18 protein-coding genes (1 of these 18 running past the window's edge) are annotated in these 57,671 nt (G+C 39.9%); 2 read left to right on the plus strand and 16 right to left on the minus strand.

What is annotated here, in order from left to right:
• Positions 1 to 569: 569 nt before the first annotated feature.
• The 4 genes from NE668_RS08045 to NE668_RS08060 all read right to left on the minus strand — a co-directional run bounded on the left by NE668_RS08045 (position 570) and on the right by NE668_RS08060 (position 29,016).
• Complete coding sequence (locus tag NE668_RS08045) at positions 570 to 1,319, minus strand: hypothetical protein (protein ID WP_058948381.1); 750 nt, start codon at positions 1,317 to 1,319, stop codon at positions 570 to 572.
• 90 nt (positions 1,320 to 1,409) lie between these two features.
• The gene (locus NE668_RS08050) at positions 1,410 to 11,741 is read right to left on the minus strand and encodes an ESPR-type extended signal peptide-containing protein (RefSeq protein ID WP_227037159.1); all 10,332 of its coding nucleotides are present in this window, start codon (positions 11,739 to 11,741) and stop codon (positions 1,410 to 1,412) included.
• Positions 11,742 to 12,260: 519 nt separating this feature from the next.
• The gene (locus NE668_RS08055; RefSeq protein WP_227037160.1) at positions 12,261 to 22,418 is read right to left on the minus strand and encodes an ESPR-type extended signal peptide-containing protein; all 10,158 of its coding nucleotides are present in this window, start codon (positions 22,416 to 22,418) and stop codon (positions 12,261 to 12,263) included.
• A gap of 466 nt (positions 22,419 to 22,884) precedes the next feature.
• On the minus strand, positions 22,885 to 29,016 hold the full coding sequence (locus tag NE668_RS08060) for an ESPR-type extended signal peptide-containing protein (RefSeq protein ID WP_227037161.1): 6,132 nt from the start codon (positions 29,014 to 29,016) through the stop codon (positions 22,885 to 22,887).
• Positions 29,017 to 29,719: 703 nt separating this feature from the next.
• On the opposite strand from NE668_RS08060, the gene NE668_RS10520 reads away from it, so the two are divergent.
• On the plus strand, positions 29,720 to 29,986 hold the full coding sequence (locus tag NE668_RS10520; RefSeq protein WP_004692901.1) for a hypothetical protein: 267 nt from the start codon (positions 29,720 to 29,722) through the stop codon (positions 29,984 to 29,986).
• 118 nt (positions 29,987 to 30,104) lie between these two features.
• On the opposite strand, the gene NE668_RS08070 is transcribed toward NE668_RS10520, so the two are convergent.
• The 7 genes from NE668_RS08070 to NE668_RS08100 form a co-directional block, all read right to left on the minus strand.
• Complete coding sequence (locus tag NE668_RS08070; RefSeq protein WP_105087342.1) at positions 30,105 to 30,749, minus strand: hypothetical protein; 645 nt, start codon at positions 30,747 to 30,749, stop codon at positions 30,105 to 30,107.
• A 106-nt stretch (positions 30,750 to 30,855) separates the two neighbouring features.
• On the minus strand, positions 30,856 to 36,354 hold the full coding sequence (locus tag NE668_RS08075; protein ID WP_105087341.1) for an ESPR-type extended signal peptide-containing protein: 5,499 nt from the start codon (positions 36,352 to 36,354) through the stop codon (positions 30,856 to 30,858).
• Between the two features lie 417 nt (positions 36,355 to 36,771).
• The gene (locus NE668_RS08080) at positions 36,772 to 37,416 is read right to left on the minus strand and encodes a hypothetical protein (protein ID WP_227037162.1); all 645 of its coding nucleotides are present in this window, start codon (positions 37,414 to 37,416) and stop codon (positions 36,772 to 36,774) included.
• A gap of 86 nt (positions 37,417 to 37,502) precedes the next feature.
• The gene (locus NE668_RS08085) at positions 37,503 to 41,843 is read right to left on the minus strand and encodes a YadA-like family protein (RefSeq protein WP_227037163.1); all 4,341 of its coding nucleotides are present in this window, start codon (positions 41,841 to 41,843) and stop codon (positions 37,503 to 37,505) included.
• Entirely contained in the window at positions 41,844 to 45,911 is a 4,068-nt protein-coding gene (locus tag NE668_RS08090; protein WP_227037164.1) for an ESPR-type extended signal peptide-containing protein, read from the minus strand.
• A gap of 513 nt (positions 45,912 to 46,424) precedes the next feature.
• Complete coding sequence (locus NE668_RS08095) at positions 46,425 to 48,833, minus strand: S-layer homology domain-containing protein (RefSeq protein WP_227037165.1); 2,409 nt, start codon at positions 48,831 to 48,833, stop codon at positions 46,425 to 46,427.
• Positions 48,834 to 49,092: 259 nt separating this feature from the next.
• Positions 49,093 to 50,136, minus strand: coding sequence for an inverse autotransporter beta domain-containing protein (locus NE668_RS08100; RefSeq protein ID WP_227037166.1), 1,044 nt, complete (start codon positions 50,134 to 50,136; stop codon positions 49,093 to 49,095).
• Positions 50,137 to 50,545: 409 nt separating this feature from the next.
• On the opposite strand from NE668_RS08100, the gene NE668_RS08105 reads away from it, so the two are divergent.
• Positions 50,546 to 51,955, plus strand: a complete 1,410-nt coding sequence (locus NE668_RS08105) for a YadA-like family protein (RefSeq protein WP_227037167.1) — start codon at positions 50,546 to 50,548, stop codon at positions 51,953 to 51,955.
• A gap of 437 nt (positions 51,956 to 52,392) precedes the next feature.
• On the opposite strand, the gene NE668_RS08110 is transcribed toward NE668_RS08105, so the two are convergent.
• The 5 genes from NE668_RS08110 to NE668_RS08130 all read right to left on the minus strand — a co-directional run.
• Positions 52,393 to 52,719, minus strand: coding sequence for a hypothetical protein (locus tag NE668_RS08110; RefSeq protein WP_021148824.1), 327 nt, complete (start codon positions 52,717 to 52,719; stop codon positions 52,393 to 52,395).
• Positions 52,720 to 52,785: 66 nt separating this feature from the next.
• Complete coding sequence (locus tag NE668_RS08115) at positions 52,786 to 53,862, minus strand: acyltransferase (protein WP_227037168.1); 1,077 nt, start codon at positions 53,860 to 53,862, stop codon at positions 52,786 to 52,788.
• 477 nt (positions 53,863 to 54,339) lie between these two features.
• Positions 54,340 to 55,515 (minus strand): O-antigen ligase family protein, encoded by a 1,176-nt coding sequence (locus NE668_RS08120; RefSeq protein WP_227037169.1) that lies wholly within the window; start codon positions 55,513 to 55,515, stop codon positions 54,340 to 54,342.
• A 415-nt stretch (positions 55,516 to 55,930) separates the two neighbouring features.
• Positions 55,931 to 57,184 (minus strand): flippase, encoded by a 1,254-nt coding sequence (locus NE668_RS08125; RefSeq protein WP_227037170.1) that lies wholly within the window; start codon positions 57,182 to 57,184, stop codon positions 55,931 to 55,933.
• A 150-nt stretch (positions 57,185 to 57,334) separates the two neighbouring features.
• Positions 57,335 to 57,671, minus strand: partial view of a glycosyltransferase family 2 protein gene (locus NE668_RS08130; protein ID WP_227037171.1) — the 3' portion only. The gene runs 617 nt beyond the window's last position; only the last 337 of its 954 coding nucleotides appear in the window; the start codon falls outside the window, past its right edge; it ends in the stop codon at positions 57,335 to 57,337.

The following is a 57,671-nucleotide window of genomic DNA, read 5'->3' on the forward strand; positions in this document are numbered from 1 at the left end:
CCTGAGCCAGGATCAAACTCTCCAAGATATCTTGAAGCTATTTGAATAGCTCATTATTTGTTGTCGCTACCATTAAGTAGCTTTGAATTATGGTTGGTTTTGACTGTGTCAAAACCCGCACTCTGGCATATGTTCAATCATTTTGATTGATTACCTATCATTGTTCAGTTTTCAAAGATCTGTGCCCCTTCATATGGGGTACTTGAATATAATAACATTTCCATATACTGATGTCAACAATATTTGGACAATTTTTACGACAAATTTCAGGAAAATTTTATTATTATTTTTGCACAATTTCACGGCCTAATTTTACAGATTTAAAACTTGAGTTATATTACTCTTTCAGACATATCATATAGGGAGAATTTAAAATAAAAAGAAGCCGCAACAAGAATACATCTATTGCATTCTGTTGCGACTTCTTGTCTATATGACAGTGTGTTAATAGAATCCCTTATTTGTGTCTCAACACTGTATATTAAAAACTTTTATATAAGGTTATTGTAACTGCACATTCCTTATAACAAAAGCTATACATATAATGTGATTATATATGTATTAGATGATTAGTTATCTGTCTGAATCGCTTCACGAAGGTTAATTTCGTGCATGTCTCCAACAGAAGGTTCTTCTGCAGACATATTTTTTACAGTTTGTTTTGTAGCAAACCAAACTGCTTCGTTCATGTAATAACGCAATTCTTCATTAGATACATGTTCTTGATCTTGAGCCATGATATCAAGCATAGCATCTTCCAATGCTTGTGCTTCTTCATCAGTCAAAGGACCGCCAACGGCCTTTTGTTTTTGAAGCAATTCATTCATGCGATCAACCATGCTGCGCAATACATTGTAACCATAGCTATTTGTGTAACCTTGGTCCTTATCATATTTAGGGAATGTGTAATAGCTATACTCGTTTTTATTACGGTTTTCACCATTCCAGTTCAATGCAGTTTCTTGGCCATGTACATAACCTAAAGAATGTTTACGGAAATAATCAGCATAGTTATGCTTATCTTTAGAATGTAACCATTTAGCTTCTTCTTTAGTTAACGCTTGATGATTATTCTTTTTGCTTTCAGCTAAAGCAATGTGTTTTTCCGCATTTTCCCATGCTTTCACAAATTCATGGATACTTTGCACTGCCTGAGGGCTAGCCACAGGAACCAATACAACAGAACCTGTTGTAGGCGCTTTAGCCGGATTTGGTAAAAGCAATGGATCATCAAATGTAGCAGATGCCGCATTAACATGGAATACGCCACTGCCGAATAATACTGCCGCTGTGAAAGCAAGCAAAGTGGATTTTTTCATTATATATTCCTCTTTTCTATCAACGAATTAAATCGGGTGAGAGGACCCCCAAAAGGGAATCCTCAACCCGTAATGTTCAGCATGAACGTATTATAAACCTAGTCTTGCCATCATTGCAGCAATATTAGCTTTCATTTGTTCATTTTCAGCTTTCAAATCAGCTACTTCACCTTTTAATCCTTGATTTTCAGCTTTCATTGCAGCAAGTTCACGTTGCATTGCATATGTAGAACTGATAGGTCCTTTACGATAACGATCTGCAGTTTCTGCTTCACCGTCTCTGTTGCCTACTTTCCAAGTTACACCAGCATTTGCCATCATATGGCTATTGCTACCCCCCCAAGCTACGCCAGCATGTAACATCATGGATTCATTTTTGTAATGAGCCACGCCTAATGCCAATGCGGAGTCACCACGGTAGTTACCATAACCTGCCATGATTTGAGTAGGTTCGTAAGGATCATAAGCCATAGGTTTCAATGCAGACAACGCGGAGGATAAAGCACCAACTTGACGAACTTCTTTTACAACATTATTCATGCTGTTTGCAACACGATTAAGTTGGGAACCATTAACAGCATCAGTAGAAGTGGAGCTAATTTCACCTGGTGCTACGTTAGTAATCTTATTACCACCGTTATTCAAACCAGAGCTTGTTAAGGATACGCTGCCACCACCATTATTTTTGATTGTGATACCATTACCGTTTGTTACAGTTGTATGACCGGAGTTATCCATAGTTGTAATGGAGTTGATACCAGTAATATCTTTTGCCAAACGAACATTCAAGCTGCCGTTGTTATCGGAAATAACACCGATATTGTTTGCAGAGGAAAGTTTGCTTTCATCAGTAACGCCACCTTTAACGGTTACTTTTTCACCTAAGTTACGATGGAATTCACCTTTGTCACCTGCAAAGTCTAAGCCAGCTTTCTTAAGGCCATCGATACCTTTTTTCAAGTCGCCGATGTTAGCACCATTTGTTAAGCTGCTGCTATTATCAGCAATATTGTTGATATCTTCGCCTTCGCCATAACCACTTGCCATGTTAACAACTTTATTGCCACCATTGTTCAAGCCGTCCTTAGTCAATGTTACTGCACCAGTACCATCTTTAGGGGACCCTTGACCTGCTGGAGGAGTAGTAATTGCAACACCGTTGCTGCTAACAGTAGTAGTTACTTTAGTACTACCCATGCCAGATGTAACAACCACACCATCTGCAGTTGTGCTTGTTCTCTTAGTCTTTTTGTCAGTAGTTACAACACCGTCAACAGTCAACTCAGTGGCCTTAGTTGGATTATCTACAAGTACACCTTTAGCTGTTGTTTGAGTTGTATTATTTTGACTATCAGATACTTTCACATTATCTGCAGTAAGAGTAGTCTTATTACCAAATGTATCAGTGCTTGTAACACCTCTACCGTTTGTTAAAGTGGAGTGTTGTTGATCGTCTGTAGTTGTAGTTACACTGCGTAAGTTCAAGTCTTTTTTGATATCTACAGTGTATGTTTTAGACTTATCTGCATTAACTGTAGTTTCTACAGTTGTATTGCCGCTATCGCCAGCTTTCACTGTCGTAGTTGCTGCCGCCATGCTGCTCTTCAACTGTTGAACGTTAACTGCATCTGTATCATTTACACCAGCTGCCACGTTAGTAATCTTTTGATTATTTGCGTTTAAGCCTTCGTTAGAAATGTATGTTTTACCACCTACAGATACACCTTTATTGTCAAGTACAACTTGTTTGTTTGGATCGGAACCAACGGTTACAGAGTCAAGACCTTTAAGGTTCTTAGCAAGTTTAACGTTCAAGTTACCGTTTTCATTAACTACGCCAATGTTACCATTTGAAAGTTTAGAAGCATCAGCTTCGCCACCTTTAAGTTCCAATGTTTGACCGAGGTCTTTATGGATAGCTTCACCGGAGTCGCCTTTGAAGTTCAAGCCTTTCTTAGTCAAGTCTTGAGTGTTCTTATCAATTTTATTATCTACAACTTTCAATTGATCTTCTGTTGCAGCTTGACCGTTAGTGATCTTATTAGGATCCCAAGTTCTGTTAGTCAAATCGTTAACAGTACCAGAACCACCGTTGATAGTTACCTTACCGGAGTTGATTGTACCGTTTGTACCATTGATAGTTACAGCATTAGCACCTTCGCCAGCTCTAATGATACCTGTTGTACCATCGAAATGAACTGATGTATTGCCGGAGCCCAATGTCACTGTGTCTTTCAAGTTTACAGTGTATGTTTTAGCTTTTGTAAGATCGTTGATTTCTTCTTCAACATGAATGTTCTTGCTACCTTTTACCTTAGTATCGGACGCAGCTTTTACTTCGTTCAATTGTTTAAGGTTAACAGCATCGCTATCTTCTGTACCAGCTTTAACATTTTTGATTTGTGTATTGTTTGCATTGAAGCCGTTGTTTGTAACAAATGTATTACCGCCAATTGTCAAACCATTATTGTTAATAGTTGTTTGACCCGTTGTTACGCTGTTCAAGCCTGTTAAATCTTTTGCAAGTTTAACATTCAACTTACCGTTTTCGGATACAACACCGATATTGTTGTCAGACAATTTAGCTTTATCAGTAATGCCACCTACAACATCCAATGTTTGACCAAGGTCTTTATGAATTAAATCACCAGAGTCAGCTTGGAAGTTCAAGCCCTTCTTAGTCAAGTCTTCAGTGTTCTTATCGATTTTGCTATCTACAACTTTCAATTGATCTTCTGTTGCAGCTTGACCACTTGTGATGTGTGCAGGATCCCAAGAAATGTTAGTCAAGTTGTTTACAGTACCGTTTGCACCGTTAACAAGAACTTTACCAGCATTGATGTTACCTGTTACGCCATCGATTGCTACTTTACCAGCGTTGATTGTGCTGTTTACGCCATTGATAGTCACTGCGTTAGCGCCTTCACCAGCTTTTACGATACCAGTTGTACCGTCGATGTTAACAGCTGTGTTACCGGAACCCAATGTTACAGTGTCTTTCAATGCAACTGTGTAAGTTTTAGCTTTTGTAGTTGGATCTACAGCTTCATCAACGTCGATGTTTTTGCTACCTTTTACTTTTGTATTAGATGCAGCTTTTACATCGTTCAATTGTTTAACATTTACAGCATCGTTATCTTCTACGCCAGCTGTTACGTTTTTGATTTGCGTATTGTTAGCGTTGAAGCCATTAGCTGTAACGAATTGTTTGTTGTTGATTGTCAAACCATCGTTGTTGATAGTTGTTTGACCAGTTGTTACGCTGTTCAAGCCTGTTAAATCTTTTGCAAGTTTAACATTCAACTTACCGTTTTCGGATACAACACCGATATTGCCGTCAGACAATTTAGCTTTATCAGAAATACCACCTACAACATCCAATGTTTGACCAAGGTCTTTATGAATTAATTCACCAGAGTCAGCTTGGAAGTTCAAGCCTTTCTTACTGTTGTCTGTAACTTTTTGATCTACAGATTGCAATTGATCTTCTGTTGCAGCTTGACCTTTAGTGATGTTATTAGGATCCCAAGTTCTGTTAGTCAAGTTGTTTACAGTACCATTTGCACCGTTAACTAGAACTTTGCCAGCATTGATGTTACCTGTTACACCATCGATCGCTACTTTACCAGCATTGATTGTGCTGTTTACGCCATTGATAGTCACTGCGTTAGCGCCTTCACCAGCTTTTACGATACCTTTTGTACCGTCGATGTTGACTGCATTATTACCGGAACCTAATGTTACAGTATCTTTCAATGCAACTGTGTAAGTTTTAGCTTTTGTTACATTATCTACAGTTTCATCAACATTGATGTTTTTGCTACCTTCTACTTTTGTATTAGATGCAGCTTTTACATCGTTCAATTGTTTAACATTTACAGCATCGTTATCTTCCACGCCAGCAGTTACGTTTTTGATTTGTGTATTGTTAGCATTGAAGCCATTATCTGTAACGAATTGTTTGTTATTGATTGTCAAGCCATCGTTGTTGATAGTTGTTTGACCTGTTGTTACACTGTTCAAGCCTGTTAAGTCTTTTGCAAGTTTAACATTCAACTTACCGTTTTCGGATACCACACCGATGTTGTTGTCAGACAATTTAGATTTTTCAGTAATGCCACCTACAACATCCAATGTTTGACCAAGATCTTTATGAATTAATTCGCCAGAATCAGCTTGGAAGTTCAAGCCTTTCTTAGTCAAGTCAGTGCTGTTGTCAGTGATTTTCTTATCAACAGATTTCAATTGATCTTCTGTTGCAGCTTGACCGCTTGTGAAGTTTTTGCCATCCCAAGTAATGTTTGTCAAGTTGTTTACAGTACCAGCAGTACCGTTAACAGTCACTTTACCAGAGTTGATAGTGCCATTTGTACCATTGATAGTCACAGCATTAGCACCGTCACCAGCTTTCACGATACCTGTAGTACCATTGATGTTGATTGCATTATTGCCAGAACCTAAAGTTACATTGTCTTTCAATGCTACTTTATAAGTTTTAGCGTGTGTATTAGGGTCTACTGTGGAATCAACATTGATGTTTTCGCTACCTTCTACTGTAGTGTTAGACGCATTTTTAACTTCGTTCAATTGATTCAAGTTAACTGCATCATTACCTTCAGTACCAGCTTTTACGTTTTTGATTTGTGTATTGTTAGCATCAAAGCCGTTAGCCGTAACGAATTTCTTACCACCAATTGTTAAACCTTCGTTATTAATTGTTGTAGCACCAGTTGTTACACTTGTTAAACCAGTCAACTCTTTAGCAAGTTTAACATTCAACTTACCGTTTTCAGATACCACGCCGATGTTATTGTCAGACAATTTAGCTTTATCGGAAGTACCACCTACAACATCTAATGTTTCGCCAAGATCTTTATGAATGCTTGTAGCGTCATCGCCTTTGAAGTTCAAGCCCTTCTTAGTCAAGTTACTACCATTGTCAGTAATTTTCTTATCAACAACTTTCAATTGATCTTCTGTTGCAGCTTGACCGCTTGTGATATGGTCAGCATCCCAAGTGATATTTGTTAAGTTGTTTACAGTACCTTTAGCACCATTAACAAGAACTTTACCGGAATTGATATTGCCTGTTGCACCGTTAATCGCTACGTTACCAGCATTAATTGTGCTGTTTGTACCGTTGATAGTCACAGCATTGTTGCCTTCGCCAGCTTTCACAATACCTTTTGTGCCGTCGATATTAACAGCAGTATTGCCAGAACCCAATGTTACTGTGTCTTGTAAACCAACTGTGTAAGTTTTAGCTTTAGTAAGTGGATCTTCAGAATCAGTTACATTGATGTTTTTGCCAGCTTTTACAACAGTTTTAGCTGCAGCTGCGTTGTTAGATACTTCTTTCAACTGTTTAAGGTTAACTGCGTGGTTATCCTCTGTACCAGCTTTCACGTTTGTAATTTGAGTATCGTTAGCATTGAAGCCGTTTTCTGTAACGAATTGTTTGTTGTTGATTTTCAAACCATCGTTATTGATAACAGTATTACCAGTTGTTACGCTGTTCAAGCCTGTCAAATCTTTAGCAAGTTTAACATTCAATACCCCGTTGTTATTAACTACGCCGATGTTATTTTCTGAAAGTTTGGATGCGTCAGCTTGACCGCCAGAGATTTTCAATGTTTGACCAAGGTCTTTATGAATTGCAGTACCTGCATCGCCTTGGAAATTCAAGCCTTTTTCTACGATTTCAGTTTTTGTAGTATCAATTTTATTGTCTACTACTTTTAATTGATCTTCTGTCGCAGCTTGACCATTAGTAATAGCATTAGGATTCCAAGTTCTGTTAGTCAATTCATTAACAGTACCTGTAGTACCATTAATAGTCACTTTACCGGAGTTGATAGTACCATTTGTGCCATTGATAGTCACAGCATTATCGCCAGTGCCGGCTTTCACGATACCTGTTGTACCGTTGATATTGATAGCTGTATTACCTGCGCCTAATGTTACTTCATCTTTCAAGCCTACAGTATATGTTTTAGCTTTAGTTACATTGTCGATGCTTTCATCAACTTTAATGTTTTTACCTTCAGCTACCTTTGTATTTGCTGCAGATGCACTGTTGGATACTTCTTTCAATTGTGCCAAGTTTACTGCATCGCTGTCGATTGTACCACGAGCAACGTTAGTAATCTTGTTACCACCATTATCCAAGCCTGTTTTAGTAAGGGATACAGATGCATTGTTTGTAGCGCCGTTGCTGATAGTTACACCGTTGGAAGTAACTTTTGTATCACCTACAGTTACGCTGTTCAAACCTTTAAGGTCTTTAGCCAAACGAACTTTCAAGTCGTTAGAGCCATCGGATACAACACCGATATTGTCTTCAGCAGTCAATTTGGATGCTTCTGTGATGCCACCTTTAACGTTTACTTGTTCACCAAGTTTTTTATTGATTACGTTACCGGAGTCAGCACCGAATTTCATGCCTTTATTGATCAATTCTTCTTTAGTCTTGAACAATTGGCTACCATTAATAGCATCTGTAGATGTAGCTGTTACAGCACCGTCTTTTACATTTGTAATAGTAGTGCCATTAGCGCCTTCCAATGTTACCTTAGTTTTATCAACAACACCGTTATTGATGTCATATTTAACAGCACGATCTGTCAATTTATCTACAGAAGTCTTGGATGCAATGTTATTGATTGTAACTTGCTCTTTAACGCCTGCATGGTTTTTATCCTCTACAGTCAAGGATACTTCACCATTGTCGTTTACCTTGTAGGAACCATCAGCACTGGAGTTTCTTACAAGACGATAGTCAGTTGCACTGCTACCTTGTTGAGTAATTTGCTCGCTAACTTTTTTCAACTGATCTTCAGTCGCTGCACGACCGGATACGATAGATGTGGAATCCCAGTTCTTATTGTCCAAGTTAGTTACATAATTACCAGTTTCGCTTGCATGTTTCGTATTTTGAACAGTTTGAGCGCCCATTACAACGCCACTAGCAGTTACTCTACCTGCTGTACCATCAAGAACTACTTGATTGTTACCGCTACCCAATGTCACTTTGTTGTTCAAACGAAGATCATATTTAGCACCTTCAGTGCTTGTAGCAGGAGTAGTTGTCAATTTGAGGTTATCATCGGAAACAGTAACTTTAGAATGTTTACCTGCTTCGATTTTCACATCATGTAATTGGCTACCGTTTACAGCATCTGTAGAAGTAGAAGATACTTCACCAGCTTTCAAGTTAGTAATTGTTGTACCGCCTTGGCCTTCCAAAGTAACCTTGTTTTTATTAACAGTAGTACCGTTAAGATCATATTTAACAGCGCGTTCTGTCAATTTATCCAATTCAGTTTTGGATGCGATGTTGTTGATTGTTACTGTATTAGCAGGGCTGTTAGGATGAGCTTCATCTTTAACTTTTAAATCAACCTTGTTGTTTTCTACAGAGTAAGAACCGTCTGCAGAGTTTGCATTGTTGATCAAACGGTAATCTGTTTTAGCCGCATTAGTAGTCTTAATTTCATCAGACACTTTTTTCAACTGATCTTCAGTTGCTGCACGACCAGATGTAATGGTAGGGTTTTGAACATTCCATTCTTTATTGTCCAAACCAGTTACATAGTTTTTATTGTCGCTATGTTTACCTACGCGAACAGAACCTGCAGTTACGCTGTTCAAACCTGTTAGGTCTTTTGCCAACTTAACATTTAGATTGCCGTCTTTAGCTACAACACCGATGTTGTTGTCAGACAAAGCACCTGTAGCGCCACCTGTAATACCTAAAGTATCGCCAAGTTGTTTGTTGATTTTAACATTGTTATCGCCTTGGAAGCTTAAGCCTTTAGCAATCTTGTTAGTGTTATTTGTGATATTAGTAGTATTGATATCTTGTTGCTCTTTAGAAGCAAGGTTCGTCAACTTAACTTGTCTAGGGTTGGAACCATCAGCATCAGCAACAGTCAATGTCATGCTACCATCAGCAGCTACTTTATATTCGCCATTGCTACCTGCTGCAGGGTTTGCAATCAAACGGTAGTCAGTTTTGGAAAGACCATTAGAGATTTTAGAAATATCAACATCGAATGTTTGATTGTCATTACGTGTCAATGTCAATCTCTTACCGTCATTGGATACTGTACCAGATGTAACATACGTGTTTTTCAAACCTGTTACTTCAGCAGTCAAGCCATTTGTACCGGTCATGTTAATCTTGCCATTACCGTTTGCTTCATACGTTGCAGAACCACGTTGCAAGTATTTATCGTATTTTGCAGCAATACGAGAAATATCACCGATATTAGCCGCATTTGTTAATGTATCACCGCCAGATTGTACATTGGTAATTTGATAACCACCAGCATTGATACCGGTTTTGCTCATAGATACGATACCAGTTGTAACGGAGTTGAAGTTTGCATTATCAACTGTTGCAACCGTAACATTGTCTCCAGAGCCTTCTAATTTAATATTTTTACCAGCGTTAAAGTTCACTGTACGGTTTGGAGCTTTTACATCTTTAACCTTTTGGCCATTAACTTGAAGTTCCCAACCAGAATTTGCGGATTTGATAGCTTCATGAATAGTGTTTTTACCTGTATCACCAATATTAGTCATGGTGATAGAGCCGTTTTGGTCAACCTGAGCATTGCCGCCTAAGATATTCTTAGTGCTGTTAGCTACATTACCTACTGCATTAGCAACGCCATATAATTGGCTACCATTAATAGCATCTGTAGATTGTGCACTTACACGACCAGCAGCAACGTTTGTAATTGTACGTTTTGTAGAAGTATTACCTACGCTAACTGTGGAATCAGCAGTACCACCTGCATAGTTGTATTTTAAACCATTAATAGTTTCACTAGCTGTGCTTACAGGGGCAGCTGTTGCAGAATTAGCACCTAATGCAACGCCACGAACATTATTTACTGTTGCTTTGCTACCGAGAGCTAAGCCTTCGTTTTCTTGTACACTTGCTTCGCTACCGATTGCTACTGCATCAGTTACTTCTTTTTGAGCTTTAAGTTTAGTGATTAATTCAGGATTATCTTTGTAAACGCTACGATCACGTACACGTTCTAATGTACCAGCTTGAGCGCTTACGCCCAATGCGATGGAACGGGAGCCAGTTGCTTGTGCATCATCACCGATAGCCACAACATTTTTCTTGTCTCCATCTTGAGTACTCAAAGCACTCGCTTCACGACCCATAGCAATAGAGCCGTAACCTTCAGAATGAGCATTGTTACCGATAGCTGTGGAACGTTCACCTAATGCCCATGCCGCATTACCTGCAGCCACAGAAGATCCGCCCAATGCATATGTATCATTACCAAGAGCAACGCCGGAACCACCATGAGCACGTGCAGAGTTACCTACAGCAACGGAATTATTTACTTTGTATTGAGGATCATTTTGAATGCCGGATTCAGCATTATTACCGATAGCGATGCCGTCTTTGGCACGAGTTTGCGCATTGTTACCAAGAGCAACCGCATTATCACGATAATGTGCTGCACCGTTACCAATAGCTACACCTTGTATTCCCTGAGAAAGAGCATTACTGCCGATAGCTATGCCGTGAGTATAATTCTCGCCTTTATAATTTGTGCCTGCTACTACATTAGCACCTGTACCCATAGCTATGCTATCTACGGTATTTGATTTAGCACCTTGACCGATAGCAATAGAACGAGCTGCATTAGCTTGAGTATTAGTAGTTCCGTCATATGCTGTATACGGTGTACCTTTATCATCCTTCATTGGTGTTGGATTTGCAGAGCCAATAGCAATAGATTGATCACCTGTTGCTAATGCGGAGTGACCCATAGCCAAGCTCGCTTTACCTTGTGCAGATGCTGCCGTACCAATAGCTGCCGCATATTGTTCACCTGCATAGGCTTGACGCATCATCGCCAAAGAGTTAAAGCCTTTTGCCTTCGCAGCAGAGCCAACAGCAATAGCACCGATTTGTTCAGATTGAGCATAGTGGCCTAAACCGATACCCAACGCACGAGATTGGGAATAGTCACCGATAGAAATACCAGACACAGAACCATCATTAGCACGGGCATTCGCATTGTTACCGATTTGGATGCCAAACACCTTATTATTTGTATATAAATATCCTTGTCCTGGATTCCCCGGTGTTTTGTAATCATACATTTGAATATAAGGAGAATTTTGGCTAGGATATAAATATGTAAACCCACCATCATTAGGACCTTCACCAGGAGCCAAAGAAAGGCCTCTGTTAGGCGCTGCATCAACACCCGAAATCAACCCACTACCGCAGGTTAAAACCATAGCCGCCAAGCCAACTTTTACCGAAGCTTTAGCGGAATTACTAACAAAGCTTTTGGAGCCACGAGTATGGCTTTTTGCGATTTCAGATACAACGACATATGCGCCCCGTACCTGACTCCAAATTACCCTATAAATACGATTCATTTAGTAGTACCTACCTTTCACACAGTTTTATAAGGGATTCTAAAACCAACACTAAAACACTAAAAATAATAAAATTTTCATCAAAAATTTAATTACTATACATATAAAATATCAGATTAGTTTATGAATGTAAATATATTTTTTTCACATTTCGCTCATTTATTTTCAGAACTTTAAACTTCTTTTAAAAATTGATTTTCTTATTCATTTAAATATATTTTCAATCATAAAAACCCTTGCTACAATGGGCCAAACAACACTTATAATCTAAAACTAATGATTTTATAGTAAATTAATCATATTCATAATTTTCGATTAAAATTATATGTTCTGTATTATACACTATTATGAAAGGTTTGTGAAGCCAAATACAAAAAAAGAACGAAAGTCTTTTCACAGTAGACTTTCGTTCTTTCATTTTATATACCATATAGGGTTAAAATCATCTAATCTTCATGGGTATTTTCTGGTACATCAACAAATTTTTATCACATGAATATAAAATGAAATCTATATGATTTACATACCTAAACGACTCATAATAAGAGCTAATTGTCGTTTAGTTTCTTCGTTATCTTTCTGTAGACGAAGGTTGTCTTCTTTCAATGCCGCATAGTCTGCAGTTAATTTTTCATCCTGCGCTTTCATGCGTGCATTTTCAGCTTTCAAAGCAGTCATTTCATCCTGCATTACGTACATAGAGCTGATAGGACCGCCCTTGTAGCGCTCAGGAATAGCCTTCTTCTCATCAGAAGAACCGAATTTACGAGTTACACCGGCATTCACCATATTATGACGACTACCAACAGATACGCCTGCATGGAACATAGTATCTTCCGATGTGTAGTGAGCAACACCTAACGCCGCTGCGGTTTCACCTCTGTAATTGCCGATACCAGCCATCACTTGAGTTGGTTCTAACGGATCATATTGAATCGGTTTCAACGCAGACATAGCTGCCGCATGAGCACCTACACGTTGCGTTTCGCCCGCTACGGAATTAATAGCATTAGCCATTCCCTCCGTAACTCCCTTCAATTGATTTACGTTAACCGCATCCGTGCCGTTTACACCAGGGCCTACATTACTAATTGTTTTACCACCGTTATTCAATCCATCTTTAGTAAGGCTTACGGTGTTACCACTAGCAGGAGTAATGGTTATGCCACTGCCGTTTACAACCGTAGAGTTACCTCCAGCATCCTTAGTAGTTACAGATGTAAGACCTTTCAAATCTTTCGCCATACGAACTTTAAGATTAGTGCCGTCAGATACGACGCCTACATTATCTTCTGTAGTCAACTTGTTAGCATCAGTAATGCCACCGACTACGTTTATCTGTTCGTTAAGCTTTTTGTTAATCACATTACCGGAATCGCCACCGTATTTCATACCATCGTCTTTGGTTGCCACTTGATGTGTCTTGCCCTGTTCATCTTGGTACTTAATACGAGTAATAGCATTGCCTCCGAGATCAGAATCACCCTTATCAGCAGTTATATCCGCATTGCGACCATCTTTGCCAGTTAAACCGATGTGACCAACGCCGTCTTTGCCCGACATAGATACAGCATCTTTACCGTCTTTACCTGTAACAGCTACTTTGCCGTCTGTACCATTCGCAGCGTCTGGACCTGTAATGGAAACGCCATCTTGACCATTTTTGCCGACTTTCACCTTATCAGTATTGACCGTATCAGCAGTAACTGTTTTGGTAGTAATACTGTCGGTCTTAAGATTCTTAGCCATTTTAATAGTAACATTACCATTTTCGGCTACTGTTTTGATATTTTCGCCGGAATAATCGCTATCGGCCCCTTGTCCTTCACCTTTGATGGTAACCTTTTGACCTAAATCACGGTGGAAATCACCTGTATTACCGGCAAAATCCATGCCTTTCTTCGTAATGTCATCACCTAAATTATTAATCTTATTATCCAAGGCTTTATGGGACTTCTGCAATTGATCTTCTGTAGCAGCACGACCACTTGTGATGTTGTTAGGATCCCAATCTTTGTTTTCCAAACCTGTCACATGACCGTCCTTGCCATCAACAGAGACCTTACCTGCTGCAATCTTACCATCTTTACCATCAATAGTTACCTTGTCGCCAGCCTTAATTGTACCGTTTGTACCGTCAATCGCCACATTACCAGCCTTGATTGTGCCCTTATCACCATCGATTTCAACTTTATCACCGGCGTTAATGGTGCCTTTATTGCCGTCGATTGTAACCTTGTCACCGGCTTTGATCGTACCTGTTGTACCATCCATCGCAATTTGTTTCGTAGCATCAGTTCCCATTGTTATTTGGTCTTTGAGGCCTACTTTGTAATTTGTAGAGCCATCACCATTAGTGATCTTATCAACTTTGATATTATTACCTTCTGTTACGATTGCCGTAGCAGCGGCAGCGGCTTTATCCAATTGAGATTTATTAACCGCATCCTTAGGATTTGTACCGTCGGCTACATTCGTAATCTTCTTATTAGACGCATCGATACCATCCTTCGTCATGGATGGACCGTTGGTAATCTTTACGCCGTCTTTTGTAACAGCAGTCAACGGATTGCCATCCTTATCTTGAATGGTCATACCTTCACCATTTACAACGGTTTTACCGTTTGCACCATTAGTACCATTGTTGAAAGTTATGGAATCTAGACCTTTCAGATTTTTTGCCAAACGAACATTAAGGATATTATTTTTACTAATAACACCAATATTATTTTCGGTCAACTCATCTTCATTGGTGACACCGCCCTTAATGTCCAATTGTTCATTAAGTTTCTTCTTGATGGTAGTGCCGGAGTCGCCACCGTATGCCATGCCATCATCTTTGGTTGCCACTTCATGGGTTGCACCATTTTCATCTTTGTATTTAATGCGCGTGATTTCATTTCCATTGAGATTAGCAGCACCTTTTTCAGCAGTAATATCCGCACTTTTACCGTCTTTACCGCTTAATCCGATGTGACCAACACCGTCTTTACCCGACATGGACACTACATCCTTGCCGTTTTTATCTGTAACAGCTACTTTACCGTCGGTGCCATTCGCCGCATCTGGACCTGTGAGAGATACGCCAGCCTTATCATCTTTTCCGACTTTCACAGATTCAGCCTTAAGGTTTTTGTTCATTTTTACATCAATTGTTGTATTACCTGTTGCTGCATCTTGTTTGATGAAAGTCTTAATATTATCACCGCTATAGTCGGTATCAGCAGCATTGCCTTCACCTTGAACAGTGATAGTAGAGCCTAATTTATTAGTTTGTACACCGCCTACATTGGCATTGAATTTAAGACCTGTATCAGTTTGACCTGCCAAGGCTTGTTTCAATTGGTCCTCTGTTGCAGCACGACCAGATACGACATTACCTGCATCCCAAGTCTTATTATCAAGACCTGTTATATAGTTGCCCGTATTAGCAGGATTCGCACCATCGGACTGTTTACCCATTGTCACATCGCCGGCTTTCACAGTTTCCGTAGCCGTAACAGATGTAACATTAAGATCTTTCTTCAACTTAAGACCGATTTTCGTATCTTCACCGGTTTGCGTGATTTCTGTCGTAATATTGTCGTCGCCGTTTACTGTTACCTTAGAGCCTAGCTTGTTCGTTTTTTCATCGTTATTATCAGCATTAAAACGAAGGCCTTTATTGGTAAGTTCAGTCTTAGCGTCATTAATATTATTGTTGAGTTCAGTTTTGGTATCACTAATATTTTTATTCAACTCGGTCTTAGTATCGCTAATATTTTTATTTAATTCAGCCTTGGTATCACCAATATTTTTATTCAACTCGGTCTTAGCATCACTAATGTTTTTATTTAACTCAGATTTAGCGTCATGCAATTGACCGCCGTTAACCGCATCTTTAGAATTAGCAGCAATATTACCATCAGCAACATTGGTAATCTTTTGGTCGTTTGCATTGATGCCATTTGGAGATACATAAGTCTTATTGCCTACTGTTAAACCACCACTATTAATGGTTGTACCACCAGCTGTTACGCTGTCCAAACCAGTCAATGTTTTAGCTAACTTCACATTTAGTGTGCCTGTGCCATCAGATACAACGCCAATATTATTATCCGTTAAATCTGTAGCCGTAGCTCCGCCTTTGATGGCAACAGTACCACCTAACTTCTTGTTAATAGTCGTACCAGAGTCACCGTCAAAGTTCAAGCCTTTATCCACTTCGGATTTAGATGCCACATCTTTAATCGTTACGGTTTTTGTTTGAGCAGCCGGATGGTTCTTATCTTGGACTGTCAATGCTACGTCACCATTAGCATCTACAGTGTAGTCACCATTGGAACCTGCCGTAGGATTTGCAACGAGACTGAAGTCCGTTGCACTAGCACCTTGTTTCTTAACTTCGTCACTAACTGTTTTCAATTGGTCTTCCGTTGCTGCACGGCCGGATGCAATTGTAGGGTTATCAATACTCCAAGCCTTATTATCAAGACCAGTTACATAGTTGCCCGTATTACCAGGGGTTGCACCATCGGACTGTTTACCCATGGTTACAGTGCCGGCTTTCACAGTTTCCGCTGCAGTAACAGAAGTAACATTAAGATCTTTCTTCAATTTGAGGCCGATCTTCGTGTCGTCACCAGTTTGACTAATTTCCGTCGTAATATTGTCGTCGCCATTTACTGTTACCTTGGAGCCTAGCTTATTCGTTTTTTCGTCATTATTATCCGCATTAAAACGAAGGCCTTTATTGGTAAGCTCAGTCTTAGCATCATTAATATTATTATTAAGTTCGGTTTTAGTGTCACCAATTTTTTTGTTGAGCTCAATTTTAGTGTCATGTAATTGACCGCCGTTAACCGCATCTTTGGAATTAGCAGCAATATTACCATCAGCAACATTGGTAATCTTTTGGTCGTTCGCATTGATGCCGTTTGGAGATACATAGGTCTTATTACCTACTGTTAAACCACCAGCATTAATAGTTGTACCACTCGCTGTTACACTGTCCAAACCGGTTAATGTTTTTGCTAACTTCACGTTTAGTGTACCTGTGCCGTCAGATACAACACCAATATTATTATCTGTTAAATCTGCAGCTGCAGCTCCGCCTTTAATGGCAACAGTACCACCTAGCTTCTTGTTGATAGTTGTGCCAGAGTCACCGTCAAAGTTCAAGCCTTTATCCACTTCGGATTTAGATGCCACATCTTTAATCGTTACGGTTTTTGTTTGAGCCGGATGGTTCTTATCTTGGACTGTCAATGATACATCACCGTTGGCATCTACAGTATAGTCACCATTGGATCCCGCCGTAGGATTTGCAACGAGACTGAAGTCCGTTGCACTAGCACCTTGAGTTTTGATAGCTTCAGTAACTGTCTTCAATTGATCTTCTGTTGCAGCACGGCCGGATGCAATTGTAGGGTTATCAATACTCCAAGCCTTATTATCAAGACCAGTTATGTAGTTGCCCATATTAGCAGGGGTTACACCATCGGATTGTTTACCCATAGTTACAGTGCCGGCTTTCACAGTTTCCGTAGCAGCAACAGATGTAACATTAAGATTTTTCTTCAATTTAAGACCAATCTTCGTATCGTCACCGGTTTGACTAATTTCCGTCGTAATATTATCGTCGCCGTTTACGGTTACCTTAGAGCCTAGCTTATTCGTTTTTTCGTCGTCATTATCCGCATTGAAACGAAGGCCTTTGTTGGTAAGTTCAGTTTTAGCGTCACCAATATTTTTATTCAACTCAGTCTTAGCATCGCTAATATTTTTATTTAACTCAGTTTTAGTGTCATGCAATTGACTGCCGTTCACCGCATCTTTGGAGTTAGCCGCCACATCGCCATTAGCAACATTGGTAATCTTTTGATCATTCGCATTGATGCCATTTGAAGATACATAATTCTTACCGCCTACGGTCAAACCACCACTATTGATGATTGTGCCACCAGCTGTTACGCTGTCCAAACCAGTTAATGTTTTAGCTAACTTCACGTTTAACGTACTGCCATCAGATACGACACCAATATTATTGTCCGTCAAGTTAGCAGCCGCTGCACCGCCCTTGATGCTAAGCTTATCACCCAACTGTTTGTTAATTACAGCGCCGCTATCTCCATCAAAATTAAGACCTTTAGCAATAGTCGTATTGATGGCAGAAATAGCATTTCTATTAGTCGTAATATCTTGCGTATTTTGAGCAATATTTTGTTTATTTTGTGCAATATCAGTCTTATTTTTGCCAATATCAGTCGCATTTTGAGCAATGTCAGTTGTGTTTTGAGCTATTTTATCCTTGTTTGTATTAACTTGCGTATTAACAGATTTCAACTGATCTTCCGTTGCAGCACGACCAGTTACGGCTTGTGGATTATCTACATCCCAAGCAGTATTGGTAAGACCAGTTACCGTGCCTGCAGTACCATCCACAGATACAGGATTAGCAGTTCCTAAGGTGATTTTGTCGCCTAGTCCGATTGTAAATTCCTTACCACCGGCTGCATTTGTTCCTTCTTCTACAGTGATATTGCTGTTTTTAGCTTTCACAGTACTTGCCTTAGCGGTTCCACCAATAGCATCCTGCAACTGACTGAAGTTAACCGCATCAGTAGGGTCCGTGCCTTTTGCAAGGCCAGTAATCTTTTGATTATTTGCATTGATACCGCTCGGCGTTACATAGGTCTTGCCACCTACGGTCAAACCACTGCTATTGATTGTTGTTCCGCCAGCTGTTACGCTATCCAAACCGGTTAATGTTTTAGCTAATTTCACATTTAATGTGCTGCCATCAGACACGACACCGATATTATTGTCCGTAAGATCCGCCGTAGCACCACCTTTAATGGTAACAGTGTCGCCCAATTTTTTATTAATCGCAGCACCGCTATCGCCGTTAAAGTTTAACCCTTTATTGATATTGGTTACATTTGTATTGACCTTATCATTAACGGATTTCAACTGATCTTCTGTTGCAGCACGACCACTTACAGCTTGAGGATTATCCGCGTTCCAAGACTTATTATCGAGCCCTGTCACAAAGTTACCGTTCGCACCGCCAGCACCACCAGCTTGTTTGCCCATAGTCACAGTGCCAGCTTTCACAGTATCAGCGGCAGTAATAGTAGTAACATTGAGATCTTTCTTTAATTTAAGACCGATCTTAGTATCGTCACCAGTTTGACTGATTTCTGTTGTGATATTATCATCACCATTTACCGTTACCTTAGAACCTAGTTTATTTGTCTTAGTTCCGCCTGTGTCCGCATCAAACTTGAGTCCTGTATTAATCACATCATTCTTCGCGGTCGATATATTATTGTTTAGCTCTGTTTTAGCATTATCTATATTGCCGTTCAGTTCAGTTTTAGCGTCATTAATATTTTTATTGAGTTCAGTTTTGGCATCACCGATATTCTTATTTAATTCAGTTTTAGCATCATTAATACTGTTATTTAATTCGGTTTTAGCCGCATGAAGTTGACCGCCGTTAACCGCCTCTTTGGAGTTAGCCGCTACGTCACCATCAGCAACATTAGTTATTTTCTTGTCATTCGCATTGATGCCGTTCGGTGTTACATAGGTCTTGCCGCCTACGGTTAAGCCCCCATTATTGATAGTTGTACCACCAGCTGTCACACTGTCCAAACCGGTTAATGTTTTAGCTAGTTTTACATTTAATGTGCTGCCATCAGATACGACACCGATATTATTGTCCGTCAAGTTCGCAGCCGCAGCACCACCTTTGATGCTAAGTTTATCGCCCAATTGTTTGTTAATTACAGCACCACTATCTCCATCAAAGTTAAGGCCTTTAGCGATAGTTGTATTGATGGTAGAGATAGCATTCTTATTAGTTGTAATATCTTGTGTATTTTGAGCGATATTTTGTTTATTTTTTGCAATATCAGTCGTGTTCTTACCAATATCGGTTGTATTTTTAGCTATATCTGTGGTGTTTTTAGCTATATCTTGCTTATTCTTACCAATATCAGTGGTATTTTGAGCAATGTCAGTTGTGTTTTGCTCTATTTTATCCTTATTTGTGTTAACTTGCGTATTAACAGTTTTCAACTGATCTTCCGTTGCAGCACGACCGGTTACGGCTTGTGGATTATTTACATTCCAAGCTGTATTAGTAAGACCTGTTACAGTTCCAGCAGTTCCATCCACATTTACAGGATGTGCTGTACCTACCGAAAGTTTATTACCTAATCCAACAGTGAATTCCTTACCACCATTCGCATTGGTACCTTCTGTTACGGTTACGTTCGCGTCTTTCCCTTTTACCGTAGTGGCCTTAGCAGTACCACCGATAGCATTTTGCAATTGACTGAAATTAACTGCATCATCAGGCGCTGTACCATTAGCTACACCTGTAATCTTTTGATTATTAGCATTGATGCCATTTGGTGTTATATAGGTTCTAGCACCTACACTTAAGCCATTTTTACTAATCGTAGTGTTTCCTGCATTAACGCTATCCAAGCCTGTTAAATATTTTGCCAATTTTACATTCAATCTGCCGGTACCATCGGATACAACACCAATATTATTATCGGATAATGCCCCTGTAGCACCGCCTTTAACGACTAGAGTATCGCCTAATTTTCTCTTAATCGTAGCCCCTGTATCGCCGTTGAAATTGAGTCCTTTTTCAAGAGTATTATTAATAGTATTAATATCATTCTTATTAGTAGTGATATCACCTGTATTTTTTGTGATATCTCGTGCATTATTACCGATACGGCTTGAGTTATCTGAAATGCTCTGCGCATTTCGATTAATAAAATACTGATTAGAATTAACTTTCTCATTAACCCGCTTTAACTGATCTTCCGTAGCAGCACGACCAGATACAGGTGTAGGGTTATTTAAATCCCAATTTTTATTTGTAAGACCGGTTATATGTCCATTAGAACCATCTACTGTTACCGGATATGATGCATTTCGACCTACAACGATTGTACTATTTAACCCGACGGTATATTCCTTACCGCCATATGCATTAGTACCTTCTAATATTCTTATGTTCGGATCTTGTTCTTTCACCGTAGTCAATTTAGGAATACGATTAGCCACATCTTGTAATTGACTATAGTTAACTGCATCACTGCCGCCATTCCCAGGTGCAACACCGGAAATTTTTTGATTATTAGCATAAATACCGCTTGAGGACACATAGAGTTTATTGCCTACAGACAACCCTCTATTATCAATCGTGGTGTTTCCTGTTGTCACGCTGTCCAAACCAGTTACTTTTTTAGCCAATTTTACATTTAATGTGCCGTTAGCTTCTGCCTGAACACCGATGTTACCGTCAGACATAGCACCTCTAGCACCACCTTTAATAACCGTCGTTTGACCTAACTGTCTATTAAATGCAGTACCGGTATCTCCATCAAATCCCAGACCTTTATCGATATTGTCTTTATTATATCTAATAGCATCATGGATTGTGCTTTTACCTGTAAGACCAATATTGCTCATCGTCAACTTACCGGTATCAGGATCGAGAGCCGCATTACCACCAAGGATATTTTTAGTTGTAGTGGCTAAATTTCCCAAACTATTTGCGACACCAAACAATTGACTACCGTTAATAGCATCTGTAGACGAAGCGTTCATACGCCCTGCTGCCACATTTGTAATCGTACGTTTTACCGTATCATTACCGATACTTACGGTAGAATCCGCCGTTCCCCCCGCTAAATTCTTAAACCACAAACCGTTTACATACTGATTTGGGGTACTTACTGTGTTATCAGTTTTAGAATTTGCACCTAATGCAACTGAGCGTTCATGTCCGGCATTAGCGGACACACCTAAAGCCATAGAATTTGTTTTCTCTGCTTTACTGCTCAAACCTAACGCCACAGAGCCTTCTGCTCCTGTAGACGTGGAAGAATTAACCCCTAAAGCTAAAGAATTCCCACCGGATGCGACTGAGCCTTCACCGGCCGCAATATCGGCATAACCGTTGGCTGTACTAGCCCAGCCAAGTGCCGTGGAGTGAGATCCATTAGTAGTAGAATTTGTACCTAAAGCGGAAGATCCTTGTTTAAATGCTCTAGCACCATTACCGATAGCTACCGCCCAGTCAGCTCGCGATTGTGACCCATTCCCCATCGATATGGCACCGCCACCACCGGCTTTAGCATCATTACCAAAAGCCATGGAGGATCCTCCCCAGGCGCGCGCATTTGTACCAAATGCCTGATCATTATCTTTTCCTACAAGTTGATCAGCATCATTATATCCAGCCCGGGAATTATTACCTAGAGCAAATCCATTTTTTGAAAATGATTTAGTCAAATTCCCTATTGCTACACCATTATCAGCCGAGACTGTCGCTGTTCTACCTATTGCAACGCCTTGCACATAACCACTACTAACAGTGGCCCCTGTACCCACAGCCACACTGTTATCTGCCTTTGCTATACTATTATCACCTATCGCTACAGTACCCTCTTTAGCTTGGGCATTATCACCCCATTTTAGTGTAGATGCCTGCGCTTCAGTTGGTATAATCCCTCCTGCTAACATAACAGTACAGATAGAAATACCAATCATCTTGACAAATACCGATGTCATTGTCGAGCGTTTCGACATATTTTTCGCTGTTTCAGCTACAACGACATAACATCCCTTTGTACGACTCCAGATTACTTTAAAAATTCGGTTCATCTCGTCTTACTCCTTGCATAAAACTATCAAATTATATGAATATAATAAAATATTTTATAACTATTTTAAAAAGTAATAATACAGTTAATATATGGCTATTTACCGATGCATATCATATTAAACATATCATATTCTATACTAAAAGTAAAAAAATTTTCACTCTACACCACTTCTAAATCATAAATATTTATGAATATACAAAAACCCCGTCATATACCTTATGAATATGCTAAATGTACTAATTTTTTCGCATAAAATTAACTTCATGAAAAAAATGTATTTTACCTTAGTAAACTATTATGATCCAATTATTACTCACCTATTTTAATTACATTACAAGTTAACCATGACATATATATGTTTATAACAGCCATTTAAACTATTTTTTTGTATAAAAAAAGGCGCCAAAAGCATTTCGCTTTTGGCGCCTTTTATAAGCACTGCCGTATCAATATGTTATTTCATATTATTTCAAGCCCGCTTGTTGCATCAATAATGCAATTTGTGCTCTCATTTCTTCATTGTCGCGTTGTACTTTTTCGTACTTAGCTTTCAAAGCAGTCATTTCATCTTGCATTACGTACATGGAGCTGATAGGACCACCTTTATAACGTTCAGGAACTGCTTTCTTCGCATCGGAAGTACCGAATTTACGAGTTACACCAGCATTTACCATGTTATGGTGGCTACCAACAGATACGCCTACATGGAACATTGTATCTTCTGCTGTGTAATGTGCAACGCCAAGAGCCGCCGCAGTTTCACCTCTATAATTACCGATACCAGCCATTACTTGAGTTGGTTCCAATGGATCATATTGAATAGGTTTCAATGCAGACATAGCCGCTGCATGTGCGCCTACACGTTGTGTTTCGCCCGCTACGGAGTTAATAGCATTAGCTAACCCATCTGTAGCACCTTTCAATTGATTTACGTTAACTGCATCAGTGCCGTTTACACCAGGGCCTACATTGGTAATTGTATTACCGCCGTTGTTGAGGCCATCTTTAGTAAGGCTTACAGCATTACCGCTAGCAGGTGTAATTGTTACACCGCCACCATTCATAACTGTAGTATTACCTGCAGCATCCTTAGTGGTTACTGTTTCAAGACCTTTCAAGTCTTTCGCCATACGAACCTTAAGGTTGCCAGTACCATCGGATACGACACCTAAATTGTCTTCTGTAGTCAACTTGTTAGCATCAGTAATGCCACCCACTACATTAACTTGTTCGTTAAGCTTTTTCTTGATTACGGAACCGCTATCGCCACCGTATTTCATACCATCGTCTTTAGTTGCCACTTGGTGGGTCTTACCATTTTCGTCTTGGTACTTAATACGAGTGATGTCGTTACCATCTAAGTCTGGATCACCTTTATCAACGGTAATATCCGCATTACGACCGTCTTTACCAGTTAAACCGATATGACCAACGCCGTCTTTACCGGACATGGATACAGCATCTTTACCGTCTTTGCCTGTGATACCTACTTTGCCGTCTGTACCGTCAGCACCATTAGGGCCAGTAATAGATACGCCATCTTGACCGTTTTTACCAACTTTTACCTTATCAGTAGTTAAGCTGTCAGTCTTAAGGTTTTTCGCCATCTTGATATTAACATTACCATCTTGGTCGGCTACTGTTTTAATATTTTCGCCGGAGTATTTATCGTCAGACTCTGTACCTTCACCTTTGATAGTAACCTTTTGGCCTAAATCACGGTGGAATTCACCTGTATTACCGGCGAAATTCATACCTTTTTTCGTGATTTCATCACCTAGGTTAGTAATCTTATTATCCAAGGCTTTGTGAGATTTTTGCAATTGGTCTTCTGTAGCAGCACGACCGCTTGTGATGTTGTTAGGATCCCAATCTTTGTTTTCCAAACCTGTCACATAACCGTCTTTACCATCAACAGATACCTTGCCTGCCGCAATCTTGCCATCTTTACCGTCGATAGTTACCTTATCGCCAGCCTTGATTGTACCGTTTTCACCGTCAATTGTTACATTGCCAGCTTTAATCGTACCTTTGTTGCCGTCGATTGTAACTTTATCACCAGCTTTGATTGTGCCTGTAGTACCATCCAACGCGATTTGTTTCGTAGCATCAGAGCCTAATGTCACTTGGTCTTTGAGACTTACTTCATAGTTCTTGGAACCATTCGCATTGGTGCTAGGTGTCACAGTAATATTATTACCTGCCGATACCGTTGTGGATGCAGCTGCTGTAGCTTTATCCAATTGAGATTTATTAACTGCATCGTTAGGATCTGTGCCGTCAGCTACATTCGTAATCTTATTACCGCCATTATTTAAGCCGTCTTTTGTAAGACTTACTGCATTGCCGCCAGCACGATTGATTGTCATACCATCACCATTGATAACAGTATTATTGCCGCCGTTTGTGAAAGTAGCAGACGTTAAGCCTTTCAATTCTTTCGCCAAGCGCAATTTCAATGTATCGGAACCGTCGGAAACAACACCGATGTTGTCTTCAGCAGCTAATTTGCTTTCATCGGAGATACCGCCCTTAACATTCACTTGATTGTTAAGTTTCTTTTTAATTACATTACCTGTATCGCCGCCATACATCATACCATCATCAAGGGTTGCAAGCGTATGTGTATTACCGTCTTTATCTTCGGTCACTAAACGATTAATGCTTGTACCATCTACACCGTTTTTAGCGTCGCCACCTTTAAGTGTAACGCCGTCTTGACCGTTTTTACCGGCAATAGCCACACTATTAGCTTTGAGGTTTTTGTTCATCTTCACATCGATAGTTGTGTTGCCATCTTGATCTTGTGTGATGAAAGTTTTAAGATTTTCACCGCTGTAGTTAGCATCAGCATCAGCACCTTCACCCTTAACAGTAACCGTAGAGCCAAGTTTATTAGTTTTTACGCCGCCACTGTTAGCGTCGAATTTCAAACCTTTATTAGTTAATGCGTCTTCGCTATCTTTGATTCTATCTTTCAAGTAATCCACATTAACTGCTTCACTGCCGTCGTTGCCAGTAGCATATGCCAAGTTAGTTACATGAGTGCCACCCACTTTATTAGCATAGGTAGGACCTTCGTAACTTACTTTAGTTTTATCAACAGTGCCAGCAGGATCCAAGTCATACTTAACAGCACGATCTGTCAATTTATCGAGGCTAGATTTAGAGGCAACGTCCTTAATCTTAACAGTTTCTTTACTACCTGCATGGTTTTTATCCTCTACAGTTAAGTCAATATCACCGTTAGAATCAACTGTATAAGCCTCATCTGCAGCAGCTGCATTTTTCACCAAACGATAATCTGTAGCAGCAGCACCTTGGCTCTTAACAACATCGCTGATCTTTTTCAATTGATCTTCTGTAGCTGCGCGACCACTTACAGGATTAGATGTGTTCACATCCCAATCTTTATTATCAAGGCCTGTCACATAATTTTTAGTATCAGCGTGTTTACCCATTGTTACGCCGCCAGCTTTCACGGTATCTGTAGCCGTCAATGTTTGAACATTAAGATTTTTGTTCAATTTAACGCCGATCTTAGTATCGTCGCCGGTTTGTGTGATTTCAGTAGTGATGTTGTCATCACCGTTTACAGTCACCTTGGAACCGAGCTTGTTCGTTTTTTCGCTGTTATTATCTGCATCGAAACGAAGGCCTTTGTTGATAAGATCAGTTTTAGCATTATTGATATTAGTATTTAATTCGTTTTTAGCATCGTGCAATTGACCGCCGTTTACAGCGTCTTTGCTACCTGCACCTACAGCACCATCAGCAACATTGGTAATTTTTTGATCGTTCGCATTGATACCTGTTGGAGATACATATGTTTTACCACCTACAGTCAAACCGCTGTTGTTGATAGTAGTACCACCAGCTGTAACGCTATCTAAACCGCTTAACGTTTTTGCCAATTTCACATTCAATGTGCCATTGCCGTCGGATTCAACACCGATATTGCCGTCGGATAATGCGCCTGTAGCACCGCCTTTGACAGACAGTTTTTCACCTAATTTTTTATTGATAACTGCACCGGAGTCACCATCAAAGTTCAAGCCTTTATCAAGAGTTGTATTGATAGTAGTGATATCTCCAGCATTTTTATCGATAGCAGTTTTATTAGTGTTAACTTTATCATTAACCTTTTTCAACTGATCTTCTGTAGCACCGCGACCAGATACAGCCGCAGGATGATCTACATCCCAATCTGTATTTGTAAGGCCTGTTACATGACCTGTATCACCATCTACAGTTACAGGATGTGCTGTACCTACGGTAATTTTATTGCCTAAGCCAACAGTATATTCCTTACCGCCTGCTGCGTTTGTATCTTCTGTTACAGTTACATTCGCATCCTTCGCTTTTACAGTGGATGCTTTAGCTGTACCACCGATAGCAGCTTGTAATTGGCTATAGTTAACTGCATCATTAGGGTCGCTACCATTAGCAACATTAGTAATCTTTTGATTATTCGCATTGAGACCTGATGGAGATACATAGTTCTTACCACCTACAGTCAAACCGCTGTTATCAATCTTAGTATTACCAGCTGTAACGCTGTCCAAACCTGTCAATGTTTTAGCTAATTTCACATTTAATGTGCCATTGCCGTCGGATACAACACCGATATTACCGTCAGACAATGTGCCTGTAGCACCGCCTTTAACAGTAACTGTATCACCTAATTGTCTGTTACTTACAGTACCTGTATCACCAGCAAAATTCAAGCCTTTACTAATGGTTGTATTAATAGTGGAAATATCTTGCTTGTTTTTAGCGATATCAGTTTTGTTATTCGCAATGTCGCCAGCATTTTTAGTGATATTTTGCTTGTTAGTATTGATATCACCAGCATTTTTATCGATATCAGCCTTATTAGTGTTAACTTTATCGTTTACCTTTTTCAACTGATCTTCTGTCGCAGCACGGCCCGATACAGCTACAGGATTATCTACATTCCAGTCTTTATTTTGAAGACCTGTTACATGGCCTGTAGTACCATCAATAGTTACAGGTTTTGCTGTGCCTACTTTAATGGTATTACCTAATGTCATATTAATAGTTGTATCACCATTAGCTTGTGTAATTGCGGCATTGATATTGCTGCCGTCGCCTTTGATGGTAACTTTAGAACCTAATAGGTTGTTTTTCGCACCACCTGTATTAGCATCGAAGTTAAGGCCTTTATCTATAGTGTCTTTATTGAATTTAATAGCATCATGAATCGTGCCTTTACCAGTGTTGCCGATATTGCTCATCGACAAGTTACCCGTATCAGGGTCAAGCGCTGCATTGCCACCTAAAAGGCCTTTTGTAGTGCTTGCTAAATTACCCAAGGTATTTGCAACAGCATATAATTGACTACCATTGATTGCATCTGTAGATTGTGCATTCACACGACCTGCAGCCACATTTGTGATAGTACGTTTTAGCGTATCACTACCCACGCTAAGTGTAGAGTCAGCAGAGCCGCCGGCATAGTTTTTATACCATAAGCCATTTACCAATTGATTTGGTGTGCTTACTACATTATCAGTCTTGGAGTTAGCACCTAATGCAATCGATCGTTGTTGATTCGCATCAACTGATGCATTTTTACCGATGGCAATGGAATCATCTGCAGCTGCGATTGCAGCTTTACTCATAGCAATAGAATTATTTGCAGTCGCTTTTGCCGTCTCACCGATAGCAATAGAAGCCTCACCGCTAGCCACACTATCCCAACCCATAGCAGCAGCATTAGTAGCATCAGCTGTAGAGTTAGCACCGATTGCGCGAGCACCTTGTGCCAATGCTTTTGCACCATTACCGATGGCTACACCCCAATCACCTCGAGATTGAGAACCATTACCCATAGCAATAGCACCCCCTTTGGATGCCTTCGCATTATTACCGAACGCCATGGAGGACCCACCGTAAGCACGTGCATTGGAACCGAAAGCCTGATCATTATCAAGACCTATCAATTGATTGTTTTCATCAAAACCGGCACGTGCATTGTTCCCCAACGCAAAGCCGTTCGTGGATTGTACACGTGCTTCGTTACCAATAGCTACGCCGTTATTAGCAATTGTGCGCGCATTACGACCAATAGCTACAGCTTGCGCACCTTGACCGATAGTGCTTGTACCAATAGCAATTGTATTGATATCCTTAGTTGTCGCATCATGACCGATGGCAATACCACCGCTCTTATCTGTAATACCTGGTGTTGCCGTAGCAGGGTTAACACTTACTGTAGCACCATGACCGATAGCGATACCATTTTGGCTTTCAGATTCAGATGGATCATTTTTACCAACAGTAGCGTCTGTACCCATAGCCACACTATAGTCACCGCGAGCATTTGTTCTGTCACCAATCGCGATACCACCGTCGTTTTCAGCTGTCGCTCCGACACCATTTTTAATCGGTGCCCCCAAGGCATCCGTAGGCATCATAACGCCTGTCAACATAACGGCAACTGCTGTAGCACCTACCATTTTAGAGAATACAACCGACAAAGAGGAACGTTTCGTCATGTTCTTTGCTGTTTCTGCCACCACAACATAGCAGCCCTTTGTGCGATTCCAAATCACTTTAAATACTCGATTCATTAATCTTTCTCCTATAAAACTTATAAAACTTACTAACTAACTATCTACATATTTAATGAAATAACAATGATGTATCGATGATGTATTGAGAATTCATCGACATTCTTGAATGTGTATATCTAAAATACCACAAATTACGGGAAAAGTAAACTTTTTTTCATTTTATTTTCATAAAACTTTTGTGTTTAAGTTATTAATAATTTCGATAAAATTAAATATACTGAATATTCTGCATAAATGCTGTATTTTTTTACTATTATTCACCTACTTTCATAAATAATACAAAACTTTCCATTATTATGTCCCAATATCACACCATATGTAACCAATTTATTTTCTCTTCATCATTCTGATTTATGATAGACCATATAATAGAATGATATCTTTTCATAAACGGATATCGTACAGTGTTTCTGCCATTTTGACTCAATGTACGTACACAATTACTACATACCTACTTAAGCCAATTAACTATTGCACAATCAATAAAGGTAGCATTTTATTATATAGTAAAAGGAATGACAGGTGAAATTCAAATCGCCGTCATTCCTTTTTTTATTCCAAGTCCCTCTAAAGGCGTACCGGCGGGCTTTATAGGCTTTATAGAAATAGAGCATATGTGTATAAAAACAATTTATACGATTACTCCATGTGTTTTTTAATTTTTATTGTTATACTGAAAGCAGAAAGGAGGAAGAAATCTATGTCAGAACTCAATATCTTACAACAAAATATAGATAAACCGAATACGGTTACCGAAGAAGATATCGTAGTTACACGAGATAATCAAACTTTCACAATCAAAGGTCGCTTTAATGGGGAAGAAGGCGTATTCACATATGATGCGGACGTTCAACCTAACGATCAGTTACAATTTCTGCATCACAACTTTACGGCCATCGTAAAAAAAATTACATATAAGGTGATTCAAGGTCAGCGAATCACATTGATTGCAAAATTATATGCATAAAAAATATCGGGGTATTGTTAATACAAACAACACCCCGATATTTTTTATCGGTCATACAATTATAAGAAATACAATACAACACAACAACACTTAATTCTTATAATTGAATCATCTAAAATTATTGAATTGTAGGTGCATTAATCGCTTTACGAAGGTCCACTGTGTGAAGTTCATCCATCGCAGGAGCTGCTTTTTCGTCCACAGGTTTCACGCGATTATTACCGTCTTTCATGGCTTCGTTCAAGCTGAAGATTACCATTTCGTTCATATAGAAACGCAATTCATCATCATGTACATTAGCTGTATTGCGATCCAAGATATCGATGATTTGTTGCGCATAGTCCAATTTAGCGTCTTCAGATACAGTCGCATGTTCTGTAAAGAACTGTTTGTAATCGTTGTACAAACGGTCCAATGCTAAACGACCATAGCTATCGTTTTTATAACGATGGCTTACGATGTACCAACTACGACGAACGTTCATGTAGTACAACACATTGTTGCGGTAACGCTCTTGACCAGTCATAACGCGGGAATCGTCCATGATACGCTTGCCCTTTTGGTCCAATTGGAATTGTGTGAAAGCATTCACTACGTCGCGAACTTCTTCGCTAGGTACAGGAACAGCCACTTCTGCTTCAATCACATTTAATGGTTCAGCTGGTTGTTCCGGCATCATCAATCGATCTTGAGCCGCATCCGCTTGACCTACCACACACACACAAGCAAGTGCCAATACAGGCATAAATTTTTTGAATTTCATAAATCCTCCTAATGATGAGCCGCCTCCCAAAGGGCGGCTTTCATATTCCTTACATGATTCTTACATGACTAGAGTATACTAAATAATCCATTTAATCAAGTCAAATTTACTTTGTAAGCCCTGCTTGTTGCATCAACAATGCAATTTGAGCCTTCATTTGTTCATTATCTTCCTTCACAGAGGATAATTCATCAATACGTTGTTGCATACGTGCATTATCAGCCTTCACAGAAGACAATTCGTTAAGGCTTTCTTGCATGCGTGCATTTTCAGCTTTCAATGCTGTTACCTCATCTTGCAACACATAAACAGAGCTAATAGGGCCACCTTTATAACGTTCTGGGATTGCTTTCTTCGCATCGGAGTTACCGAATTTGTGAGTCACACCGGCATTCACCATATTGTGATGACCACCAACAGATACGCCTACATGGAACATTGTGTCTTCTGCAGAGTAATGTGCAACACCTAACGCCGCTGCTGTTTCACCTCTGTAATTACCAACACCAGCCATTACTTGAGTTGGCTCCAATGGATCGTATTGAATTGGTTTCAACGCAGCCATAGCCGCCGCATGAGCGCCTACACGTTGTGTTTCGCCCGCTACAGCATTGATTGCATTCGCCATCTTATCTGTTGCACCTTTTAATTGATTTACGTTAACCGCATCAGTGCCGTTTACACCAGCCGCAACATTGGTAATTGTATTACCACCGTTGTTGAGACCATCTTTAGTAAGGCTTACTGCATTACCGCTAGCAGGTGTAATTGTTACACCGCCACCGTTCATAACTGTAGTATTACCTGCAGCATCCTTAGTTGTTACTGTTTCAAGACCTTTCAACTCTTTAGCCATACGAACCTTAAGGTTGCCAGTACCATCGGATACGACACCTAAATTGTCTTCTGTAGTCAACTTGCTAGCATCAGTAATACCACCGATAACGTTTACTTGTTCATTGAGCTTTTTGTTGATTACAGCACCGCTATCGCCACCGTATTTCATACCATCGTCTTTAGTTGCCACTTGGTGGGTTTTACCATTTTCGTCTTGGTATTTAATACGCGTGATTTCGTTGCCTTCGATATCAGGGTCACCTTTTTCAACAGAGATATCAGCACTGCGACCGTCCTTACCATTAAGACCGATGTGACCTACACCGTCTTTACCGGACATGGATACAGCATCTTTACCGTCTTTACCAGCGATACCTACCTTGCCGTCTGTGCCGTTCGCCGCATCTGGGCCTGTGATGGATACGCCATCTTGACCATCTTTACCAACTTTAATAGTCCCTTTATCGCCGTCGATTTCAACCTTGTCGCCAGCTTTGATTGTGCCTGCATTGCCATCGATGGCGATTTGTTTCTTAGGATCGGAGCCCAATGTTACTTGGTCTTTAAGACTTACTTCATAGTTTTTGGAACCATTCGGATTGTCGCTTGGCGTAACCTTAATATTATCGCCTGCTGTTACCGTTGTAGTCGCAGCAGCTGCAGCTTGATCCAATTGAGATTTATTGACTGCATCAGTTGGAGCTGTACCTTTAGCTACATTAGTAATCTTGTTACCACCGTTATCCAAACCATCTTTAGTTAGACTCACAGGGTTACCACTAGCAGGTGTAATCTTCATGCCGCCACCATTTACAACTGTAGTGTTGCCTGCAGCATCTTTAGTTGTTACGGTTTCAAGGCCTTTCAAGTCTTTTGCCATACGAACCTTGAGGTTATTGCTACCATCGGATACTACACCTAAATTATCTTCAGTAGTCAACTTGCTAGCATCAGTAATACCGCCGATTATGTTTACTTGTTCGTTAAGCTTTTTGTTGATTACAGCACCGCTATCGCCACCGTATTTCATACCATCGTCTTTGGTTGCCACTTGGTGTGTTTTACCATTTTCGTCTTGATATTTAATACGCGTGATTTCGTTGCCTTCGATATCAGGGTCACCTTTTTCAACAGAGATATCAGCACTACGACCATCCTTACCATTAAGGCCAATGTGACCAATGCCGTCTTTACCAGACATGGATACAGCATCTTTACCGTCTTTACCTGTGATACCTACTTTGCCGTCTGTACCGTTCGCACCATCTGGACCTGTGATAGATACACCATCCTTATTATCACCTTTGCCAACTTTTACAGATTCAGCTTTAAGATTTTTGCTCATCTTCACGTCAATGGTTGTGTTACCTGTTGCTGCATCTTGTTTGATGAAAGTTTTGATATTTTCACCGCTATAATCGCTATCAGCAGCTTTACCTTCGCCTTGTACGATTACGGTAGAACCTAATTTACTAGTTTGTACACCGCCTACATTGGCATCAAATTTAAGGCCTGTTGCAGTTTGATTTGCCAAAGCTTGTTTCAATTGGTCTTCTGTTGCGGCACGACCAGATACAACATTACCTGGATCCCAAGTCTTATTATCAAGACCAGTAATATAGTTGCCTGTATTACCAGGGTTCGCACCATCAGCTTGTTTACCCATTGTTACGTCCCCTGCTTTCACAGTGTCTGTAGCCGTAACAGATCTAACATTAAGGTCTTTCTTTAATTTAAGAGCAATCTTAGTATCATCACCAGTTTGAGTAATTTCTGTAGTGATGTTATCATCGCCGTTTACAGTCACTTTAGAGCCTAATTTATTCGTTTTTTCATCGTCATTATCAGCATTAAAACGAAGGCCTTTATTGATAAGGTCAGTTTTAGTATTATCAATTTTATTATTTAAATCATTCTTGGCATTTGTAATTTGGTCACCAAGATCTTGCTTAACTTGATGTAATTGACCACCGTTAACTGCATCTTTGGAGTTAGCAACCACGTCGCCGTTAGCGACATTGGTAATCTTTTGGTCATTAGCATTGATACCATTTGGAGATACATAATTCTTACCACCTACGGTCAAACCGCCGTTATTGATGGTAGTATCACCAGCTGTAACACTGTCCAAACCTGTCAATGTTTTAGCCAATTTCACATTCAATGTGCCAGTACCATCGGATACAACACCGATATTGTTATCAGACAATGTGCCTGTAGCACCGCCTTTAACGGCAACAGTATCACCCAATTTCTTATTGATTGTTGCACCGGAGTCACCGTCAAAGTTCAACCCTTTTTCAATAGTTTTATTGATAGTAACGATATCGCCAGCGTTCTTTGCGATATTTTGCGTATTATTAGCAATATTACCGGCATTTGTTGTGATATTTTGTTTATTATCAGCGATAGCTTGTTTATTTTTGTCGATTTGATTCTTATTGGTATTAACTGTATCGTTAACCTTTTTCAACTGATCTTCTGTAGCCGCGCGACCAGGAACAACCACAGGATTGGCTACATTCCAATCTGTATTTTGAAGTCCTGTTACATGACCTGCATTACCATCTACAGTTACAGGATGTGCAGTACCAACATTGATTGTATTGCCTAATCCAACAGTATATTCCTTACCACCTGCTGCATTTGTACCTTCTGTTACAGTTACATTTGCATCTTTTGCTTTCACAGTAGGCACTTTATCGATAGAGTTAATCGCATTTTGTAATTGACTATAGTTAACCGCATCATTAGAGTTAGTACCATCAGCTACATTGGTGATCTTTTGGTTATTTGCATTGATACCGTTTGGAGATACATAGTTTTTACCATCTACGGTCAAACCGCCGTTATTGATAGTAGTGCCGCCAGCTGTAACGCTGTCCAAACCAGTCAATGTTTTAGCCAATTTAATATTTAGCGTATCAGTGCCATTGGAAACGACACCGATATTGTTATCTGTTAACTTAGTTGCATCGGTCACGCCGCCTACAATATTAGTTTGTTCACCTAATTTACGCGTAAATTTATTATCTGTAGCTGCTGCAGCTTTTACATCGCCTGCATAGGATACACCTTTTTCTACTTCTGTTTTAACTGCAAACAATTGGCTACCATTGATAGCATCAGTGGAGGTAGCAGAAATACGACCGGCCGCTACATTAGTAACAGTTCGTTCCATACCTGCTTTGCCTACGCTTACTGTGGAGGCAGGGTTTGTGCCTGTGAAATTATGCGTTACCCCATTGATTGTGGCAGAAGGAGTAGCCACAGCTGCTGCTGTTTCAGAGCCATTACCGATAGCTACGGCATTGTCATTAGCTACTTTCGTATTATTACCAAGAGCTAAACCATTAGCCCCTGTCACAGTAGCACTGTTACCTAAAACCATGCCGTTATCTGCGGAAATAGTGGAGTTACTACCTACTACATAGGAATTATCCGTTGTAATGGTATTCTTATAACCGAACGCACCGGCTGTATTACCTTTAACCGTACCAGCAGTAACCTTTTTAATTTTATCGCCATTAGACTCTGTAGTTTCAGTAACAGTAGCCGACCCTACGGTATTTTCACTACCGATAGCATATGCATTATTACCATATACCTTATTGCCTCTACCAAGAGCGCCTGCAGCAGAACCAGATAGAGTAGCATTTGTCATATCAAAGCCTACTATATTCGCATCGCCGAGGGATGTGGATTTCTCACCATACGCACCGGCTTGGCTACCGATAGCCAGAGAGTTATTCCCCCAGCTACGAGCCATAGCACCAATAGCGGAACTAGCCACACCTTTTGACAAGGAGTTAGCACCGATAGCATTAGAGCCTGTGCCTAAAGACTGTGTCATCATACCAATAGCAAGGCTGGCATTTCCGATAGAAGCAGTATTTACATAGTTCTTACTATCATTAAGACCTGCTGTACCCAATCCACTTGGATGTAATGCAGCCACTTCACGGTTAAAGTTTTTCTGCGTACCTGGCACCGCTAAATCAGGAATAACCTTATATAAATCAGGTTTTGCTTTATCGATATCATCACCGCCGATAGCGATAGAAGAGTGTCCAATAGATCTTACATCACCACCGATAGCGACAGATTGTGTGCCATATACCTTCGCTACACTACCGATAGCTACAGATTGTGAAAACAGCTGTCCGTCACCATCAACAGTAGCATTCTTTCTAATTATATTAGCTTCCGCTGCAGCACCGATGACTACGTCACCACGAGAACCGTAAGAAGCAGCTTCTGCACCCATTACAACTGCACCGGATCCAGGTTGTTGATGATACTTGGAAATCGTGCTCTTCGCTTGACGACCTATTACAATATCACCATTTTCCTTTGCAACTGACCCTTGACCGATAGCAATAGTACCCGCAGGATATGGAACCTTCACTCGTTGTTGACCTTCAGCCTTTGCACCATTACCGATGGCAATACCATTTTCACTTGTTGCTAATGTAGTCGCGTCATTACCTACAGCCACAGACTTAGCACCTGCGGATTTCGCATTATCACCGACTGCAACGCTATTGCTACCAGTAGCAGCAGCGCCAGGGCCTTGTACTACATTTGCTTCTGCAATTCCCGATACTAAACAACCCGTAATAGCAAAAGCGCATAAAGCTGCACGGAATGTAGTGTTATTTCTCGTAGAAGTCACGCCACTTTTACCGCCACCGCTCTTTACTAACTCAGATACTACAACATAGCAATTTTTAGCTTTACTCCAAATTACATTATAAATTCGATTCATGTTATTCCTTTCTCACGAACTACCGATTCTACCGGTTACGCATTCTGTTTATAGCCTCATATAAAAAACAAAATAAAAGAAGAAGTAATAGACATAAAAAATCATCTACACTTCTAACATAAAACAATAGTACTCAATACTATAGTTTAAGTACTATTACGTATATCTTTTTCCTTTAAGATACTCACTCTATTGACTACTATATCAAAAATATTCAATATTGTAAACAACTTTTTCATGTTTCATTCATTTTTATAGTTTATTTAATAGATTTAAAAAATAAGATAGAAATTCTTCATCTTTTCTATATATTTATGGAATTAAATTTACATATTCATATATGAGAGATTTAGTCTATGTATGACAAAAGCCGAGGCAGATTGTGCCTCGGCTTTCACCATTTATATAGTCTAAATTTTATTGAATTGTGGGCGCATTAATCGCCTTGCGAAGGTCTACTGTAGGAAGTTCGTCCATCGCAGGAGCCATTTTTTCGTCCACAGGTTTCACGCGATTATTGCCGTCTTTCATAGCTTCGTTCAAGCTAAAGATCACCATTTCGTTCATGTAGAAACGCAATTCATCATCATGTACATTGGCTGTATTGCGATCCAAGATATCGATGATTTGTTGCGCATAGTCCAATTTAGCGTCTTCAGATACAGTCGCATGTTCTGTAAAGAACTGTTTGTAATCGTTGTACAAACGATCTAACGCCATGCGCGCATAGCTGTCATTTTTATAACGATGGCTCACGATGTACCAGCTGCGGCGAACGTTCATGTAGTACAACACATTGTTGCGGTACCGTTCTTGCCCCTTCATAACGCGAGAGTCGTCCATGATATATTTGCCTTTTTGATCCAATTGGAATTGTGTAAAAGCATTCACTACGTCGTGAACTTCTTCGCTAGGTACAGGAATGGCCACTTCTGCTTCAATCACATTTAATGGTTCAGCTGGTTGTTCCGACATCATCAATCGATCTTGAGCCGCATCCGCTTGACCTACCGCACACACACAAGCAAGTGCCAATACAGGCATAAATGTTTTGAATTTCATACTTCCTCCTTATGATGAGCCGCCCCCGAAGGGCGGCTTTCACAATCCTTACATGAGTGGTTAAGAACTCGAATATTCAGATTCGATTATTTTGTAAGACCTGCTTGTTGCATCAACAATGCGATTTGAGCTTTCATTTCTTCATTATCACGTTGTACTTGATCGTATTTAGCAGTTAACTCTAAGTCATGTTGTTTCATGCGTTCATTTTCAGCTTTTAAAGCAGTCACTTCATCTTGCAATACATATGCAGAGCTGATAGGGCCGGCTTTGTAACGTGCAGGAACCGCTTTCTTAGCGTCGGATGTACCAAATTTGTAGGATACGCCCGCATTAATCATGTTGTCATGACCGCCAAGAGATACGCCCATATGGAACATTGTAGATTCATTAGTATAGTGCGCCACGCCTACAGCGGCAGCTGTGCTACCTTTATAATGGCCTACAGCAGCCAATACTTGAGTTGGTTCCAATGGATCATATTGTAATGGTTTGAGGCCAGAAATAGCTGCACTAGTAGCACCTACATCGGCAATCTTACCATCCACGCTACGCATAGCATTGCTCAATTGATTTACATTAACCGCATCAGTACCATCTACGCCAGGGCCTACATTAGTAATTCTATTACCACCGTTATTAAGACCGTCTTTAGTAAGACTTACAGCATTACCTTGAGCAGGTGTAATTGTCACGCCGCCACCGTTCATAACAGTTGTATTACCAGCAGCATCCGTAGTAGTTACGGACTCAAGGCCTTTCAAGTCTTTAGCCAACTTGATGTTATAGCCATCACCAGCAGCGTTTTTCACAACACCGATATTATTATCTGCCAAACGGTTCACATCTGCACCACCAGTAAGGTTCATAGTATCTCCCAATCCACGAACCACTTTACCGCTATCGCCAGGTTGGTCGCCTTGGAATACACGTCCTGTTCTTGCTTTATTATTGAAGTCGTCATTAACAGCTTTCAATTGGTCTTCTGTTGCGGCACGACCAGGAACTGCTACAGGGTTTTCAGGATTCCAAGTTTTGTTATCCAAACCTGTTACAAAGTTGCCTTCTTTACCGTCAGAAGTTTGTTTACCTACAACTACATCGCCAGCTTTCACAGTATTTGCCGTTACGGAACCATCATTACCGTCAATCTTAACTTGATTACCGCCATTGCCAGCTGTAATTGTACCTGCAGAACCGTCGATGTTAACTTGTTTTGCTGGATCTTGACCAAGAGTGATCTTATCGTTCAAGGCCATTTTGATAGCGCCATTGTCCACGGAAGTTTTGATGTTGCCGTCACCTTTCAAGTCGATTGTCTCGCCAAGAGGTTTCTTCACGGATTGACCGTCTTCCGCTTTAAGGCCAAAGCCTGTGGATTTGATGTCTTCAATAGCTGTATGAAATTGACCGCCGTTTACAGCGTCCTTGCTACCAGCGCCAATAGTACCATCAGCCACATTAGTGATCTTCTTATCAGCCGCATCGATACCGTCTTTTGTTACCTTAGGACCATTTTCGATAGTCAAACCGTCTTTATTAACAGTAACTGCTTTGTTACCACCATCATTGATTTGCAATCCATCTTTAGTCAACTTGGTCGCTTCATTAGCGCCATCCTTGATAGTAACACCGTTTGTATCCATCTTAGTGTTGCCTGTAGTTACAGTCTTAGCAGTTACAGTATCTACAGTGATGTCTTTTTTCAATTCTACCTTAACAGCACCGTCGTCTACGGATGTTTTGATATTTTTGTCATCACCTTTAACCTTAACAGTTTCACCAAGAGCTTTCTTCACGGATTGACCGTCTTCTGCTTCAAGGCCAAAGCCTTTAGTTTTAAGGCTTTCAACAGCATCATGCAATTGACCGCCGTTAACAGCGTCTTTGCTATCTTTGGCAACCGTACCGTCTTGAACGTTTGTAACCTTCTTGCCTGCTGCATCGATGCCGTCCTTCGTCATAGATGGACCATCAGTAATCTTCACGCCGTCTTTTGTAACAGCTGTCAACGGATTACCAGCTGCATCATTGATAGTCATGCCTGCGCCGTTTACAACGGTTTTACCGTTTGCACCGTTAGCTCCGTTGTTGAAAGTAATGGAGTTCAAGTCTTTAAGGTCTTTTGCCAAACGAACATTGAGGATATTATTTTTGCTGATAACGCCAATATTGTTTTCAGTCAAATCAGCTTCGTTTGTTACGCCGCCCTTAATGTCCAATTGTTCATTAAGTTTTTTCTTAATCACATTACCGGAGTCACCACCGTATGCCATACCATCATCCTTGGTTGCCACTTGATGTGTCTTACCATTTTCATCAGTGTATTTAATACGAGTGATTTCGTTACCGTTGAGGTCCGGATCACCTTTTTCAACAGAAATATCAGCGCTACGGCCGTCTTTACCGTTGAGTCCGATGTGACCTACGCCGTCTTTACCAGAAATAGATACAGCTTCTTTGCCATCCTTACCAGTAACAGCTACCTTGCCGTCTGTACCGTTGTCAGGACCTGTAATGGACACGCCATCCTTACCATCTTTGCCAACCTTCACGGATTCAGCTTTAAGGTTTTTATTCATCTTCACATTGATAGTTGTATCACCAGATGCTGGATCTTGTGTGATGAAAGTTTTAAGGTTTTCACCGCTGTAATCATCGTCAGCTGCAGTGCCTTCACCTTTAATAGTCACTTTGGAGCCAAGCTTGTTAGTTTTTTCGCCGCCTTGGTTAGCATCGAATTTCAAACCTTTATTAGTCAATGCATCCGCACTATCTTTGATTTTGTCATTCAAGTAGTCCACATTAACCGCTTCGCTGCCATCGTTGCCTGTAGCATATGCTACATTCGTTACGTGAGTCCCACCTTGTTTGTTATTGTATGTAGGGCCTTCGTAAGTTACCTTGGATTTGTCAAGATTGCCAGCAGGGTCCAAATCATACTTAACAGCGCGATCATTCAATTTATCAAGTTTGGATTTAGAAGCAACGTCTTTGATGGTAACGGTTTCTGTTTTATCTGGATGATTCTTATCCTGTACAGTCAACGCTACATCGCCGTTTGCATCTACAGTGTAGTCTCCATTGGAGCCTGCCGCTTGATTTCTGATCAAACGATAATCAGTGGAGTTAGCACTTTGAGCATCCAACGCTTTTTTCAATTGATCTTCTGTTGCGGCACGACCGGATACAATCTTATCTGCATCCCAATCTTTATTATCAAGGCCTGTTACATAATTGCCTGTTTCGCTATCGCCAGCTGCGTTGTTAACAGTTTGACTACCCATAGTAGCGTCGCCTGCTTTCACAGTCTTAGCCGCCGTTACGGAATCAAGATTTTTAAGGTCTTTCGCCAATTGAAGTTCCAATTTGTCAGTGCCATCAGCTTTTACGTTGATGTTGCCGGATGCGCTCTTGAATGCAGCGGATTCAGCTTCAGTTACGCCTTCACCTTGTACTTTCACCAAGGAGTTCAATTTTTGTTTATTCACGGTACCAATGTTGTTACCAGTGAATTGTAAACCGTCCTCCATAGTCGCAACTTGGTGTTCGCCATTGCCGTCTTTGTAAACGATACGTGTAAGACCATTTGTACCATCAACGCCTTTTTCGCCTTTAACGCCTGTCATAGGATCGTCGTAACCAGGTTTCACGGACAAGTCGATACCATTAGTACCATTCACGCCGTTCGTTCCAGCAGGGCCTGTCAAGCCAATGTGGCCTACGCCGTCCTTACCGGAAATAGAAACTGCTTCTTTACCGTTTTTATCAGTCACAGCTACCTTGCCATCTGTACCGTTCGCTGTGTCAGGACCTGTAATAGCTACGCCGTCCTTACCATTTTTGCCAACCTTCACAGATTCAGCTTTAAGGTTTTTGTTCATCTTCACGTCAATAGTCGTATTGCCTGTTGCCGCATCTTGATTGATGAAAGTTTTGAGGTTTTCACCGCTATAATCAGCGTCAGCAGCAGTACCTTCACCTTGAATTGTAACAGTGGAGCCTAATTTGTTAGTTTGTACGCCGCCTACATTGGCATCGAATTTAAGACCTGTATTAATAAGTTCGTTTTTAGCATCATGTAATTGACCGCCGTTTACAGCATCTTTAGAACCAGCCGCTACGTTACCATCTTTCAAGTTAGTAATTTTTGTACCGTTAGGGCCTTCCAATGTTACTGTGTCATGGCCTGTGTTACCGTCATATTTTACGGAACGATCTTTTACATTATCTAGTTCAGTTTTGGACGCAATATCCTTAATCGTTACAGTTTTAACGTCTTTAGATTTTTCATCTTTTACCTTCAAGTCTACTTGATTGTTTTCAACTTTATAGGAACCGTCTACCGCGTTGTTCGGATTAGCGATTAAGCGGTAATCTGTAGCACTTGCATTAGCTTTATTAATAGCATCGCTAACCGTTTTCAACTATTCTTCAGTAGCCGCACGGTTTGGTACATATACAGGATCTGCAATATTCCAAGATGTATTATCTAAACCTGTTACAAAGTTACCAGTTTGGTTAGCACCTTTGTTATCTGCTACCGTATGATTACCTACAGTGGCAGTGCCTGCTTTCACAGTGTCGGATGCCGTTACGGATTGCAAGCCAGTCAAGTTTTTCGCCAATTGCAATTGTAATTTTGCATTGCCATCAGCGCCAACAGCCGCAGAAGTAACACCGATATTATTGCCTGTAGCAAGATCAGAAGCGCTTGTTACACCACCGTTGATGTCCACTTGTTTGTTAAGCTTAACATTGGATGTAGCACCCATGTCGCCTTTGAATTTGAAGCCGTCGTTCAAGGTTGCCACTTCTTCGTTAGAGCCATCAGGTTTTTGGTATGTAATACGTGTTGTAGTTGTACCAGGAGCACCATCTACACCGGGTTGACCGTCACGAGTAACGGAAATGTTAGTTGTTACACCGTCTTTACCGTTGATGCCGATTTTACCGTCTTTGCCGTTTGCACCGGTTGCAGTAATTGTCTCTACATTAAGGTCTTTACCAAGTTTCACATCAATTGTGCTGTCGCCGTTAGCGTCTTGAGAGATTTCCGTAATGATATTGGAGTTATCCCCTTTAACTGCTACTTTGGAGCCCAATTTATTTGTTTTTTCACCGCCTGTATTAGCGTCGAATTTCAAACCTTTGTCGATAAGATCTTGTTTAGTTGTATCAATCTTATTGTTTAACTCATTCTTGGTATTCGTAATTTGATCGCCAAGATTTTGCTTAACTTGATGTAATTGACCACCGTTTACAGCATCTTTGGAGCCCGGTGCCACATTACCGTCCTTCAAGTTAGTGATTTTTGTACCGTTAGCGCCTTCTAATGTTACTGTATCTTTGTCAGTTTCACCATCATATTTCACGGAACGATCTTTTACTTTATCAAGTTCTGTTTTAGACGCAATATCCTTAATCGTTACAGTTTTAACGTCACTGGATTTTTCGTCTTTTACTTTCAAGTCTACTTGATTGTTTTCAACCTTATAAGAGCCGTCTGCCGCATTGTTTGGATTAGCGATTAAACGATAGTCCGTAGAACTTGCGTTAGCCGCGTTAGCTGCTTTCACAGCATCGCTCACAATCTTAAGTTGATCTTCCGTTGCCGCACGGCCAGATACATAGGCAGGATCAGTTAATGTCCAATTTTTATTGTCCAAACCGGATACAAAGTTACCGTTCTGAGTAGCACTTTTGTTATCTGTTACAGATTGGTTACCCATAGTAGCAGTGCCAGCTTTTACAGTCTTAGTAGCTGTCACCGTATTAACATTGATGTCTTTACCTAATGCAACCTTAATTGTTGTATCGTCGCCACTTTGTGTAATTGTAGTGTTGATGTTAGTGCCATCACCAGATACTGTTACCTTGGAGCCTAATTTATTTGTTTTTTCGCCGCCATTATCAGCATCGAATTTCAAACCTTTATTGATAAGCTCCGTTTTTGTATCATCAAGTTCTGTTTTGGATGCAATATCCTTGATCGTTACAGTTTTCTTATTCGCAGGATTTTTAGCATCTTGTACAGTCAAGTCAACTTTATTGCCAGATACAGTGTAAGCTTTATCAGCAGCACTGCTGTTTTCAGTCAATTGATAATCTGGAGCATCTACGTCAACTTTATATGTTTTATATGTACCATCAGTACCTTCTGTAATCGTTGTGTTTTTACCAGCAACAACTTTTACTGCTTTTTGTGCTTCATCACGAATAACGGATTTACCACCGTCCGTAATGTTGGACAAGTCTTTATTTGCCGCATTGTCAATCTTGTTCTTAGTTGCATCAGTCAACGTCACATCAATTGTTTGGTTGTTAACAGATGTCGTAACATAAGAACCATCGCCTTTTACAGTCAATGTTTGATTGTCCAATAAAACATCGTTTTTACCGCTGTTGCCAGCTACTTTCAAATTAACATTGCGCAATTGTGCCACGTTAACAGCGTCAGTATCAGCTGTACCTGCAGCCACATTAGTGATTTGACGAGTTTTTGTACCGCCGTCACCTACGGACACCGCACCCATAGTAGAAGTCAACGCAGCGCCTGTCAATCCGCTATATCCGTTTGTACGGCTGTCTGCAGTTTTCACATTATAGCCTGCTTTGCCTGCTGCAACGGAAGCAATGGAGTTTGCACCCAATGCAACGCCGTCATCTACACTGGATTTAGCTTTATAACCGATTGCAGTGCTATTCGCATTCGCTGCAGTTGCATCAGCACCGACAGCTGTCGCAAAGTTACCTGCTGCGGAAGTACGTACGCCAGCTGCTGTCGCATTATTGCCTGTAGCACCTGTGTTATCGTAGTTCGCATCAGCGGATGTGCCTTTAGCACTGAAGAAATTCGTTTGCGCCGCTTCAACAGCTTCTTTTACCGTATGGTACGTACTGTTCTTGATATTGAAATCAGGCGCTTTATATGTAGAACCATTCGCTTCATAGCCCGTATATGTAGGACCTGCGATGGATTTTGCCAAGTTACTGTTTACAAATTTTAATTGTTTTACATTTGTTGCGTCAGTATCGTTTTCACCACCTGCTACGTTGATGATACGGCGTTCAGAACCTACGTTACCTACCGCAACTACACCGTTTGCAACATTGTTGTTTTGTTGATTAGTGAAAGCAGAGTAACCATTAACCAAGGCACCTCTTACTTCCGTACCAGTACCCAATGCCAAGGAATTATTGGATTCTGCAACGGCATTTGTACCGATAGCCATGGAGTTAGTACCTGTAACAGTAGCACCAAGACCGATAGCTGTCGTATTAGTATTGTTTGCTTTCGCTTCTTTACCGATTGCAATGGCACCATCTTTAGATGCATTAGCCGCACCGCCAAGTGCAAGCGCATCAGCACCCAAGGATTTTGCATTACCACCTAATGCGATAGAGTTGGATAATTTGGCTTGGGAAGAACTACCCATAGCGATAGCATCAGCACCAGCAGCATTAGAGCTACTACCCATGGCAAAGCTGCTTACACCACTTGCATTGGCACTTTTACCCATCGCTACCGCATTTTGTGCGGATGATTGCGCCGTATTACCGATAGCAAAGGCATTCTCTGCACTAGCATTAGCACTATAACCCATAGCTACCGCATTAGCGCCACCAGTACTGGATGAAGAACCGAATGCCATAGAATCAGCTGCAGCAGTAGATGTTCTCGCCTTTGTACCAAATGCAAGAGAACGAACACCTTCTGTTACGGTATTACCATTGGCATTATATTGTGCACTAGGAGTACCATGTTGTTGACCAGGTAATTTTATAGTTTCTGCTGCACCGATTGCAATGGATTGATCCGCTTTTGCTGTAGCAGAATAACCCATGGCGAAACTACCATTACCCTTTGCCCAAGATGCAGTACCCAATGCTGCGGAGAACTCACCTTCTGCAGCGGATTGACGCATCATAGCCAAGGAGTTAAATCCGCTCGCCTTTGTAGCTGTACCAAGAGCCATAGCAGATGGTGATAAAGCCTGAGCATAATGACCTAAAGCAAAAGAAATACCACCTGTGGCCTGAGCATAGTTACCGATAGCTAAACCGGAATAATAAGTTGGATTACCAGTTTCCTGAATATTTGTATTTTTACCGATAGCAATGCCAGCAAAACTATTTTCTGTATAGTTACCTCTATCTGTACCATTATACAAATGACTATTATCAAATGGTGTCAGGTTCCCAGGGTTTTGATAATTATATAAATAACTACCTTCACTATAAACTACATTACCAGTAGCATAACCAGCGCCATTTACATCATTAATCGTCATAGCAGTATATGTAGCAGCATTAACTGTAGTAATATTACCACCCATTAATAATGCAGCCACCGCCATAACTGCACTCATGCGCGCCCAGGTTGTACCGCTTTGTACGGATTTTACCTTACCGCCACCTGTTTTTACAATTTCAGATACTACAACGTAGCATTTTTTTGTCTTACTCCAAATAACATTATAAATTCGATTCATAATTATCCTTTCTTACCGAAAACTCAGTAAAACACACCACTTGTGTTGCATAATATTGCAAAGATAATAAAAAGAAGAAGTATAAAGATTAATTATCATCTACACTTCTTACACCAAATATTAGTATTCCAAATTACGATCTGAATACTATAATTATTCATGATTCTTCATCATATACTCACCCACGGCAATACAATATCAAAAAATTTCTATCTTGTAAACAACTTTTTCATCTTTTCTTCATTTTTGTCGTTTATTTATTTCTAATTTAATAATTTTTAATTTTAAGAAATAGAATCTTCATCTTTCCTATCATTTATTACGATAAATCCACATATCGGAATATAACGATTATTGTAATTACGTAATCAATTTCATATTTTTAGACTTTTCAGTTTAGTACTTTCATAGATAAGATAATTTTATATACAGAAAAATTATCACCTACAGGTACACGAAAAAGCCGAGGCCCTAGAGCCTCGGCTTTCACAATATAAATCATATATATATATTCTATTTTTTATTAACCCTTACACGTTCAATAGTTGGTTGTCCTTCATGATTCTTGCCAATAGTATCCACACGGAATAACGCCATTTCAGGACCAAATTCAGATACAAGTCGATCATCGACAGCAACACCATTTTGAATAGCTCGGTACACAATTTGAGCAAATTCATAACGGGTCAACATACGGTCTCCTCCGAATGTACCATCAGGATAGCCTTCCACAAGACCCCGTCGAGATAGATCGCTAACCGCCGCATATGCCCAGTGATTATTCGGCACATCAGGGAATAATGTGCTGCGGTCTGCTTTCATATTTGTTCCAGCCAAGCCATTCAAAAGAGCTGTCAACTTTTGAATCTGCGCATTTTGTACCGCTACAGTTTTCTTAAGTTCCAAAACTTCCTTACCGATGGCCACACGAGAACGAGATACATTACTGTGAGCACCAACTTTCACAGACATACCGGCATTCACAACGGTTTCACCATTACCAACAGTAGATCCTACACTAAATTGCAAGTCCTCATTCGGTCTGTAGAAAGCCCCCAATGCAGCGGCATTACCATCATGATAGTGGCCATAACCAGCAGCAAAGTCCCATTTTGCATCAGGATCGAAATCCAATGGATGTAAGGCGGCAAGTGCGGCCGCTCCGGCCACAGATTTGTTAACCTTTTTATCGAGACGAGCTACATTCCGCCCCATATTGGTTACGTCCTGCTTGATATTAGTAATGTCGCCTTGAATATTGGTTACATTCTTTTTAATATTGGTTACATCACCTTGTATATTGTTAATATTTGTTGTGTTATTTGTAATCTGGTTCGTTATATCGTCAGATAGGCTTACCTTATAATCCTTAGTAGTTCCGTTCGTCGTAGTTGTCACATTAATATGCTTACCTGCACTGACGGTAGTGGAGCCGTTCGCATTCACTTGATTTTGCAACTTTTTGAGCTGTGCCACATTCACCGCATCCGTATCCTTTGTGCCGGCTGCTACGGATGTAATCTGACGCGTAACATTGTTATTTGCATCACCAACAGATACGGCTGATTTAGTCGCCTTCCACGTAGAATCTGTATTCGTAGACTGTGCTTTTGTGCTCGGATCATACCCAACGGATCCAGCCGCCACAGTAGCCTTCGATTCACTGCCCAATGCAACGCCACCCTCTACAGTTACATTCGTATTATGTCCGACAGCGACCGCATTATTAACAGATGTCGTAGTCTTGCTGTCTGTGGAACCAATGAGAACTGCATGATTCGCATCTTTTACCTCACGATTATCCCCCATTACAAGACTGTTCTTAGAATTAGTCACCGTATTTTCAGACCCTATTACGGTCGTATTAGACACCTTATCCGCCGTATTGTGAAAGCCCGTCAACATGGTATTCGTACTTTCTTTGCCTTGAGAGCCGGTCAATGTATTATTGACACCCATAAGTGCGGAGCGAAGTGTATAATCCGCCTTATTACCGCTACCAAATGCCATAGTAGAACCGCCACCGTTAGAATTTTTGACAGCGGAACGTAATGTCTCAGCTAATTCCTTAGCAGAATTACCTCCCGAACTTGGCGCTGAAATATCGGCTACAGAATTCGTTATTTCATTGCCCGCACCAAATACGAGAGACCCATTGGAGTTAAAGGTTCGATTGGCAGTGCCTACGATACTATTTGCAACACCAGAGTATTGAGAGCTAGCACTTGCCGATTCAATACTATTTAAAGACCCTGTAATAGTAGCACCAAAATTCTTAGTGGCATCAGCGGTAGTGGTAGGATAACCTGAAGAGGCAATCGAATAAGCCCCTACAATAGAAGAAAACAAACCATTAGAATAACTATTCGCTCCTATAGTTGTGGAAAATAAATGTCCATTATTATTTTTGGTATTAGAACTATCTACATCCACATCACCTAATTTTCCTTTATAATTATGGGTCCCCAACATAATACTGCCAGAACGAGCATAGGTGTTTTGGCCAATAGCCATTCCGGTTACCATCTTTTCAGGATTTTTTGGGAGCCCAAAAGGTATACCAAAAAGATTTTTATATCCAGCCTGATTAAAATCAAACGCTCTTTCCATTCCGCCTACCATATTTTCGACGAATGAATTCGCACCTATGGCAATGCCGCCACCTTGATCAATATAATTATTAATATGTGCCTTTCCACCAATTACAATATCACCTGTGGACGGCTGTCCGACACCACCCGAATACTCTATAGTAGCCCCTTTACCAATGGCTACGTTTTCCGCCTTCGGTGCATTACTACCCGTACCGATAGCTACACCGTTACCGCTACCCGGTGCCACATCCACCGCTCCGACCACATATAAGCTCGATAACAACACACCATTAATCAACACAGATAATATAAGTTTACGCTTGCTCATTTTATCCTCTCCAATCCCTAATGAATTCCACGTGTAACTTATTCTTCATTATAGCTTCATGAATATTGTGCCACTCTTTTTCTATTTTGTAAACAAAATAAATTTTTATGAATTAATGTATAAAAAAGGAACTGTCTTTTCATATCAGATGACAATCATCTGATATGATAAAACAGCTCCCTATGTTGCTTTTATCTAAAAAATAAATATGGATTCTTATGCTACTTTTATCAAAATAATAAATATATATATCAATCTATCAATCAACGTGCACCGTATGTTGGCGGCGCACATTTTCTAGCATATTCGCACGAACCGATGCTTTTGCATCCGATCGATGGTTACCACCAAACCATGCCGTATCAACCCCGGCTAGACGGAACATGATTTTTCCGTACGGACTGCCATGCTCATGCTCGGGCTTATTATAGTCCATGTCCACGGAAATCCTCGGCGTGAGCTGCAACTCCGTACCGATACGCAAGCCATGCTTATCCTCACTACGCCGCAACTGCCAACGATAGGCTTCCATGTACACGCGCGCCCAACGGGCATTCTTAAAGCTAGTCCCATATTCCGCAGTATATCCGTTAGACACGCTCTCCAAGCGTGTCGCACCGTCAAGGGAACGCTCGCTGGACACACCGCGATACCAGTTCATGCGAAATGCACCGATACCCGATACATACTCCAGCCCGACACTCATGCGACTGTGATTACCTCTGAACCGATGGTCATAAAACAGATTACCACCGTAATAATGGTCATCGTTCGCTGCGATTCGGCGATAGCCGATACCCACATTCGCCGTCGTTCCTGTATCCGCTGCATTCGCCAACCTCTCCTGTGTAAACCACACATGACGAGATGTCTCATCATAGTAACCTAGTGGTTGCAATGTTTCCACACCGTACAAGGGCTTCCAGTTTTTCTGAAAGCGCAATGACACGACGGTTCTCTGCATCCACGGTTTTGCCTTCGATCCGTGCATTGCGGAATGAACACCAGTCATAACCACCGCCTGCAACGCAGAGTTGACTGCATCCGTATCGGAATAACGAGTCGTCTTTTTATCTGTGGAGTCCGGCATCTCCAATCCGCCCTGACCGATGACATGATCTGGAGTATGAGACGAATTAACATGGAATGTATCTGAGTCGTCAGATAAGGCGACCGTACTTTCACTATGAACTTGTTTTACCCTAGTCCCCTGTATAGGCTGCTCTGCTTTACTTACCTGCTCCCCCGATACAGGCATGACAAACATATAAAGGGCACTCATCAACACGATTATATATTTCATTACACACTCTTACGTACAAACACACTTTTCATTACGCACATAATTATTTATTTAATTATGTACTTAATACGTCATTACACACGCCGATGACTCATGATTTTATCATGAACAAAACATGAAATTATTTCTATTTTATATAAATATATAGAGGCTTGTCAATGCATATAGAATGCAATTTATACATATAAAATGCTAGAATACAATTTATAGAATAAATAAATATTTAAATTTTATAAATATGTGTCAAAGGTTTCTTATTAACTATAAATACCTATAGAATATATTGTATATTTATTGAATTTATATGAATATTCTATTTACAATATACCTTTTTGGTATTATAGTAGCCATGTAAGTCTTTTTATGAAAGTTTTGTGAAAGTTTGTTTGTACACAAAGGAGTGTATACGATGAGTAAGAAACGTTTTGTATTAGCAAGTGTTGTAATGGTAGCTTTATCCACCACAGTTTATGCGGCGCCGGTCAATATCGTTGATAACAACGGTAACATCGGCAAGGAAGGTCAAACTTTCACCGCAGGAACAGGCGGTAACATCACCCTCGGTGAGAACGCCGGTGCGGCGAACGGAAAAGGTAAGGGGCCCAATGCCCAAGGCAATAACATAGCCTTGGGTGCAGCTGCTGGGGCCGGCTCATCAGGTGGCGGCAATATCAATCTTGGGGCGAAGTCATTCCGAGGCAGTACTGGCGATTTTAACGTAACCGTCGGTTTCGCCGCAGGTAATGCGAGCCAGTTGACGAACTCCATTGTCATGGGGACTCAATCAGGGGAAAACTCCGCAGGTGATAAAAACGTGTGGATTGGTAATTTTCAAGGTGCTAACAGTAAAGCCAGCAATTCTGTAGCCATCGGCTCGAATTCAACAGTAAACGGTCAGTTCGACCTCGCCGTAGGGCATTATGTGAATGTAAACGCCGCCAAAGGGTTAGCTGTAGGCTCTTATAATACACTATCAGAGAAAGCGACCGCATCCGGTGTATTCGGCCAGGGCGAATACGGTAAAACAGCTATTGATGCGGCCAATTCTTACAGTATAGGTAATTACAACCACATTTCCGGAGAAAACACCTTTGTTCTCGGCAATAATGTGACTACCTCTCTAAAAAATGGCGTTGTCCTTGGCAATGATTCCGCTGACGGCGATGTAGTCGGTACAGCAAGCCATACCTTTGAAAATGGTACTACCGTCAACTATGCCGGCACCGCCCCTGTATCAACAGTATCCGTAGGGGCTAAGGGCAAGGAACGGACGATTACCAATCTCGCAGCAGGTCGCGTGAGTGCTACCTCTACAGATGCGGTCAACGGATCCCAACTCTACGGCGTTCATCAAATGATTGATACCCTTGGTAAAAGTACAAGTCAACAGCTTAATAATTCTATTAGCACTATTGAAAAATCTGTACAACATGTATCTCAAGAGGTACAGCGTGTTGAATCGGAATCCAATAAAGGTGATGCTCGTGTCGCTGCATTAGCTGCATTACATCCATTACCATATGATCCGGATAATCGCATTCAATACATGGCGGGCTACGGTCATTATAAAAATGCAAATGCAGTAGCTCTAGGTGTAGGCTATTATCACAAAGATAATCTTTTACTGACCACAGGGTTTACAATGAACAATCACGTTATGGCCAATGTAGGTATCACCTATAGACCAGGAAAATCTTTATCTACTGCTATGTCCCCTGCCTCTTATAACGCACTAGAACAACGCGTACAAGCATTAGAAACTCAAAATAAAGATCTACAAGAAACAGTAAAACGCTTGGTAGACAAACTTGAAAAATAATAAGATCACTTTATGGTAGTCCTATGACTACTTTCACAAAAACACACTAAAACCAAAAAGCTGTACACACAGTCGATTTTTGAACCACCTTTGATGTTACATTGGTTTTGACATCAAAGCCGTTCAATCTAAACTATGTATGTACAGCTTTTATCATTATTTATATGTAGTTATTATAATAATGTATTTCATCTCAATTTGACGATATATATTTTTATCCCTATAATATAAGTAGATAGCCAGACGAGTGGTTCCGTTAGGCTCATCTCAGAACTATAAATAATTGATGAAATGGCCTTTCAGTTATCCAGTTACTGGTAACGAAGGGCTATTTGTCTTTTCCCAAAGCAAAAGAGGAGGCAGAGATTATGTAACATGTCCTCCATTACTAGATGTTCAGTAATGGAGGACATATCAATAATTCCTGCCTTTTTTGTTTATCTACGGGCCACGCGCATGGCTGCCATCATGCCTGGCGACTTCCATACGGATTGGCCATTATCCGATACGAGTTTATTATTATCGTAAAACACGTCTGCATTGTAATAGTTGTCATCACTAGATGTCACTTTATAGCTAAGACCTGCTGTTGTGTACACCGTAAAATTGAGTATATCCCCCACTCGCTTTACAGAGTCTTGATCTACATACCAGCTATTACCGAGATATGTCGTAGCATACACATCTTGACGAGCTTCTACATCATTTGTGCTAATGCCAATTAATACAAGCAATGCCGCTATCATATATAAGAATTTACGCATTATAATTACCTCCCGTTTTATGGTAAGAATACTTATATATTATACCAAAAAACACCGATAATCGCATTATAATGACAGTACTTTCTCAACCCTTGACTGAATTCGCTCGAGGCTCGGCGTGATTGCTTTCATCACAGGTTTTTCTATGAAAGCTAACCGCACATAGTCTACAATCATACCGATGACAAAAATAAGCGCCACTACAAAAATTGCATACAGAGGTAATAGTATTGAATCATAGTACTGATACGTTGCCAATACATTGTCCCACATGTAATAAAGGAATAGCTTATTATCATGCAATAGGTATATACCAAAGGTAGTAGATGCTACCACATTGATCCAAGGGCGATAAGTGATCTTTGCTTTCAAAAAAATAATAAATAAGCCAATGCCTAATAGCAATTGAAAGAAGCCATAATCATTTTGCGTAAAGTAGAAAATTTGTTTCATATACGCTGGATCCGTCATGGCTAGTACATCAACGAGGATGTCCCCTAGAAAGGCCCCTACAAAGCCTATGACGGTAAAAATAATACCCATTCTCTTTGTTATATGTGAGCCGTATAGCTTGATGTACGCCCCCAGCGAATAGAATACGACAAAGGAAAAGATATGTTTAAATCCAAAGGTGGTATGCGGTACATTAGGCCACAAATTCAGCACCGTCGGCATTAAGAACCAAATTACCGTGGAAACCACTAGGAGCATAACGTAGTATGTATGCTGCAGCCAATGAAGTACTCGATTAATAATAGGCGTTAATAAATAGAGTACTAAAAAGTTCTGGGCGAACCAACTCATGGCACCAATAGGCAATAAAGCGAGCATCATATTCCTTGACGTCACCGTATCGAGTCCTAAACCCATAGCTACGCCCAGCATGGCAATGCTGTAAAACCATATTTGCCCTACTAACTTCGCAAACTTGTGCAGCTTAAAACTACTAGAAACCATAAAATAGCCTGTTATCATAACAAAGGCGACCACACCAGCCTTGCCTCCAAGTCCAAATACTTGGAGAAACACCTTATTAAACGTTAAATCTGGTGTAAAGGGGAAACAACCGTGCACGCTGAAATGGTGCATAATAATTAGTATCATCGAAATGATACGCAACAATTCAATATTGCTCGCTCTCATTCTCTATACCTCATATTCTTCCTCTCAAACTATATGAATACTACGCCAACTAGTAACTACCTAGATGACTTGTATACATCATAAAATACATGAAATATATGAGACTGTTGTGACAATTTTTACACATAAAAAAGACAGCTGATATAATCAACTGTCTTTACAAATTATATATTATCAAGTTACTCTAATATACTTGTTTTTAACATATACGATTTGGTACGACTATTTTTTACCCTTATGAGATGTTCTTCTGGAATTTGTTTAAATCTAGTAAAAATAATATGGTGGAAAGAAACTAACTAGAGCCATTAAAAGAAAAACTCATATACTCTTAACCACACAATATCTACATAGGATTAAGTATCGGACTATGCTATCAAAATAATAAGATTAAAACTATAACTCTTAATCCTGCCAAAGAGCCAATTCTTTGCACTATAATCCTCTACTTTCTAATATACTAACTTCCCATACAATTTATATATTACTATTCTCATAAAATTTAATATAACAAATCAAAATTCCTACAAGGATTGGATATGCTAATATAAATTCATTACTCATAAAGCATGCAATCTGACCAAAGAATGCTACTAATAAATAAACTAACGTCGGATTTTGTATATGTCGTCTAATTCTATATGTTTTATATAAAATATATAAAATTGGTGTAATAAATAATAGCTCCCCTATAACACCAAACCAAGCCAATATGGCTGCAAACTCATTAAGTACAGGGTATTCAAACGCTAAGAACCCTTTTCGTAATACATCCCCTGTCCATTGCTTAACCTCTTCACTATCTTTAGCAAAATCCGGGAATCGATCCACCATATAGTTAGAATGCAAACCTCTACCAACACCAAACAGAGGGTAATCTAGACCTACTTTAAACATAGCTACCGTATTACCAAATCTTGCTGAGTTAGATCGTGAGCTCGTATTACTAACAGATTTAACGTTACTATCAATATAGTTATCTAGCGCTTTTTCTACCGATACAGCTTTAGAGCGTCCATCAACAGTGTTTATTTCTGAAATACTTGCTCTAATAAGAGGGCTCGCCACGGAGTCTCCCACAATGGCAAACGAATAGCTTAATACACTAAGACCTATGACAAATAAACAGATTTTCCACCAAGACGTATACCTAAATACAAGACTGAGCATTACAAATGCAGCCAGTTCAAATAGATAGATAACTACACCAGTTCTTGCTTTGGTTAAGAAAATCATAGAAATCAATAGAAATGCTAATACAATATCAAGTTTATTTTTGTCACTCACATAATGAATACCTAACAATGGAGCCAAGAATACACCAATCATGCTAAAATAGGATGGTTCCAATGCAAGGCTTCTAAGTTGACCTGGCCATAATTCTGGAGGCCACCACCCACTTTGTACAACAGGATCATATAAGCTATTATTAATAGTTACTAGTATACTAGCTAAATAATCCGAACCACTCCATAGCCAAGAAACCTCTATAACGGAGTAGGTTATACATAGGATTGTTAATATTCTTGCGGCATTAACAATAGTATCAAGCCCTTTTTTACAATCATCTTTATATAGATTAAAAATAATTAAGAATAATCCAATTAAAGGGAATATAAAGTTCCTAAACAAATACCAAATTAGTGATACCATTAACTTTACTTGTAGAATAAATTCATTACCTACAAACGAAGGAAATAGAGCATATAGTTTTTGGACAACGGACGTATTAATTAAATACGTATAAATAACAGTATCATAAAAAGGAAAAGAAAATACCCCTAAAATGGTACAAAAAACAATCCAAACGACAGATATTGAAAAATACGTTTTAAATGGAACCTCTGTCTTTTTGTTCCATATGCTATATACAATAAATAGTAAAATGGAAAAGAACAAAAATACCATCGACAAATTATTTCCCATGGAAAATAAGGTATATCGATCTGGTATCCGCATCAGTGGTAATGAAATTATCATTGCACAAAGCAATAGCTCTTGAATTTTATAATATACTGTACTAATCATATTAAAACAAACCTCTCAAATCTCTCAAACTATTTAATACCTATTGGAAAAGTTGTTTCCTTAATAAGCCTCCCATAATAATCATAATTAAAAATTCTGTTAATAACATTGTCATTGCTACCCCTTTGGCCCCCCACAAATAACACAAAGGGAATATAGATAATAAGCTAAAAAATGCTGCCAATACTAAAGTCCGGCTATAAGCACTATTCATATTGAGTGGTAACATCGTTTCTTCACCAAATACAGTACTAATAGCAACAGCTAATGGAACAAAAGACAAGATTCGTAATACATCAACAGTTAAATCATAATCAGCTCCAAACAATAACCTAACTATAGTATCTGAAAAGAAAAATAGAGATGTACAACCAACAACGCCTACAATCAAATACAAGAATAATTGCTTTTTAATGAACTGTAATCCCTTAGGAATATCATCTTTCATCATCTTACTTATAAATGGATATATTGCATCACTTACAGCATATATACCTCTACGAACACAGATAATTAATTTATCAGCAGCACTATAGTAACCAACGATAACATTATTCGTAAGCATCCCCAATACCACTATATTAGTTGCAGTATATAAGTTAACTGCTAAGGAGGATACGAATATAGACCAGCCTTCTTTATAAGAATTAATAATTTCACCTATAGTTGGCCATTTAAACAATCCTGTATAGTGTTTACTTAACCAAACTATTGAAAAAATACCCGCAATTAAAGGCGTGCAAGCTTGTAAGAATGCAGCGAGTATATAATCCTCTGGAGTTTTTACAAGTAAAAATATGCCAAGCATCGTACAAATACGTCCACTCATATTTAAGATGGTAATATAACGCATTTTCTGTATACCTTGAAAAAACCATACAGGAAATAAAACATTACCTATAATTCCACAGTACATAACCTGAAATAATAATATGTCGATCGTATTTCCTAGTAATATGCGTTGCAGATTATAAATAGCAAAAAATACTAGGGTAACAAATATTAATATACATACTTTTCCATAAAAATATTTAGCAAACAGAACTCCTATTTTCTGTTCTTCAGCCTGTGCTATTGCCTTTGGCGCCGTTAAGGAGTATCCAAAATCAACGAAGATTCGAAAATATTCCATAATACCTTGCATAAAGGCAATCATCCCAAAATGCAATGGCCCTAAGACGCGAATCAAATATGGTACCAAGATAAAAGCAAGTACATATTCTAAAGCGCGTAGGGTTAGAAGAGAAAATATATTCTCTATTAATACGGAGTAACTCTTCCTCACATTCCCCATCCTCTAACATTAATATCTATAAATTCTTACAAACTATACTTTTGTAATTAGAGAAAACCCCATAGTATTATCAATAAAACATAAAGATAATCTCTATGGGTTTTAATTATATGTAATATACAACCGTACAAATATGGTTATGATTCATAGTTAATAATACAATTTAACCAATAACCTCTTTATATATTGTTTGCACTTCCACAATGGATTATGGCTAGTATCAGCCGTATGATCTAATACATAGTGTTTATATTGAATTAGTAAATCATTGCACTCTTTCTTACATTTATTGGCACAGACTCTACGAGACAATTCCACATAGGAATTTAAAAGGTACAATTGTAGTTCATTCTTTACACTACTACAGTGATTCATAAGATAATCACTCATATACATATGAGACTCTATTGTATCTATCATAAAACGTCTAGTAAAATTAGCCATTATACTACCTGCGCGTTGTACATAATAATAAAGTGGTTTATTT

It is taken from the genome of Veillonella parvula, assembly GCF_024461875.1.
Lineage (GTDB): Bacteria > Bacillota > Negativicutes > Veillonellales > Veillonellaceae > Veillonella > Veillonella parvula_I.

Bases quoted from the DNA above. Each gene is read 5' to 3' on its own strand.
- NE668_RS08045 (WP_058948381.1), bottom strand. From the start codon at position 1,319: ATGAAAAAATCCACTTTGCTTGCTTTCACAGCGGCAGTATTATTCGGC.
- NE668_RS08050 (WP_227037159.1), bottom strand. From the start codon at position 11,741: ATGAATCGTATTTATAGGGTAATTTGGAGTCAGGTACGGGGCGCATAT.
- NE668_RS08055 (WP_227037160.1), bottom strand. From the start codon at position 22,418: ATGAACCGAATTTTTAAAGTAATCTGGAGTCGTACAAAGGGATGTTAT.
- NE668_RS08060 (WP_227037161.1), bottom strand. From the start codon at position 29,016: ATGAATCGAGTATTTAAAGTGATTTGGAATCGCACAAAGGGCTGCTAT.
- NE668_RS10520 (WP_004692901.1), top strand. From the start codon at position 29,720: ATGTCAGAACTCAATATCTTACAACAAAATATAGATAAACCGAATACG.
- NE668_RS08070 (WP_105087342.1), bottom strand. From the start codon at position 30,749: ATGAAATTCAAAAAATTTATGCCTGTATTGGCACTTGCTTGTGTGTGT.
- NE668_RS08075 (WP_105087341.1), bottom strand. From the start codon at position 36,354: ATGAATCGAATTTATAATGTAATTTGGAGTAAAGCTAAAAATTGCTAT.
- NE668_RS08080 (WP_227037162.1), bottom strand. From the start codon at position 37,416: ATGAAATTCAAAACATTTATGCCTGTATTGGCACTTGCTTGTGTGTGT.
- NE668_RS08090 (WP_227037164.1), bottom strand. From the start codon at position 45,911: ATGAATCGAATTTATAATGTTATTTGGAGTAAGACAAAAAAATGCTAC.
- NE668_RS08095 (WP_227037165.1), bottom strand. From the start codon at position 48,833: ATGAGCAAGCGTAAACTTATATTATCTGTGTTGATTAATGGTGTGTTG.
- NE668_RS08100 (WP_227037166.1), bottom strand. From the start codon at position 50,136: ATGAAATATATAATCGTGTTGATGAGTGCCCTTTATATGTTTGTCATG.
- NE668_RS08105 (WP_227037167.1), top strand. From the start codon at position 50,546: ATGAGTAAGAAACGTTTTGTATTAGCAAGTGTTGTAATGGTAGCTTTA.
- NE668_RS08110 (WP_021148824.1), bottom strand. From the start codon at position 52,719: ATGCGTAAATTCTTATATATGATAGCGGCATTGCTTGTATTAATTGGC.
- NE668_RS08115 (WP_227037168.1), bottom strand. From the start codon at position 53,862: ATGAGAGCGAGCAATATTGAATTGTTGCGTATCATTTCGATGATACTA.
- NE668_RS08120 (WP_227037169.1), bottom strand. From the start codon at position 55,515: ATGGTATCACTAATTTGGTATTTGTTTAGGAACTTTATATTCCCTTTA.
- NE668_RS08125 (WP_227037170.1), bottom strand. From the start codon at position 57,184: ATGGGGAATGTGAGGAAGAGTTACTCCGTATTAATAGAGAATATATTT.